The sequence below is a fragment of the Verrucomicrobiales bacterium genome (assembly GCA_016793885.1).
Taxonomy (GTDB): Bacteria; Verrucomicrobiota; Verrucomicrobiia; order Limisphaerales; family UBA11320; genus UBA11320.
Map to the genome: position 1 here is coordinate 57,672 of JAEUHE010000141.1, position 57,671 is coordinate 115,342.

The following is a 57,671-nucleotide window of genomic DNA, read 5'->3' on the forward strand; positions in this document are numbered from 1 at the left end:
TTTGCGCCGAGAGGCGGCTAGCCAAGAAGCTGAGGACCGGGTTTCCTCAGTCCCTGCATGACTCTCCGGCACTGTTGCCTTCGGAGAACACTCCATTTCGGCGGACGTTGGAGACCTGGTTTCATGCGCTGGGGATCGAACCTCGCATCGTGGCGGAGTTTGAAGACTTGGCCTTGATGAAGGTGATGGCGGCCGAAGGCCGGGGGTTTATCGCGGTTCCAACCCTGGCGGTGCGCGATGCGGTGGATCACTACCAGTTCGAGGCAATCGGCGAGGCTGCGGGCTGCCGGCTGCATTTCCAGGCTGTGACGGCGGAGCGCCGTATCGAGCACGCCGCGGTCGCTCTGATCACGGAGACAGCCAGGCGGAACTTGGGCTGAGGCGGTTTCCACTTGTTGGATCAGAATTTTTGCGCTCGCAGCACTCGTATCTCCGTCTCGTAAGCGACCATGGCGAATTTTGGAAAGAACTCGTTTTCTAATCGAGCGAGGAGGCGTTGTGAAACCGCATCTGTTAGAATCACCTCGACCTGAATATTGGCGAATTCCTGGATTTCGGCGGTACGCCGGCCTTTACTGCCTTCTCCTTCAACCGTGAAGAGGGTGTAACCATGAGCGCCTACCTCAGTTAGCAACTTCTTCAGAGGCTCGCGCGCCAGGGCTTCGCAGATGATGGTCACCAGTTTGGCGGGGTGGGTAGTCATTTCAGTTAAGGTGGTTGCGGGCCATTGCGTAGAAAAGAGGAATGCCAATCGTTACATTGAACGGAAAAGTTATGACCAGCGAGGAGGTGAGGTACAGAGCCGGGTTTGCTTCGGGAAGCGACAGCCGTATCGCCGCAGGTGCCGCGATGTAGGATGCGCTGGCGGCCAGGGTGCCCAAGAGAGTGGCCCCTCCGATACTGAGTCCCACGGAACTCCCAAGAACGACTCCAAGGTAGCCATTGAGGATGGGCATCACGAGTCCGAACGCGACCAAAAACGGCCCCACTTTCTTGAGATCGCCGAGCCTTTGACCAGTGACCATCCCCATCTCTAGCAGAAACAGTGCTAAGACCCCTTGAAAAGGAGTCACAAAGAAGGCTTCAACTTTGTCCATGCCTGACTTTCCACACAGTGCGCCGATGATCAATGCTCCCACCAACAAGAATACGCTGCGGCCGAACACCGCCTCGTGGAGAACGTCCCTCAGGGAGGTCGTAAACAGGGAGCTCTGCCGATCCAGTGTCCATTTGCCCAAAACCACGCCGACGATGATCGCCGGTGATTCCATGACGGCTAGAAAGGCAGTCGCATAGCTCTCATAGGGCTCGTTGACGCCCTTAAGGTAATTGGTGGCCGTGATGAAGGTGACAGCGCTTACCGAGCCATAGTGTGCGGCCAGGGCGGCGGCATCCACCGGACGCAGTTTGCCGCCGAACCTCAGGATCGGATACGTCCACAGCGGTATCAGGCAGCCCAGCAGCATGGCAGCCAGGGCGGGGAGCAGCACCGTGCCAATGCCGGCTTTGTGGATGGCGACTCCGCCTTTGAACCCAAGGGCGGTGAGTAAGTAAATGGTGAGGGTGACATACAGGGCCTCGGGAAATTTGAGATCTGTTCTTAACAGGGCCGCTACAATGCCCAAGGCAAAGAAAAGAACCGCCGGAGAGAGAAGGTTAGCTGAGAGCGCTCGCAGCAGATCCAATTCCATTGTCCGATCATACGGAGTCATGGGCAGGGGGCCTATTCGATTGTTCCTATGCTGATCATAGGAAAAACCTATGGGAGCCCGGGCTACGCTATGGAGTGCGGACGGAGCGGGTGGTGGTGAATGGTTCAATTGCGGACGAGCCCGGTTGTCTTGTCTACAGGCTCGGTCCGACCAATGCTCCGACTCCGGCGGTCAGAGCCATCGCCAGCGCCCCCCAGAAAGTCACCCGTGCGACCGATGTCCAGATCGGTGAACCTCCGGCGCGGGCCGCCAATGAACCGAGTAGAGCCAAAAAAAGTAGCGAACTGGCAGAGACCGCCCACACCAGCGCCGAGCTAGGCACAAGCACCACGAGCGCGAGTGGCATCGCAGCACCGACGGCGAACGAGCCGGCCGACGCGAACGCGGCTTGGACGGGACGGGCGCTCAACGTTTCCGAGATCCCCAGTTCATCGCGTGCGTGTGCGCCCAAGGCGTCCTTAGCCATCAGCTGGGTCGCGACTTCCTCGGCCAGCTTGGCTTCGATCCCACGAGCGACGTAGATCGCTGCCAACTCAGCGTGTTCGCGCTCCCCATCGGTCGCCAGTTCGAGCCGCTCTCGGTCGATATCGGCATTCTCGGTATCCGATTGGGAACTGACACTGACGTATTCGCCCGCCGCCATAGACATGGCGCCAGCCACCAGTCCAGCCACGCCCGCGACCAAGACGTTACTTCGAGTGGATTCGGCTGCCGCGACCCCCACGATCAGACTAGCTGTGGAAACGATGCCGTCGTTGGCTCCGAGCACGGCCGCGCGAAGCCAGCCTACGCGGTGGGTTCGATGTTGTTCTGCATGTGGCATAGGAAGCCATCTTGCTCCTTGTCGTTGAGCAATGCCAGGTCTTGTAGTGGACGCCGTGGAGATTTGGGGATCCCCCCTCCGTCGTGAGTGCAAAAGCGGCAGAGGGCTGCACGCACTCCCTATTCGTCTAGCGCGTTGCGGAACGCCTTGGAGTGCTGTAGCCCTCGACATCTTTTCAGGGCCCGACGAAGCGGGGATTTTCCATTGGCGCGGAAACGCCCTCTCTCGTCTTGAATCACACGCGGGTGAATCCCGCAAGGGTGTCACGCTCAGAACCTCGCTCAACAAAAATCCCCCTGGACGACTGGAAGCCATCCAGGGGGATTGAATCGATCGCGTCAGGCTCACCGTCGGATGAACCTGGCGACCTGCATTTAGCGAATCGCTCGGTAGAACTTCGTACCTGCGGGGCTGTTGAGCGTCAGCGGGCTGTTCCCGGCGAGAGGTGCCCAGGGGCCGTTCACGGAGGAGGATTCCAGGAGGGAACCTTCAAACGTGATCACCACCGCAGCGCCATTCTTGGCGATGCTTAGGCTGGGAGGAGCGGTGACACTTCCCGGGATGTCGTAGAACGCCAGGTTGTCGATAGCGAAGTACCAACTGTCCGTTCCCAAGGAGGCCAAACGGAGACGCACATCGCTCTTTCCAGCGGCTTGCGTCAAACGGGCGATCTCGATGCGTTTGCCCTCCACATCACCGTCGTTGATGCGAGGCACGATGTATCCGCTCAGCGCCTCCGTAATGGGCGCTGCGATTCCGTCGCCGTATTTGCCGCCTTTCGGGACCTCGTTGTCCACCCAGGTAGACGTGTCGGTGTTGGGATCGAGGAAGGTTCGGAGCGCATCCACTGTCCCATCGGCCTTCACCTTGATATCGGGCTCTTCCAGGAAGTACATGACCGGTAGCCAGCTCGTTCCGCCATCGACGGAGTATTCCACAGCCCCGAGACTGTCCTGATTTTGGAGGTAGATGCTGCTGAACGTGATCACGACGTCCTTGAACGTGGAGAGGTCGTAAGCCTTGGTCGTGATGAACTGCGTCTGACCCTTGTTGGGACCGCCCAAGCTGTCGTCGTTGCTGCGGCTATCTGATTCAGCGTAGAGCACATTGCCAGACATGAGCCATTCAGGCCACTCCCCTTCGGGAGGGTTGCCATTTCGGATCTCGACCTGGTTGCCGTCTATGGTGATCGTTTGTCCGGGGGCGATGTTGAACGGGCTGGTGCCGTCGATGGACGGGATATTGGCCACATTCACCAGCACCCAGTTCTCGTAACTCTCGGACTTTTGGTTGGTGATGTCTCGGCCATCCGCGTTATGGGCGGTGAAGTTCCAGGCGGTCCAACCTTCTGGCTGCGTATCCTCGGCGAAGTCGTTGAAGGTCTCCAAGATCTTCGGCGTAGGGAGGATAAGCTTCTTCAAATTCCGGAATGTCCATTGCTCGTTGCGAGTGCTTCCGGCCTTCCCACTGAACGAGAGCTCGGCGGTATGAGTTTCTGAAGGAATCTGCAGCCCTTCCGGTTCGAAGGTGAATCTCACTTGTTTTCCGGTGCGCTCCTTGGAAACGGCGAGGTTCTTTCCGTCGAGCTTGAGCGCGATGGAGTTATCGTCGATTTCCTCGTTGTCGCCATCCTGGAGTTCCACCGACAGCACGCTGCTGACACCGTTCAGTTGGCGCGGAGCGGGGCTCGGGGTGACCGTCCGTACGAACGGTTTCAATCCACTGGTCGTGGCCCTGTAGGCGGCCACACCGCCGTTGTCCGTGTCGTTAACCAAAACTTTCGAACCGTCGGCTTTGATGGTGAACCATTCAATGTTGGCATCGCCGCCACCCTCTTCCCAAACGGTGCGGAACGGATACACGCCCGCTTCCGGAACCAGGAAGGTGAACAGAGTATCTCCGGCTCCGCGTCCTCCGTTGTATTCGCCCAGAACGATCGCCTGGAAGGCATCTAACGGTTGTCCGCTCTTGGTCCGGAAACCGTCATCGCTGTTCACCCCCATGGTGATCAGCCCGGGTGGCAGCTCGAGGTAAGTGGTGATTTCGCCCGCGATTCCGTCCAGCGCCGAAGGGATGCCAGGCATGATGTCATCGGGAGTGAAAGCTCCGAAGTTACCACCCGCGGCCTGATTCATGTTGATGACCGTCTCAATTTCGAACCGGAGGGGGGCCCAGGTCGGATCGGCCGGCGCGGCTGGCTCGATGGCCACGCCTTGGGCGTCCGCCACTGCCAAGTTTTCGTAGGGCGCTCCCGTTGCGTTGTCGATGAGTTTGCCAGCCAGCTGCAGCTCCGGACGCTCATTGTCATTCGACTGAAGGGCGGCGTTCTGATGGACGCGCCAGATGAAACCTCGCTTGCTGGTATCCGGAGTCACTCGCGCGGTGGCTGGCAGCGAGGCGTAGGTGATCACGGAGAAAGTGCGAACTTCCGTGGCCGTGTTTCCCTTGGTGTCGCGGACGCTCAGGTTTAGGGTGTGCGAGGACCCAGAGGGGAAGAACGTGCCTGCGGGCTGAGAAAAGACGACCTTCGTCACCAGTCCCTCCTTGGTTACGGAGGTCGGGGTGAGGGGGGAACCGTCGAGTTGGATGGTCAGGGTGTCGGGATCAAGCGGGACGCTGCTCTCCACGATCTCCAGCGAGAAACCAGTCGGGGAACCTACCACATCGCCAATGGAGGGGGGAGCGACCTGTGTTCCGACCGTTACATCCAGCTTAACTAGGTCGGTGTAAGTGTCCGGTGTGCCGGAGAGACCCGAGTTGGGGCTGTGGGTGATTCCGACCGTCGCGGTGCGTGATCCGGGCGGAATGGTCCCGTTGCGGATGTACTTTGCCCAGCTGTGAAGATGGACATTGTCATCGAAAATCTTGACGCCATCCGCGAACACGTTGAAACCGCTGGCGCTCACGCGATCGATGATCACGGTGCTGCCCACTTGGGCGGACGAGGCGTCAAAGAACTGGAGAGTCAGATAAGGGGCATCCGGATTGCTGCCCGGCTGACCGTAGGACGCGAGCCAGGTGCTGAAGGAAAACTGACCGAGGCCGGAATCGATCTCCGATGCCGAAGCTCCCAAGGTCAGATCCACGGTCTGCGTGGCAGGTCCGGTGTAGTTGCCTTCGGCCAGCCCATGTCGCCAGGAGTACAGCGAGCCGGGGTCCTCGGATTCGGGGATCGGTGGCCCGGTGAAGTAGGCTGCGGAGTAATTATAGGTCTTAAAGTAACCGGTCCAGCCAATGCTCGGATCCTCTTCGAAACTTCCGTTTACAATGAGGTCGGTCGCATTCGCTGCGCCGACGAACGCCAGTCCACCCGTGAGGATAGACAGGCCCATTTGAGTCGATGGTCTCATACGTCTTTTGGTCTAGGTTTTCACTCCCTCGGTGCAGTGACACACTCAGGAAACCCAGGGTTGGCTGTACAATGAATGCAATCGCATTGCGTACAGGCCTATGCGTTTCATGGCTAAGGGCTACACGGGAGCTGATAGTGATGACATTCCGCCAAAAACAGCTGATCTGCAAGTTAAGACTCTTGGGTTGGGGGAAATTGCGGTATGAGGCGTGCTGCGGCAACTGTTTGGAGCCGTAGGACTTTAGGTATATCCAAAAGCCTTAACAAACGGCTGAAGCTGATCGAGCAAGGGGGCAAAATGTCTTTCGTAATGCCTCCATCGCTCGATGGAACTGGTGTACAAAGGCTTGCTCACCGCCTCGTAGGTGGGCGAGCTAACGGCCTTATCCTTCAAGCGATCTCGATAGGCCATAACTTGCGGATCCCAGGTCAATCCCAGGAAGTCGACGCTGCGCCGTGCCTCCTGCTCCAGGTTTTTGACGGCATCCTCGTAACGCACTTCCAACCACTTCCCGGGAAGCTTTTCCCGCAACTTCAGCCAGACCCCCATATCGATGGAATAGCGGTTGACGGTTCGCTCGAGCGACAGGTAGCAAACGCTATTCGTGTTCAGCGGCAGGTATTGCATGAAGCAGCTCAGGACCACGTCGCGCGGGTCGCGCAAGGCGATGAGGAGTTGCATCTCCGGGAACAACCGAAGCAAGGAGGGTATGAGCAGGGTGAAAGATGGATTCTTATCCAGGTGAATCCGGTTGCCGATGGGCTGGTTGAGGGCAGCCGACATGGATCGCAGATAGCGTTCCCGGAGCGTTAGAAGCCGTTGTTCAGGGAGAGCATTCAGAGTGGCAAGGGAGGGCTCTCGCTGGACAGGGCTCATCCACATCGCGGGAAAGATGTCGCGAGCGAACAGTTCGCGTTCGTCCGAGCTCACCAGATCTGGATGGCTGTCCAGAACTTGTTCCAACAGGGTGGTTCCCGATCTGGGAAAACTCGTCAGCAGCGCCACCCGTTGAGGTTCGAGCGAGCGAGTTGTCTCCGCCCACCGAATTAAATCTTCGCGCGTCACCGACTCCGCCAGAGTGCTTAGGATGCGAACCACCGCCTCTGATTCCCTGCGAATGCCCCCCTCATGTGGCAGCAGCAATGCCTTGCATTGCAGCATGGATTCCATGGCCATCTCATAGTCGCCGGCGCGATCTTGCAGCTGGGCGATGTCCGCCCAAGCTTGAGCCCTTATTTGAGGGTGGGCTTGGGCATTGTGAGCCAGCTCTCGGAGAATGGATTCCGATCCCGCCTCGTCCTTGCGTCGACGCAGCAAGCGGGCCTTGATCAGACGCGCCTCCAGGTAATCCGGCGCGAACTTCAGGCAGTCCTCGGTGCAGGCGATTGCCTCTTCGAGCCGGTGACGACGCTCATAGAGCACCGAAAGTTCCAGCCACGCATCCGGGATATCCTGGCGCAGGGTGAGCGCTCGCTGGAAGCACTCGATGGCCTTTTCCGGCCGGAAGATCATGCGGTAGCTCTGAGCAGCTAGGTGGAGGATCTCAGCTTTGCGAGCCGCGGCCTGAACTAATCGATCCAGAAGCTCCTCAGCCCGAGCGATTTCAAACCGAGCCCCGAAGGCTCGGCTGGCATCGACCAGAGCGACGAGGTTTTGTGGACAGCGTCGAACCGCTCGATCGAACTCCTCGAGCGCCTCATCGAAACGATTCAGCTGCCAGAGTGCGCGGGCTTTCTGAAGCTCCGGCAGATCGGAGCCCAACCCGGGGATTACCGGGGCTTGCCCGCGTGCCGAAGGCTTCTTGCCGGAAGAACGATGTTGTTGGCTGGCCATGTCGATTGGGCGCGATTGAATCAAATTCAGAATTGCATTGGAAGGGCTCTTCTGGCTATTCTGGCCGCTGACCCAATAGTCCCAGAATAATCAACCCAGTTGTACTATGATCGTAACCCAATCCAAAAGAAACTTGTCCTGGATGGGATCGATGCTGGCGGTTTCCCTCGTCAGCACGGTTTCCTCCCTTTCGGCCGGAACTATCCTAAATGTCGTTGAGACCGGTGGTGATAACGAAGCGACTGATACCATCGCTGCCAAGTGGACTGGTCAGACCTGGAAGGTCAGCATCGCCAATGAGCCCGTCCCCGGCGCGACGGTTGACAGCTCCTATACTGCAGGCACCTTTGGCAGCCTTGCTCCCGCCTTTGTAGATCGGAACCACCGATTCATCGATGATCCGGGTACCGCGGGCGGCGCGGCACTCGCGATTCCCGCCTACTTGGTTGGTCAGGAATATATCCTCTCCGGCAACGACAATCGTGACAACGCCAGCTATCGCTTGGACGTTACGGTGGGGACTGCCTCGACGGTTTACATGCTCATCGACAATCGTCTCAGTGATGCGAACAATGCCAATCCCCCAACCTTCGATGCCACTCACATGCAGTGGATTCTCGATCAGGGTTGGATGCCTTCGTTGAACGGCCTCAACCGTTTTGGCAACGCGAGCGTGGCGGACGAAGTGGCGATCGACGAGGGCGCCGACGGCACGATCAACCAATGGTATTCGGTCTACAAGAAGGAGGTTGATGCGGGTAGCTTCACTTTGTTCCAGGCCGATAACGCAGGACAGAACATGTATGGTGTCGTGGTGGTTCCGGTGCCTGAACCTGGAACCCTTTCACTGGTCGGGCTCGGCCTGGCTGGCCTGCTATTCCGACGCCGAACGCGCTAGTTCAGTCTAACTCGGCTGAGACCGCTGCAGTCAGCGGTCCTACGATCCAGCTCGCTCCCCCTAAGCGAGGTTAGTTTCGACGGCTATTACGGCGGATAGTGCTCCTTGGCGCTATCCGCCGTCACTTTGAAGGCCTGATCCCCATCTCCACGCAACTTGCTGAGACCGCGGCCTAACACCTTCTCCCGCTTTCTCCTCCCTCCCTGCGGGCTAACTCAATAGCTTCAGCCTTCGATGCTTGCTGCCTGAGCGCTGGCGGTTCTCTCACTCCTAGGAGATGGGCGATGCGGCCCAGGCCTGGGCCGCATCGCCCAAACGGAGTTGGCCTCAGCCTTCCAACAGATTCCGAGTCGAAGCAGCCAGTGGACCCAGGCTATTGGTTTTGCTGAACAAATAGGCCGTTTTCTCCTCTGTTGGCGGATGCAGTCTAAGCTGGTACCTGCCCTGCTTAGGATCCGACGTGTTCCGAAATTCCAATCACCAACAACGTCAATGAGACTTACTACCCCTATGATTACTACAGCATCTCCGATTCGAAGCCTCTCTCAAGCGACCCTGGCCTGTTTCATGTTCTGCCTTTTGTCATTCCTCCCGTTCTCCCTGCGCGCAGAATGGGTCGTGGATGGTGACACGGTGTATTTTACCGACCATGTCGCCTATACTTCCGACGGTCTGGACTACGCGGGTACAGTTTCTCTGCGAATGGACAATGTCACCGTGAGCGGCCAATTCAAGATCGTCACCACGATCTTGGATGTGACGCCTGAACCCGGATGGACTGCCGTGATCAAGAAGGCTGGCGGAGTGAATGGCGTCGTGGAGATTGTCTTTCAGAGTGCGACCTGCCAATCGAAGTTCAGTTTTCTCTACAAGCCCGGACTGACCCGTATTGACTACGGTCTGATGCGCTGCCGCTAGCCCGGTTTTCGCTACTGGTGTTCAAGGTGGACTCTCGTTAAATCCTTGCCACGGCAAGGAGGCGAAATAGTTGGCAACCTCCTCGGCCTGTTCTCGCGTCAATCGCCCCGCGACGAATCGCATGAGATGTGAGTACTTGCTACCCCCCCGACGCTCGTCCCGAAACAACTCCAACTGAAGCAAGAGGTAGTCCGCATGCTGACCTGCCAGTCTCGGATAAGCTGGGTTGCGTGGACCTTCCGCAAGTCCGTGACATTCCACGCACGCCGGAACTCGCTGGCTGGCGATGCCGAACATTGCGATGTTGCGACCTCGCTCAATTGCCAAGCTTGAGTCATTCTGGACTCGAACCACTGTTGCCTCCAGTTGGGAGAAGTGAATCGCCAGCGCGGTCAGTTGCTCGTAATCCAGGGCGGAGGCAACAGGTCCCATAATCCCACTAGGTCTTTGACCCGTGGCATATCCCCGTAAAGCGCCACGCAGGTAAGCCGGCTGCTGACCGGCGATGCGCGGAAACGCCTCGTCGTGCCTGCTCAGCCCGTCGCGACCGTGACACCGGTTGCAGCTGGCGAGGAGGCCCGAATCCAAACCCAGGGCCGGAGCGGCCAGCGAGGGTTGAGTGGGGGCGGTTCCCGCCCCGGCATCCGATCCCTGGGCGAGCTTCTCGTAGGCCCGCGAGTCAAGTTCCGGGAGCTGCTGAAGGAACGCAACCAGAGCCCAGACTTCATCGTCGCGTCCTGGGCTGGGCCAGGAGGGCATTCCGGTAAATTTAATGCCATGCTTCACTATGTAAAACAGGTGCTGGGGCTCCCAGGAAGTGGTTCTCAATGACAGATCGGGTGGCGGGGGCATCATGGCCAGGGCAATCCGAGGTCGATCCGAACCGGGCGCACCGTGACACGGGCGACAGCCGGTTTCGTAATGGGCAGCCCCCTTCCGGATGAGGGACGTCCCCGTCAACGGGGGAGGCTGAATTCCTAGCGAATGTGTGTCGACGGAACGCTCTTTGGCCCGCTGGAGAATCCATCGAGTGATCGGCCAATGCCCGGCACTCGCAGCGATCGGAACAAGTCCTGACCAACCTACTGCTCCCCCGATCGCAAGGAGCCCACCCGATAAGACGAGCAGACTTACTCCCCAGGGTCTTGGTTTGGTGAGGATAAAGCGAAAAATGTTCATAGGCCCCCCGGACATGATGACGTTTTAGAGTGAAGCAGCTGCCGTGTTAGCCATAAGGCCCCGACCAGATAGGCAATCCCCCCAATCAGGAGCATGATGACTCCTCCCAGTTGCTGATCGGCCAAGGGCGCTCCGGCCTCGGGGTGAGGGGAGGCATAGAGCGGACGTGGGGTCAATGCCACCAGGGCTCCGAGCAACGTCATGTGCATGGAAGTCAAGAGCAGCCCGATAATTCCTTCCGCGCTTCGGGTGGCCCGTCGGGTTGCATCCCCTCCAAACGCGGCGAGCCAGAGCCATAGACCCGTAATGAGGAAGGAAGACTGTTCAACAATCCACAGCGCCGAGGAATGTCGCGCGAGATGATGCAGGCCGGGGGTGTGCCAGGCCCAAACCGCCAGGAACTCCACCGCCGATGCCGGAATGGGTGAAAATAAGCGAGGGAAGCGACGGACGGGATCCATCGCCGTGGCGGCCAACCCAAGGCTCAACAGGGGAGCCGCGACGGCAACTAGCAGCATGTGTAGCGTCATGTGGATAGAAAACCCGTGGTTGTGGAGCAATCCATGCGGCACGGTCCATGTCGCCGTCAGGACGATGAGGCCCGCCACCACCAGCGCGAGTTTGGATCCTTGGGGATACCCCCGGCCGGCGAGTTGAGGAGTGGTGGTGGGTTTCATGCGGCTACGACTTAGGCTCGGATAGGAATTAGAATCAGGACCAGGGCAGAATAGAAAACCGCGACGGCGCTGATAACCGTAAGCAGAAGAGTCAGAAAGCAAAGGAACCGAACCGTCGGCTGCTCCATAGAGGCGGACCGGTGGTGATGCCAGCTGAGTCGACCAAGAACGCCGAGAATCGCCCACGCTGCGACTGTGCCAATTGCCAAGGCGATTCGGAGGCTGTCGAACGACTCCCACGGCTCTGATTTTTTGGCATGCCAGATCGCAGCCGTGAGATAGCACAACAAGAAGTGACCGCCCCAAATTGCCGGAGGAGCCAGGAGGATCCAGAGGTTGCCGGGAATGAATCCGACCATTGCTTTCATAGCTTTTGGTTCACCGGAGCAAGGGGAAACCGCCTACCAGCGCGCCCGTGATCACTGCCATGAGCAAGGTGAAGTGCCAGTAGAGAACGACATTACACAAATCGATGTCGTGCTGAGCTGTCATGCGTCCTGCCCATCGTCGGGCCAAGCAGTACAGCTGCATCACCACGCCCAGGCCGATATGAACGACTGTCCAGATCGCGAGTGCCCAAACGATGGCGGGGTAGACATGCGTCTGCGGATCAAGACCAGTCCTCCAGGGGCCGAATAGCATTGCCATACCGCCCGCCAAAGCCAGTCCTGCCGCCAGGATGAGAGTGAGATAAAAGGAGTGTGCGTTGTTCCTTCGGTTGCAGCGATGCGACATCAAGGTCAATGCCCAAGAGCCCAATGTGAGCACTCCGCCGCCCGCCATCCATTGAGAGCAGAGGAGCGAGCTCGGTGCGGGCGGGAAATCGTGATGGACGGTCCAGAAGAAAAAATATCCAAAGACCAGACATACGAAGGCGGTTAGGTCAGCTAGCATCACGATGCACATAGCCCACCATCCGACCGATGCACTTCCCGAAGCGTAGAGCGGAACGGCGATGCCAGGCGCAGCCTCCTTGGCTGATTTCTCGGGAATGATCGCGGTTCCCGTCCAGAGCCAAATCATCGTCACGATCAGTCCAGCGATGCCACTGGCGGCTGCCAGCCACCACCAGTGGAAGGTGCCGAAAATGAACATTCCCCCGATTGTGAGCGCGGACCAGAATGGCAGGAAGCTCGGGCCTGGCAGCCTAAGGCACTGCAGTGGCTGAGCTTCGAGCACCGTGGTCACCAACGTCTCGCGCTTTCCCTCCTCCGCGTCCGGCAGAAAGAATCTTCCCTCGTCATAGTGGCGGATGAACTCCGGCTGGTCCCACAGGGGATTGCGGCTGTCGATGCTCGGGATGCAGCGCACACCATAGTTCGGACCTGGCATGGTGCTTAACCATTCGAGCGAGCCCGCACTCCAGGGGTTGCGGTCGGCGTTGGGCTGGCCACCTTTGGGGCGGAACAAATCCCAAAAAAAGACCCCCAGTCCCATCGCTAGAATGAAGGCCCCCACGGTGCATAAAAGATTAAGGCTGTCCCATCCTGTCTCGACTGGGTAGGTGAATATCCGTCGTGGCATTCCTCGAAGCCCCAGGATGTGCATGGGAAAAAACGTGAGGTTGAAGCCGGTGAACGTCAGCCAGAAGGCAATTTTGCCCATGCGTACGGATAGGTGTTTGCCGTGGATGAGCGGATAGAAGTAGTAGCAGCCTGCCACGATCGGGAAAAGTGCTCCCCCGATCAGCACATAGTGAAAATGGCCCACCACGAAGAAGGTGTCGTGTGCCTGGAGATTGAAGGGCACTAAAGCCAGCATCACCCCGGTCAAACCGCCTGCCACGAAAATGGCGAGGCTGCCAAAGACCCACAGTATGGGTAGGGACGGAACTCGGCGGCCGGCCGCCAACGTTGCCAGGAAACAGAAGAGCTGGATGCCCGTGGGAATGGCAACTGCTTGGGAGGCGGCTGAGAATAGGGCCAAGGACAAACTTGGCAACCCGGTGGTGAACATATGATGCACCCAGAGTCCGAAGCTCAAAAAGCCGGTGCCCACTGCCGAGAGCACGACCCAGCTGTAACCAACGATCGGGCGTCGCGCGACTGTTGGAACGATCATGGCTAGGAGCGCGACCGAAGGCAGGAAGATGATGTAAACCTCCGGATGGCCGAACAGCCAAAACAGGTGCTGCCAGAGAAGCGGATCTCCGCCGCGGGTCGGATCAAAAAACGGCCAGTTGAAGGCGCGCTCGATCTCGAGCAGTAGGCTGCCGGCGATGAGGGGTGGGAAGGCGAAGATCACCATGACGGCGGCCACGAGAACATACCATGCGTACAAGGGGATGAGGTTAATGCGCATCCCTGGAGGACGGCATTTCAAGACCCCCACGATGAGTTCGACGGCGGCCGCGATGGCCGCGAGCTCGATGAACGAGAACCCCAGCAGCCAGATGTCGGCGCCAACGCCTGGCTGGTAGCTGGACGACAGCGGTGGATACATGAACCAGCCTCCCCGAGGTGCCGCATCGAAGAACAGGGAACCGCACAAAAACAATCCACCGAGAAGGAAGCACCAAAATCCAAACGCGGATATCCGCGGAAAGGGGAGGTCGCGAGCACCGAGCATCTGCGGCAGAAAAAGAATCGCCAGAGATTCAAAGATCGGGATGGCGAACAGAAACATCATCACGGAGCCGTGGACCGTGAACACTTGATTGTAGGTGTCGGCATCGAGGAAGGTGTTCGAGGGGCGAGCCAGTTGGATGCGCATCAGGAGGGCGAGCATTCCTCCGAAGATAAAAAAGAGGAACGTAAGCACCACATACCACAGACCCACAATCGTGTTGTTGACCGCGGACCAATATCTCCATCCCGAGGGAGGCTTCCACGCCTCGCGAAGGCGAACCTCCTGCGCCTTTTGAACCGCGTCCGGCACCTCGGGATAGGCCCGTGGCACCGCTGTTTCGGATGGAGTGGTGTCACTCATCTGAGCTCCTGGAGATAGGCCGCGATGGCCTGGAGTTCCTCGTGGGGCAGCATCCCGTAGGCCGGCATGTCGGCCCCCGGCTTCGGGAGTTGGGGGTGGGCCAGCCATTTCTGCAAGGATGCGGAATCGTTCGGCGCGGTTCCTGCGGCAATCGTTTGACGGCTCGCGAAATGAGTTAGGTCGGGGCCGATGGAGCCTCGGGCGGTAGTGCCACGAACCTGATGGCAGGCCCCGCAACCATTCGCTAGAAAAAGTTCTCGCCCGAGGTTCGCATGCGGGGTGAGGACGTGATTGGAGTCCTCGGCCTGATGCTCCAGCCATCGATCAAAAGCCTCCCGCTCGTGGATGACCACTCGGATTTTCATGAGAGCATGAGCGGTTCCACAATACTCGGCGCACTGACCGTCGAACACTCCTGGCTTGGTGGGGGTTAGGGTGAGGCGAGTGACCCTTCCCGGAATCAGGTCTCGTTTCCCGCCTAGGGAGGGGATCCAGAATGAGTGGATCACATTCGAGCTAAATAATTCCAGTTCCACCGGTTCATGCACCGGAAGATGAAGCTCGTTAGCTACCTCGACCGTGGCCCCACTGGCATGATGGTAACGGAACCTCCACCACCACAGCTCGCCGAACACTTCGACCTTTCGGCTTCCGGGGGGTGCCGGGGACAAGAGTTTGGGCATCATTTTAAGCCCATAGACAAGGAGGCCGGAAAGCACCAAGCTGGGAATCACCACACCCCCGATGACGATGAGGCAAAGCCCCCAGCGCTCGGTTAAGGGCGTCTCGCGCTGGCGAGCAGAGTAAATGAGGAGGTAAATAAAACCTGCCCAAATCACCAGGCCACCTCCGACCATCCACCAGAACAGCTCAGCGATTAGGTCCGCTTCGCGCCCTGCGGGATGCAAGGTGGACTGCTTTTCCATGGGATCCAGGGGCACCCCAGTGCCCCCCAACAGCACCCGGAGGATCGCCGCCGCGGGATAGAGCGAGAGCCTGTCCATGGTATGAAAGTGTCCAGCTGCCCCGTGCTCAGGGGCATCGGGCTAGAGCGCGCGGAGAAACGCTACCAAATCGGCTTTTTCTTGAGTGATGAGACGCGTTCCCAAAATCAGGTTAAAGAACTCGACGCTGTCCTCGAGCGTCAGTAGACGTCCGTCGTGCAGGTAGGGGGGCGAGTCTTTGATCCCGCGCAGTGGAAAAGTCTTGATCGGTCCGTCCGCGCTAGCCATCGCTCCATTCACGAGTTTGGGTTTGTAAAAGCGCTCGGCTCGGAGGTTATGCATCAGGTTATCGGTATAATAGGGTGGCTGATGGCACGTAGCACATTGCCCCTTGCCGAAGAAGATCTCCTGGCCCCGCAGTTCAGATTCGCTCGCCAGGGCCGGAATCAGTTTGCCGGTGATGCCTAGTTTCGGAGCGGGAGGAAAATCCAACAGTGCCTGGAACTCCGCCATGAAGTGCACTTGACTGCCACGCTCCAGAATGTTGACGCCTTTCTTGGTTGCGATTACCGGATCTCCATCGAAATACGCCGCCCGCTGTTCGAACTCCGTAAAGTCTTCCACCGATTTTAGCGCTCGTTGGGAACCAAACAGCCTTTGCACATTCACTCCCCGCAGGGTGGGGGTTTTGATGCGATGCCTAAACTCCTGTGGCCTGACATCGCCAGCGAGATGGGTGGCGCCGTTCGCATGACCGTTGGCGTGGCAGTCCAGGCAGCTAACGCCTCGATGAGGACGCTCGGTACGACGGTCATCCGTGGCATTGAACTGCTGCTGAGGAAACGGGGTTACCAGAAGCCTCAATCCTTCCAGCTGTTTCGGATTGAGGATCCCGTTGAAGAGCTCGAAAAAATTGTCCAACGTGACAAGCTTACCCTGAGAGACATCCCCCAGATCCGGCCTTGTGGTTAGGAAAATCGGTGGCGGAAACTCCGGCAATAGGTGGTCGGGAATGTCAAAATCCAGGTCGAACCGGGTCAGATCCCGCCCTTCTTGCTTCTTCAACTCCTCAATGTGGAACTTTGGAAAGACCATGCCACCCTCGGCGTGGTGGGGGTGGGGCAGTGGCAGGAACCCTTCAGGGAACAAGCCTTGATCCAGTATCTCAGGCTCGGTGGCTCCGGCGAGACCCTCCCAGGTGGTGCCCGCCTTTAGCTTCACACGAACCCCTTGCTGAACCGCTTTCCCCATCGTCATGGTCGCTCCAGCCGCCGGTTGGTTCGCCAAATCGTATCGCTGGTTGAGCAGTGTCATGTGCTTTTCCATAATCGCCTGCTTCTCTGCCTTCATTCGGGTCATGGTTTCGGGGAAGGTTTCTCGGGGCTGAACCGGAAGGTAGCTGGACGGTGGCGGCTCGGCGCCGAAGCTCAACCGAGCCAGGATGGGGACGAAGAGAAGCAGGCTCCAAAAAGGGGACGTTTTCATAAGTGCCGTGTGTTCGTGTTCCCCGAGCCTATTCCTGACTCGCGATCCGAGTTTGTGGTGGCAGGGGTGGATACTTTTAGCACGTTTACTGCCAGCTTAAACCCAGCTCCTGTGCGCGTAGACGCGTGTTTTGTGGGCAGTTTGCACGGCCTCGGGAGCCGACGTGTGCAATTTGCCTCCTGGGGGATGGCTGGAGCGCATGCGCCTTTCGAAGCGCCCGGGCTTGGCAGCAGCGTGGACCGTCAGAACCTTTAGCTTAAAAAGGAGAATGAAACCACGGATTTCGCGGATGGCACGGATTGGGAAGAAATTGAACGGACCACCTCATCACTCTGAAATGGACTGGCCTACTGGGCAGCCCGCCCTCGCTCGATCAGTCCTATCGCTTCATCCAGCGCTGCCGGCGTCATCTCGACCAAATGGCCAGATTCCGGGAATCGTCCGGTTCGGACGTCTTCGGCATATTCGCGAAACGCGGCGATCCGTTCATCCTGGAGGCGCTGGAATTCTTTGAGGAAGTTGCGATAGGCCTTGGCGTGGCGGGGGATCCGCTCGTCGTAGTCACCGAGAATGTCATCGGAGAAGAGGAATTGAGAGTCGCAGCCGCTACCAGAGCCGAGCGACATGAGGATCAAGGAGGTGTTCTTGCTGAGGTAAGACGCCAGCGAATGGGGGACTAGCTCGAGTTCGGCCGCGTAGGCGCCGGCGCTCTCGAGGCGCTTCATCTGGTCGTAGAGTGCTTTGGCTTCGGTAGGAGATTTCCCAATCGCGCGGACGTTCGTCCAAGTCGCGTGTCGAGGAACCATGCCCAGGTGTCCCACGACGGGGATGCCTTCGCGTGCCATCGCTTCGATGATGTGTGGACTGGCGGAGCAATACACAGAGCTGGCGCCCAGTTCCAACGCTTTGAACCCAACGCGGATGGCTTCCTCTGGTGAGGCGAGCCCGTGCGGCGTTGCTCCCGAGAGAAAGCTATTCGGTGCTGCGGCGGACAGGAGGGGGAGTCGAGCCTGGGAGGCCGGCGAGTCAAAGCTGCAGCTGAGAAGGTCAATCCCGGCCGCCTCAGCAGCCGCAGCTTCCTCCGGGGACTTCACGTGCACATGGATCAAGCATCGTTTGCCCTTGAGCTGTCGCAGGTCATAGACGGTGTATTTTTTGCGGGATCGAAGCATGCCGCGAGAGTGTCGCTGGGATCGAAGCCCTTCAAGTCGGAAACGCTGGCCCTCGATTCTCAGGGGAATGCTGTGGCGTGAAGGGACAGCGGTGTCGTGCCCTCGTCTTTACCTCAAAAATGGGCACTAGACAAGTTGTAGGGGCTCCTCACGTGTTCGCGTGAGGTCCTGATGCCGAAGCCGAGAACCCCTGCGGGTTCGGGCCTTGCCGACAAAGTGAGCTTTGGTCTTGAACCCCACTAAACTTGAGTCATCGTGCCTTCGGTAGGAAGGCTATGAACCCGAATCCTCGTCTTTTTTCATTCGCTGGTGGCCGCGAAGGTTTGTGGCGATTGATGGGCTCACGGGCGGTGATTGGGGAGGGGCTGCCAGCTGTCGAAGCGGTCAGCGTCAGTGCGGGCTCAGTCCTGCCTGGGAATGATGAGAAAAAATGGGTTCTACGCGGCGTCACAAGCAATGACCGTTACGTGACCCGGTCTGAGAAACAGCAATTGCAGGCGTCCCAGCCAGCCCTGGGTCGACCCGAGGCCGATTGTGCCGTGCTGATTCCGATACGAAAGAATGCGGCATGGTGGGCGCTTACCCAGGACGAGCGGCGGGAGATCTTCGAAGCGAAGTCTCACCACACGCAGATAGGTCTCGACGCCCTACCGGCCATTGCGCGTCGACTTCACCATTGCCGAGATCTCTCCGAAGCCGAACCATTTGATTTTATCACCTGGTTCGAGTTTGCGGCAAAGGATGTCGCCGTGTTCGATCAAACTCTTGAAAGGTTGCGCATTTCAGAGGAGTGGAGTTATGTAGATCGCGAAGTGGAGATACGACTTAAACGCGACCTTTAATGAAACATCCAATGAACTACCGATTTTATTCCATCCTACTCGCCCTGCTGGCGGTGGGTTTCATCGCTCAGGCGGACAATCCCAAGGATTTCACCGTGGAGTCTGTCTTCGACGGTTCGAAGTTCCGTCTCTCCGAAAACAAGGGAAAGATCGTCGCGCTGCACTTCTTGCTCAAGACCGAGTGTCCCCACTGTCTGAAATACACTCATGACTACGCCGTCCTCGCGAGCAAGCAGGCAGAGGTGATTCACGTTTTCCTCAAACCCGACAGCCCGTTTGAGATCAAGGCCTGGGCCAAGAAGATTTCAAAGGATGGCCTGCCTGAGCTGCCCCCGATCTACCGAGACCCCGGCGCCAAGCTGGCCGAGCAATTCGAGATTCCCGACGGCTACAAATTCCACGGCCAGTTTGTGCACTACCCGGCCCTCGTGGTTCTGGACGGAACAGGCAAGGAGTTGTTTCGCTACATCGGGAAAAATAACTCCGACCGCTTTCCTGCATCGAAATTCGAAGCCAAGCTCGCTGAGTCCCAGCTTAAGTAGAAGCGGGCCCTTAAGGCAGACTTCCCACCTTGACTCGATAGAAGCGCTTTCCAGTGGCGGATGCATTGGTGCGTGTGACGGAAGCCTCCCTCGCCTGCCCCGATTGGCCGGGTTCGTCCGCGAACGGATTGGAGAGATCGGGTGTCGATTGAAGGCGGTAGTAGAGCCCGCGAACCGTTTGAAAGCGAATTCGGTGGCTCGAACTCGTCACTGAGTCCAACCGGAGGTTCAGCGGAGACTCCGTCACCGAACCATCGAAATAGCGCCGGGCAAGTTCCCAGGCTGCCTGGCCGCAGGCGGCGCCGGTGATCCGTCCTGCGATATCGTCGGCGGGAGGATGAATTCCTCCCCAGATCCGCGAGAGTCCGATTTGATCCGCGGCATCAAAGTAAGTCGCCCATTGAAGAGTCACGGGCTCGGAAGGTCCTTTTTCATTGATGAGCTCGGTGATGGTGTAAGATCCCATGCCGCCGGGGAAGTATTCGCTCCCCGTTATCGCAGCCATGGCTTCGGCGGCCGAACGGCTGAAAGTACTGTGGCCTGAGATGTACCCTGGAAATGCAGGGGAGATAAAGTTACTGCGCTGATACGTTGTCCAGGCCTCGGCTGGAACCCACCGGACACCTTGGTGGGTCGTCAGCGGGTTTGCCGGTTGACCGGGCCACGAGAGCAAAGCGATCTTCCCGACCGGCAAGCCGCGATGACGCCCACCTGTGCCGGCTGTTGCGGCGGTCACCAATTCGATCAGATTGGAAATCAGGGGCAGGCCTCTCGGGTGATAGGAGGGGAGTGTTGGATTGCTCGACTGTCCCAAGGCACCCACATAGCGGACGGCGGTGATCGGCCTCCACCCATCGTAATACCTCTTCACAGACCAGGCCGCACAAGCCGCTTCGTGAAGCGCGGCGTTTAATGTGAAATAGAGCTTTACCTCCCATTCCAAATCGTCGACGGCGGGACCTGTCCCTCCGATTTTCTTCACCAGAGCCGGGTGGTCCGTGACATTGTTTGCAATAGCGTTCCAATGTCCAGGAGGAGTCTCGGAGGAAGGTCCATCCGCCCAGAATTCGGTTAGCGCGCGGGCAAAATCTCCTCGTTTCGCGATATTGGGGACGTAAGGTAGTCCGGTGAACGGGTTCACCGAGCGCCCGGTCCCATCATTCTTTCCGAGAGTGTTGTTGCCTTGGGCAGCCGGGGAGATATCCATAGTTACCCCATCGTCGGGGGTGAGCTGACTGCTGCGACGGATGACTTCGACGACATTCTCGATGAACGCTGCATGAGAATCCCCTCCGAACAGCGGCGGCGGGCCTGGATCGATCCAGGGTTTGGACGCGTCTTCCCGTCCTACAGCAAAGGGCCTCACTCCCATCCACTGTGCTCCGAGGTAGTTTTGGATAGGGCCCTGGGGAAAGCCATTCTGGTCCACAGCATTGACGATCTGCAAACGTTGCCAGCGGTTGACGTCTTGGACTTGCACGCCGAAAAGGCCTGCCGGCAATGGATCGTTGACATAACGGTAGCCTCCTTGCGCCGCTGGATAGTCCGGATAGGCGATCGGCGGATTTGCCGTGGGATAGGGAGTGCCATTGGTCTGACGTGCTCCGTCGTTCAGAAACCAGGCAGACACGGCGTCATAAACCGAATTCCCCACGCCGGCTGGTGTCGCGGTGTCTCGGCTCTGGTTATTGATGTCATAGCCCAGGCCGGTCATTTCGACGTCATCTGCCAAAAGCGTCGCCGGTGCCGTGCGAGAGTAGACATGACGTTCCCGGAGAATGCGGTAGGCCGCATAGCTAATCGCTTCTCGGCGTGCGGCAGTGATGTCGGTCGCAGTGTGTTTCCCTCGATAGACGAATCCGACTGCGCCGTTGGTGTCGTAGGCGGCCCACGCATCATACATGCACGCGGACAGCGAGAAGAGATTGCGGGCTTGCGCCGGCGGATGCGGAGTATCCTGACGGATGGCGGAGAGAGCTCGTTCGTCCCAGATTCGGGCTATGCTGGGAGTGGCTCCGGAGACATCGAGCGAACTGAACGCGGCCGAGATGCAGCTCAGGAAGGTGAGCAGGCAACCGTTCCAACGGGGAGGCACGGAATCTGACCAGCGGGGCAGGGTACGACTCATAAAACAGTTTGGTAGCTCAGGGTTGACGATCTAGCAGGGAATCTACCTATCGGCATAGGTTCCGCCACGCTCGTGGGATCAAACGGGCATAACGAGGGGTAAAGTGGATTCAATAGAATCCAGACGGGGGATGAGCCGGAAGCGTCGTCTCACGGTCGAGTCCCGCTCTGCCAAAAGGTTTCACTTTGAGCTTAGGCCTCATTAGTCCACTGTCCTTCCCAACATTATGAGCGACTTCAACCCTTCACTCCGGAGATTCTCCCGTGCCACCGCTTTCCTCCTTTGAGCTTCCCGGCCGGGTGGTCGTAGTCACGGGAGCCGGTCGGGGGATCGGCCGACAAATCGCTCTCGACGTGGTAAGGTCGGGCGGCAAGGTGGCGGTGGGAAGTCGCTCCGTTCCTGAGCTGGAATCCCTAACGACGGAGGTTCAAGCCTTGGGTGGGGAGTGCTTTCACCACTTTCTCGATGTGACCGCCGTGGAGTCGGTTCGAGAGTTCATGGCCAGGACCGTGGCTCACTTTGGGCGCATCGATGCTTTGGTGAACAACGCCGGATTCAACAAGCAGCTCCCGCTTCTCGACTACGACGAAGCCCTCTACGACCAGATTCTGGATGCCAACCTCAAAAGCGTTTTCTTCTGCAGTCAGACCGTGGCCAAGCAGATGATCGCCCAAGGCGGGGGTGGTTGTATTGTCAGTATCGCTTCGCAAGCAGGGCTAATCGGCGCGCCGGGCAGAGGACCCTACAGTGGTGCCAAGGCAGGCGTGATCAACTTAACCCGCACGATGGCTGTCGAGTGGGCGAAACATCGAATCCGCGTCAATGCGGTAGCTCCCACTGTCACTCGGTCCGCCATGGCGGAGCAGGCGATGCGTGACAACCAGGCCTTCGCAGATTCCGTCAAGACCATGAATCTTCTGCGGGGCGATCTGGCCGAGCCCGAGGAAATGTCCGCCCCAGTGGTCTTTCTGCTCTCCGACGCGGCTCGTATGATCACCGGTCATACCCTGGTCGTGGATGGTGGATGGACAGTGGCGTAGCAGCCAACACCGCCGGCGCGATGGCACGGGTGTTGTTAAGTGTAGAAACCCTAGGATAGCGCCGGCGATGTTGGCTGCTAGAAGGCACTGCGTGCGGGGGGACTGCACCTCCAGGGTTTGCATCCGCTGGTTTTGAGGAAGATCCACACGGTTCGAGAACGGGCCGTCGGAAAGAGGAATGGGAAACTATTGCCCGCGGACGACGCGGACCACACGGATCCGAAGAGGGACGGGACTTGCATGGGCCGGGCCGACAGCCGTTACTGTTCCTCTGGTTCTTCCTCGCGTCCATTGCGTCCATTGCGGTCCTAAACTCGGTATCCTCAATGGTTGACCTTGGACTCCTGTCTCCTACAGGTGCAGGTGCCCAAGCCTCCCGGTTAGGGCCGATGGCGGAAGGTCATGGAACGGAAATCACCTAGGTTATAAGGACCCACATAAGGCTTCGCGAGATCCACTTCAGCCACAGCGACGGTGCCCCACTTCGAGGCGGTGGCCATGGGCTTCCCCGCTCGATCGAAGATGGACGAAGTCATCCAGTCGTCCTTCGTGTCCATGTAGGTGCTGCTCACGAGGAACACATGGTTCTCGCAGGCCCGCGCTTGGGCCAGGAGAGGGTTGCATCCCCACACGGGCCACGCGATGACCTCAGCTCCTCGGTTGGTCAACTCGCGTGCGACCTCCGGGAAAAAGCCATCGTAACACACCATCAAACCGATCTTACCCAGTTTGGTGTCGAACACCGGATAGTCCTTTCCGGGTGCGACACCCGCTTCGACTTCTCCATGCGGTAGACACACCTTCCGGTATTTTCCAACGAGATGGCCATCGGGCCCCAGGAGAACCGCGGTGTTGTACACGGCGTGAGCTTCGCGTTCATTGAGACTTAGGACGATGTGGAGCCGATGCTTGGCAGCGAGCCGCCCAAAGTAGTCGGTCGTAGGCCCCGGAATAGGCTCGGCGATTTCGCCCACCTGGCGCTTGATGCCCACAGCCGGGACCGTTTCACCCAGAACGACCAGGTCTGCTCGCTGGTGGGCCGCCTCGGCGATGAGCGATGCGTATTCCTCGCAGTTCTGACGCGACGATTTGCCCGTTGGTTTGTAGTGAACCGTGGCCAAGCGCACCGGTCTTGCGGCCGGAGCCGAAGTCTTATTCAGCTGAACGTCACTCCATTCCACTCGCCCCTTCGGAGCCCATTGAAGATGAAGTTCGACCACCGCATGAGTGGCTTGGTTAGGGGCACGATAGGTTCCAGCGACCGTCGTCCAACCGTTCTTGTCGGTGGTGCCATCGACCGGATGTTCTGGCTCCGCGATCCAGATCGTGCGTCGATCGTCTTCCGCGCTCGCGGAGTCAACTGGGGGAACCGACTGGCCTGCGTCGTTCCTCCAGAGCACCCTCACTAGAGCACTGCGGCGTGGGTCTTTTACCCCCTTGGTTTTGCGCAGGGCTTGAAACCGGTAGAAGTCTCCGCCTGTGACCGGAAAAGAGGTTTCGAACCACCCGTCCAACCCCTCGCGGTGGTCGTGGTTGATGCGAAAGACTCCTGTGTGGTTCGGTCCAGCCTGGGGTTTAAATGAGAAGTCCGGGCGTATTTCATCCCGTGGCGCGCGGGTGCTCCACCCCGGCGGCAACGGGTCGCTCCAGGCCCTCGACGCAGCGGCTGAACCACACGCGATCAGGAAAGTCAGTAGCCACGCGATGGGGTAAGTTGGGGAGCTCATAGACGTTACCCAAGACTAAAGCCGGGTGGCACTTGGTCTCAATGACAAAGCGTCAGGCGGGCAGGACTGATTTGGAAACGTCACTCAGGTAGGGAGAAACTCTGTTGAGCCCACAAGGGCTCCAGGCTCCGCTCCACACAGCAGGTTACTCCCGATAAGGGCCTCACCACGTCGATAGTCCATGCGCGCTTCTCGCCGCGGCTCCCTCAACCCTTCCAAACGCTGGGCATTCATGGAGGATGCGGTCGACGCCATTCCAAGAGATGGTCTGAAATGTGTAAAGATTTGCTAGGGATCTTTGCATCCCGGCGCTAGTTTGCCCTTCGGAACAACCGCTGCGATGAACCTAATCCATCTCCATCTTGCATTGAACCATGTCCCGGTCGTAGGGACCTTCTTCGGTGTCGGCCTGCTGGCTTATGCCCTCTGGCGAAAAAGCGAGGAAGTCAAACGTGTCGCCATGGGAGTCTTCGTGATCGTGGCCCTGATGACCATACCCGTTTACCTCACGGGGGAAGCCTCGGAAGACCCGGCCAAGGAGCTTCCTGGTGTGACAGCAGCGCACATCGAACGGCACGACCAAGCCGCTGCCATTGCTTTCACCAGTGTATTGGTTAGCGGGATCTTCGCGTTCGTTGGATTAGTTCGGTTTCGTGGAGGGAGACAGCTTCCGTCGTGGTTCACCTCGACGCTTCTGGCGGCTTCACTCATTGTGAGCGGACTCATGGGGTGGACTGCAAATCTGGGTGGTCAGATCCGGCACACAGAGATTCGATCCAGTTCTATCCTGCAGACGGCCATCAGCCCATGACGCCGCTCAAACAGATCCTGCTTTTCTGCTTGGTGGGGGTGATGACGACGGCCATCGATTTCCTGGTCTTCAACCTCTTGACCCGTCCCGCGCTGGGCTGGCGGCGAATCCCTGCCAACCTGGTTTCCGTGACCTGCGCCATGATCTGGTCCTTCCTGGCCAACTGGCAGATCGTGTTCCAGTCCGATGCGCAGGACTGGCTCGGACGGGCAGGGCGATTCTTGATCACCACTGCCTTCTCCGCCTTCGTGTTGCAGAATCTGGTCCTCTACTGGACAACCTCTATTTGGCAGGCACCGACGCGGATGGCGCTGTCGCTCGTGGGGCGTCTTCGATTGAAGCGTCCGGTCGATCCCGATCTCATCTCGCGGAATACCTGCAAGACCATGGCGGTCTCCGCCGGCCTGGTGTGGAACTTTTGCTGGTACAAGTTCTTTGTCTATGCCGTCTGAGAAGATTTGTTTGCCCACGGATCACACAGATCACACGGATGAGAAGGCCTCCGTGAGCAACAACTCGGGCTTTGCATTTTCACGTCACTCCCGATCCCTGGGCAATGTCTCCACATACTTCTTCCAAAGCTCCAACTCCACGTAGAGCTCGAAGAACTTGCCGGGTCTCAGCTCGGACAGACCCACCATGATCCACTTTTTCTCGGAACGTTCATCCAACCGGGCATCCAGTTTCGATGACACCATCACGATCGGGGCGAACGGATCCTCGGGAAGCTTTTCATACCACCCCAGGTTCTGAAATCGGCGCAGATACCAGGGCAGGGGCCAGTAGTCGCTCTCGGGAGCGATGATCTTGATGACCGTTTGGTACCCTGTCGGCGCGACTTTGCCGATCCCTTCGGCTCGATCCACTAGGGTCATGACATCGGGCACCGTCTGGGCGTACACGTAGGGGGTTCGCCGATCGGACGCATACTCGGAACTCGCTAGCCACGATTGCCCGGCGAGGTGAACGACCGCCAAGAGCATTCCAACGCTGAGTACCACTTGCGGAATCCGGGATCGGAACAGTTGCCAAAGCCAAGCGGCTCCAACTCCCGCCATCAGGATCATGCCGAAATAAAAGTTCAACAGGCACCACGGCGTTTTGTAGGAGATCGCGGAGTAGATCCCCGTCAACGTGAGGGTGTAGAGGGCGAGGAACCGATGGAACAACGCCCGTTGGGCAAACAGGGATGCGCCGATCCCGATGGCTGCGAGTAGCAGAATGGTTCCCTCGCTCCAAACCGGACCCTTGGCTGAATGAAACCAGGCCAAACGCTCGAGATAGAAATACCAGGGATGAATATGAGGCGAGTGTCCTCCGGCGCGTTTCAGCCAGGGAAGATACGTGCGGATGGAATCCGGCAGCCCCTCAAGGTGGGTGAAGAAGGAGCTGAATAGGAGCAGCCACATCAGCAACGTGGCTCCAACCGCCAGTGCAACATGCCTGGGGCTGAACTGTGCCCAGACCGTCCTCAGCTTCGGTATGGATCCCGTGGCCCACCAGGCGGTAATAACTCCCGCGATTCCCATGGCGGCCAAGGTCAGAACGAAGGTCTCCTTCGTGGTGAACATGAGCCCTAGACCTGCGCCGGCGATCAGGGCCCACAGTGCAGAGGGCGTCTGGCTATAGCGCCATCCTGCTCCCAGAGTGAGGGCGGTGAAGAACACGAGCAGCATTTCATGGATGAAATAGCGGCTGTAGAAAACCATCGCGGGGGAGATCGCGATGAAGAGTGAGGCCCAGGCGACTGCTGGGCGTCCGATACCGTCGACCAGCAGTAATAGGAGAAGGATGAGGGCTACGCCGAACGCCACGGTGACCCAGCGGAGCGTGGCATCGGAAAGCTCGTTGGCCGAGCGGGTTCCGCTGAGCCACAGAAATGGGAGGCTCGCGTAATGAAGACTCGGGCCATGATACTCATCGGGATCGTAGGCATAGCTACCTTTCTCCCAAAGTTCACTGAGCTTGACCGCGTTGACCGCCTCATCGTTGTGAAGCGGTCTGGTCTCGAGTTTCGGAACCCGCAAGGCGAGCGCTGCCAGCACGGCGAAGAGGGCCGCCAGCGCACTCCAGCGGTTCATTTGGCCGGCAAGGCGTAGACTTCGATCTCCTGCCAGCAGTTGAGGGCCGACTGGTTGCTGCCTCGGCTGTAACCGCGGACATAACGAGCCTTGATCCCCTTGGCCGGCACAACACGCCCGTACTCCATTTCGAAATACTCGCGATCCGTTCCGACTCCCAGACCCGAGGTGTTGTCGGTGTCGTTGTTGTAGAGAGTGGTCACTCCCGTCTTGAACTCCGGATCGTCCGAAACCTGCAGGATGACATCGCGGATCGCCTGCACATATCGATGGTCATGCCACATCGCAATGGCATAGATGGCAAAGGGCTCTCCCAGGTCCACTTGCACCCACTGGGTGCCTTTCTTGAACTCCACGGCGTCGTCATCGACCGGCTCCTTGTTGCCATCGGTCAACTGCTTCAGTTCGCCCTGAAACGGATCGACACTGCTGGTGACCGTCTTCCCGGCGGCGACGTTTTTGACGTCCTTGGGCACCTGGAGGGGGGTGGGTGCTGTGTCGGAAAGAGGTTCGACATTTGGCCCTTTGGGCAGGTCTTGCGGGGTGCCTTTGAGGGTGTGCAGCGGGAGCTTGAGAGCGAGGGGGACCGTTGGCTGGCCATCCGCCGCCGAGCTTGAGAATGCCAGAACGAGGGAGGCGCAGCCGGCGATGAGCATAGCCTTCGAGAAATCAGTATTCATAAAATGCACGTGACGCTTAGATTCTGTCGAACGAACGGTACCCACGGATTTCCGTTTGGACGCGCCCAAAGAAAAGGGTTTCCGTTCGAGTGTCAACGCACAATGTAGCCAGAACCCGCTTGAGGTCGAGGCGAGAATTGACCCTAGCAGCAACATCGTCGGCGCGATGCCACGGCGATTGTAAGGTGCGGAAACTGCGGGAACGCGGAAGGGTGCGTGCTTTTCAGGAGCTATCAAGCCTCTGAGCCTTCCAGCCGCGCAAGTCAAAGAGGGTAGGGTATGGTCGGAGGTGGGATTTGAAGTGGGTGAGAAAGGGGATGAAGTCGCGACGGACTCGGCGTCCCTATGCCGGGCTTTCAGCCCTCGACGAGAGGAGGGATGTTTACCTGGGGTTGTCACCCCCAGGCTGGGATAAAACGCACCGTTGGTGCTCAAGTGGGGCTAGCGGCGTTTGGAAGACGCCGGCCGCGATCGATCGTCGAGCTCCGACAGCTTCAGCCGCACGCTGACGATGTAGGGCTGCTGATTGGTGGTCCAGTGGCCGTACGTGGTGGTCACCATGGTTCCGTCCGGCAATAATTCAACCCCGGGATAGGCGCAATCCGCCGATTTGGTATTGTCCATCAGGCGAACCCGGTATTGGCCTTCTCGGCCGGTGACAATGTCCTCGTAGGTCCCTACCCAGCCGACCCAATCGCCGCGAGTTGGAGACTCAAGAGTGGTGTCGCGGAAGCTGACAAAGAGACGTCCATCGGGAGCATACTTTGCTGTGTGACGGTCGCCGGTGAGTGCGCCCGGCAGCTCTCGGGGTTCCGTCCACGTTTTTCCCTCATCGGTTGAAAAGATGACGTGGGAGTTTTTGCGACGCAGATTCTCGCGCAGCAACACAGCCAGTTGTTTGCCATCGGGTGAGCGGATGAGGCCGGGCTCGCAGAGATGAACGTTGGTTCCCTTCCAGACGGTCTCCGGAGCTCCCCAGGTGAGCCCGCCATCGGTGGACTTGGTCTGAAACAACGTGAACTCGACGGGTTTCTTCGGGGCGGGCTTTTCCGTAAAATAGCGTCCGTCATCGTGGAACATGGCGAGGTAATGCCCTGGCCCCGTCTTAACTGGCTCGACGAAACCCATGACGACGATGCCTCCCCAATCGCCCGCACGCTTGAGTTCGGACCAAGAGCGGCCATCGTCCTCGCTGATGGCGAGCCGAGCAGGGTGTAGGCCTGACCAGAGGATTAGCCTTTTCTTGCCGGCGGCATCCACGACCCGGTGGATCGTGGGGGTTTCTAGACTGGTCTCCCAGTTTTTTGGCGTCGGGAGACGTCCACTCCAGGAGAGGCCGCCGTCGGTACTCCGCTGGTAGAGAACCGGTCCACGGCCATGCCCTTTCGGATAGACGCACAGCAGGGTCTTTCCATCCTCGAGGAGCACCGTGGTAGGATGCCCCAAGTATTGGCCGGGCTCTCGGTCGACGATCACCTGCCGCTGGGTTTCCCCTGAGAGGTCGATGATCGGGATTGAATAGCCGCGTGACGGTTGGGCCTGGAGGTTGAGGCAGGTCAGCAGGCTTGCGACCAGCGTCCAATAACGCAGTCGGCGGGCGATCCGTTTTCCATGAGGGTTCATGACGAGCCGGATACTCCTCCAGTCGAAACCGTTTGTCGACCGCTGAGCTGGGGGGGGCGGGTGATCGTCACGGCGGTAGGGCGAGACTCCGCTCGAGCCCATTCCTGCCCCAGGCTCGGGATAACCAAGGGGGTAACTCCGCGAGGGCCGACAGGTGATCGTCACTCCATCGGCTCTCCAGGACGCGGCCCCTTCCCGTTCGGCCGCCCAGGGCCCTTCAGGGCTCGAGTGGAAATCAGAACTATAAACCTCGTCGGACCGCGTCGCGGTCAAATCTCGCCCTACCCCGTGTGGACCGCTTCGCGGTCAGGGCTCTCCCTCCCTTGGTGACGATTCGCGGGCGATCAAGGCGCTTCTTCCAGGTATCGAATCCGCTTGTTCACATCCGTGTTGATGGAGTGATAGGGCTGAGTGAGGTTGCCGGCGGCGAAGAGGGTGTGACGCAGATGTTCCATGTCGTCCTCTCCGATGGCGTCGGTAAAGATCGGGAGGAGATACTCGATCCCCAATCGGGAGGGTTTCATCATCTTGGAATCGTAGAGTGACGGATGCATCGACCGCGCGTGGATGATTCCCCATCGATCCCGGAAGCGGTTGGCGTCAAATCCTTCCACGTGGAAGCCTTTGCTGGAGTTGTACTGCAAAATGGAGACCGAGTTGTTGCGCCCCTCGAGCAGCATCTCCACGGCTTTGGCTCCGAGCTGTGCCGCGTAAAAGCGATCGAATAGAATAGGGCGTCCGCCGCGTTGGGTATGTCCGACTTTCCGGGTGAAGATCGCCTCACGCGCCGATTCCCCGCGTCGATAGAGCTGAAAGTAGCGATCGCCAATCATTTGAATCAGCCGTCCTCGCAAGGCTTCGGAGGCTCCGCTGAGTACCACATTGCCCGCCGGGTCGGTTGATTTGGTCTCGGCACCCAGCTCGCGGCCCTGCTCATCCACGATCCCTTCACCGCACACGATGACCACATTCTTCTGTTGGTCGTAGATGTGTTTGACTCGTTCGACCAGCCGCTCGAGGTCGAGCGGTTGCTCCGGGACGAGAACGATGTCCGGTCGTCCGAAAGTCGATCCCAGGGCGATGTAGCCTGAGTGTCGTCCCATCACCTCAACGATCGCTATACGCCGGTGGCTCTCCGCGGTCGTGCGAATGCGTTCGACGCCTTGAGCTGAGACAAACACTGCGGTTGCGTATCCCGGCGTGGCATAGTTGACGATGTTCTCCAGATCAAACACCGCCCGAGCCTCGACCCTTTTGTAACGAAATCCGCCTTTGGCGGCGGGGTCCGCCACCCGCGCAAACTCGTCGGGCTCGCTGGCATAGTTTAACCCGAGATCGTTGTCGATTGTCTTAGGTGCCAATACCGTCGGGAGTCGATCGGCGAGCGGCTGTAGTCCGTTAAGGGTTCCGTCGCCGCCGATGCAGATCAGCCCTTCGATCCCGAGACGTTTCAGGCGGGCGACAATGGCGTCCAGCCTTTCGTGATCATTTGGATCGACATAGTCGCGTGAGGAACCGATCAGGGTGCCTCCTTTGGTGGGATCCAGTTCAGGTAGCTCCTGATAGAGAGGATTGAGATGTACGTGCGGTGTGCGAGGGTTGAACAGGCTGTTGAAGCCTTTGATAAGCCCGATGATCTCAACGCGAAGTTGATTGGCTCGGGTGACGGCGCCGTGAATGGTCGCGTTGAGCGCGGGGGTATCTCCACCAGCGGTCAGGATTCCAATTCGTTTCATGGTTGCTGAGCCTGTGCAGTTCGATGCGGATGAATGATCGGGTCTCCCCAGCACAAATGGGGCCAAGCGCTATAGCCGCAGCAACTGGCTCGTGGACGCCCGAGAAGGAGAGAAAGTCAGGTTAAACTCGACGGGCGCGCTTCCAGAAAATGGCTGTTCTTATCCACCGGACGCTCTGGGTGAACAAAAAGCGACTGGAAGGAGTTCAGACAATTGTCGGAGGCTGGGGGGCGGGGATTTGAAGTGGGTGAGATAAGGGTGAAGTCGGGGCGCACCCGGTGGCCGAATCTCGAGCCTTCAGCGCTTGATGGGAGGGTGGATGGTTGCCTGGGGGTTGTCACCCCAGGCTGGTATGGGACGCACCGTAGGTGCTCACGGGCCATGAGTCAGCGGCTCGCTGCGACCCCAGCCTAGAGTGTTGGGCTCAGACTCGTAGGGATGATCGAGGCTGTTCGATCTCGGCGGGCCACAGGCCCAGCACCATTCCAGCCTGGGGCCCACAGCCCCAGGTTCCCTCGTCGCACACACGTGAAGGGCTGAAAGCCTGCACTATCGCTGGGAGATTTTCGCCAAATTCAGGCCGACTCTCACCTCACTTGCGACAGCTTCCAGGCTTAGACTAGCAGTCCCTGGATCACTTCGCCGTGAACATCGGTGAGACGGCGGTCCACGCCGTTGCTGCGGAAGGTGAGCTTGGTGTGGTCGATGCCGAGCTGATGCAGGATGGTGGCATGGATGTCGTAAACCGTCGATGGGCTGTTTCGATGAAGCGGTTTGTAGCCCCACTGGTCACTTTCTCCAACGGTCACGCCTCCTTTGATCCCGCCCCCACAGAGCCAGTTGGTAAAGCAGTAAGGATTGTGGTCGCGCCCTTTGCCGCCTTGGGAGCTGGGCATGCGTCCGAACTCGGTAGTCCAGAGGATCAGCGTGTCGTCGAGAAGACCCCGCTGCTTCAGATCTTGGATCAGTGCCGAGGCACCGCGGGCGAATCCCATCGACAGAGGGCCATGGTCGCGGCGGATGTCTTCATGCGAGTCCCAGTTGCGGCGGGGAAACCCATTGTCGTTCCCGCTCCAGATCTGCACAAAGCGGACACCACGTTCGATGAGTCGGCGGGCCACCAGGCATTTGCGACCGAAGTAATCCATCTCTTCCTCCGGATTGATTTCCTTGGGCCAGGTTGGGGGATGGCGTTGGATGCCATAGAGGTTGAGGAGGTAGTCCGGCTCCTTCGAGATATCCATCGCTTCGGGCGCGGCCAGCTGCATTCGTGCCGCGAGTTCGTAGCTGCGGATGCGCGCGTCGAGTCGTGCATCGCCTTCCCGAGTGGCGGCATGCGCGCGGTTCAAGCGGGCCATGACCTGATGGGCGGCGGCTTCGCTCGGCGGGGTTACAAAGCGCCCGGCCTTGCCGGGAAAGAGATCCGCGATGGGATTCTCCTGGCCTGGATAAATCATGGTCCCCGCATGTTGGCCGGGCAGGAACGCTGAGTCCCAATTCTTGGGCCCGTTTGAGGCGAACCCACGGTGATCGGGCAGCACCACGAAGGTGGGCAAATTGTCGTTCATGCTGCCGAGTCCGTAGCTGACCCAGGCTCCCATGCCGGGAAAACCCGGAAGTTGAAATCCGGTGGACTGCAGATAGGTCGCCTGACTGTGCACTCCCGTCTTCCCGACCAGATTGTGGACGAAGGCCATCTCGTCGACCACCTTGCCCAGCTCGGAAACGGTGTCCCCCAGCATTTTTCCGCATTGCCCGTAGGGCTTGAATGGCCAGACCGGTTCCATCCAGGGGCCGAGGCCATCCTGAAAGGCCTCGACGTGTTCACCAAAATCACTCTTCTGGCCGTTGCGTTTGATCAGCTCGGGTTTGAAATCGAAAAGATCGATATGGCTGGCGGCCCCGCCCATGAACAGCTGGATTACCCGCTTGGCGCGGGGCGGATGGTGGGGGCGTCCGGGAGGCAAGCTTGGCCCCTTGTCCCCGACGACTGAGGCGAGCAGTCCTTCTGTACCCAGCAAGCTTGACAACGCGATGCCACCCAAGCCTCCACCGGAGCGCCAGAGAAACTCGCGTCGAGAATGCTCCCCTCCGGACGTGGCGGATGAGCCGGCTTTGTCTTGCCGATGCCAGGGCGAAGAATGGGTTGAGTTCATACTTCTAGAATCGGCTTAGTCGACGAACGAAAAGGCGTTTAGATTGAAGATCACGCGGCACAGCTGAGTGAGGCCGAACTCCTGAGCGTAGGTAATCAGGGTCGATTCTTCCGCTGCGGTTGGGGGGCGCCCCATCGCCTCGTAGTAAGCGAGGCGAACCTTTGCGGCGGCGTCCCCGGGTTGAGCTTCCAGCTTCGCGGCGAAGTGTTTCGACATCGTCAGCATCAGGGAGTTGTTGAGCATGGCCAGGGCTTGAAGCGGAGACAGGCTCTCGTTCCGCTTGCCCACCTGCATGGACGGGTCGGCGCAGTCGAGGGTGGTCATGAAGGGCTGCTGCTGGGATCGGACGATGAATCGATAGATCGACCGCCGATGCGATTTTGGATCCTCCGGATCGTGGAGATGGTATTCGTAGTGTGGGGAGTGCTCAGGCTTATCGATCACGAAGTCTTTGAAGCTGGGGCCTCCCATTTGCGGGTTTAGTTTTCCGGAGACGAACAGCACGGCATCGCGAATAGCCTCCGCCTCCAACTTGCGACGGCTGGCCCGCCAAAGATAGCGATTCTCGGAGTCCAGCTTCTCGAACTCAGGTTGGCTGGCCGAGCTTTGGCGATAGGTGGCGCTGCTGACGATGAGCCGGTGGAGCTTCTTCAGGGATTGACCTTCGTCGCGAAATTCGACGGCGAGCCAGTCTAGGAGTTCGGGATGCGTGGGGAGCGCCCCCATGCGCCCGAAGTCATTGGGCGTCTCCACCAGTCCTCGGCCGAAGTGGTATTGCCAAATCCGGTTCACGATCGATCGCCAGGTCAGCGGGTTGTCGCGGCGAGTGAGCCATTCTGCCAAGGCGGCTCGACGCTCGCCTTCCGAATGGTTTGGCGGGAGGTCGAATTGGGACGGAAGCTCAGGCAGACAACGCAGCGTTCCCGGTCCCACTTCCGAACCTGGGTTTTGGATGCTCCCTCGGCTCAGGACGCGAATGACTCTGGGCTTGCCGCCTTTGGCCCCGGTGCCGGTGAAAGCCCCCCCGCCGGTATGGACGGCGCCGACGTAGGCCGTGCTTTGGGGAGGAAGCTTGTCCAAGTCAGCCTTCAGGCTCGCCAGCTTCCGGTCCAAATCCGACAATGTCGATTGGTCCGCAGATGAGGTGGCGCCAGCGATCAACGCGTCTCGTTGTTGGCGGATGGAGGCCAGATCGCCGACCTCGGCGGGTGCGGCCCCTGGCTGCCAGCCGTCGGTCAGATTGGACTTTTGCCAGCGGGGCGCGGCCTCGATGGAATCGAGGGCGGAAACCTTCGCAGCCAAGGCGGCGTTGGTTCCTTCAGCAGTGATGACGTTGAGTTCAGCCAAGGCAAAGATGTAATCATTCTGCCGGAGTGCGAGCTTGGTGGCCGTGACCCGGACATAGCGTGCGGATTGGTCCTTTGCCTCGATCCTCAGCCCCTTCAGCTTGGGGTTTGGAAAATCCTGTTGGGTGTGAGTGGCGATTCGAGTGACATTGCTGCCGAAGTCGGGATCGTTGGAGACGTCGACCTGGAACCGAACGGGGAAGCCGAAGCCATTCCCGATGCCGTTGAAGTCGTCATGGCAGGGATGTAGCACGACGTGATTTAGGGAGGCCACGCGGCCGATGTCGATCTGCACCCACTTGGTTACGTCCGGTTTGCTCTCAATGAGGCTGTGGTAACCCGCGGCGGCGCTGGTCTTCTTAAGTTTTTCCAGCTCGGCAATTCGCTGGTCCAGTTCGATCAAGGGCTGGCCGGCGCGCTGCAGAATCTTGGCCTCGAGCTCCTTCTTTTGACCCGCGAGCGAGGACTGTTCTGAAGTCAGGTTCCGGCGCTTCTGCCCCACGACCGGGTCGATGTCATACTTCTTGTCTGCTCGGTCGACGGCCGCGAACACCGCTTGCAGCCGATAGTAGTCTTCCTGGGCGATGGGATCGAACTTGTGGTTGTGGCATTGCGCGCACTGTACCGTCAGGCTGTTGAAGGTTTGCATGGTGTTCGCCACCATGTCATCGCGGTCCAGATGCCGAGCCACCATGCCGTCCATCTTCGACTCGGGGACCTCTGCATGCCCGATCAGATCCCATGGGCCGGCCGAGATGAAACCCAAGGCTTCAAATCCATCGCGGCTGCCGGGAAAGAGTACATCGCCCGCCAGCTGTTCCTGGACAAAGCGCGCATAGGGCTTGTCCTGGTTGAAACTCCGAATGACGTAGTCGCGATAAGGCCAGGCGTTGGGACGGGGCTGGTCTTTGTCATAGCCATGCGTCTCGCCGTAGTGAACCACATCCAGCCAATGACGAGCCCAACGTTCCCCATACGCCGAGGAACCTAACAAGCGATCTATGAGTTGTGGGTAAGCATTCTGGTTGGGATCGGCGAGAAACGCCTCGACGTCCGCAGGGCGGGGTGGCAATCCGATCAGATCGAAGTACGCCCGGCGAATGAGCGTGAGGCGGTCGGCTTCCGGGGCCGGGCGAAGTCCTTTTTCTTTGAGTTTGGCGAGGACGAAGGCATCGATGGGGTTGGCAATTTCGTTTGGACCCGCGTCCACCGAGGGGATGGCTGGTCTCAGCAGCGGGCGGAGAGACCACCAATCGCCTGCGCCGGAGCTGCGAGAGGCTTTCGCGGTCGGCTCGCTTGCATTGGCCAAAGTCAACCCACTCCCGATCATCCAGATGCAGCTCCACACGGAGAAACAGCTTCGGAGTTGGGCGGCGATACGGTTCCGATATCCGGTCGGGCGGGAAGTCCACGGTCTGACCTGCTTCCGATGGGATCGGGGGCGCAAGAGGTTGAGTCGGGCCAGCTGCATTTCGCCGAAATACTGAACCGCTCGGAGGAGAAAGAAAATACCCATCTTTGTGGGGGGGCAGGGGGTGTGACGAAAACCAGGCGAGATTATGGCCGAATTCAGCGGGTCGCGCCCCCCGACGGGACGGGCTTTCAGCCCTCAGCGTGTGTGGGGTCCGGAATCCTAAGGTTGTCACCTCAGGCGGGACTGCAGAAACGGCTCGACACTCCGAGTCCGGGCAGGTCATGTATCAGCCGTTCTATATTCTATGAAACGCTGGAAAATTGCGGGCATTAATTTCGATCACTTCCACATGGGCGATCTGTTGCGCATGGCGGCCAATCATCCGGAAGCGGAGATCGTTGGCATCAGCGATGAGCATCCGGAGCGGATGGTTGAGGCGTCGCGCAATTTCAGCTTGGGGGCCGATCGGGTTTTCACCGATTACCGGGCCTGCCTGGAGAAAACCCGCCCCGACTTGGTGATTCTCTGTCCCGCGGCCGCGAAGCACGGCGAATGGACAGCCAAGGTGGCACCTTATGGCGCCGCGGTGATGGTGGAGAAACCCTTTGCTGGTTCGTTGGCGGAGGCCGACGCGATGGTGGCCTCCATGGCCAAGTCGGGCAAATCGCTCATGATCAACTGGCCGTTGGCGTGGGATCCAGGAATCCGGACGGTAAAGCGACTGATCGACGAGGGGACCATCGGAGATGTTTTGGAAGTTCATTCGTACGGCGGCAACCGAGGTCCGCTCTGGCATGGGGCTGACAAGTTGGAGAAGACGGCTGCTGAGGTTCAGGCCGAGAAGCCGAAGAGCTGGTTCTACCAACGAGCGGCCGGTGGTGGATCGCTCCAGGACTATGCTGGCTACGGAACTACGCTAGCCACCTGGTTCCAGGGGGCGCGCAAGCCCATCGAGGTAACCTGTGTGGTGGATGAGCCCGCCGGCTTGGAAGTGGATGAGCACAGCGTGATCATCGCTCGGTACGCCCACGGCCTGTCCAAGTTCGAAACGCGCTGGGGCACCTTCACGGATCCCTGGACTACCCAGACTCAGCCCAAGTGCGGGTTTGTGGTGGTGGGCAGCGAGGGGACGGTCTCGGCCTGGAACTACGATCCGTTTGTCACCGTTCAAACCCGCCAGAAGCCGGAGTGCCATCGTGTCGAAGCCGACCCAGTCCAGGCGCCATTTCAGGATCCAGTCCAATACATGGTTCATTGCCTCGCCCAGGGGCAGCCGGTGGAGGGGCCGGTCTCGGTGGCGATCGGAAGGATCGGCCAGCAGATCATTGATACCGCCGTGGTCAGCGCCCGCGAAAAGCGGACCGTCCAGCTGCTGCAATAATCACACCCCGGGCATTCCCCCGCTTGAGAATGGGCTTTCCTGAGCCCGTGGGCATCTCTTATAAGTCGCCGCGTGTCGATGAATTCAACCGATGCGATCGCAGCCACCACCCGCTTTTGTGCCGTTTTTGGCCAGCCGGTCCGGCATTCCGCTTCCCCGGCCATGCACAATGCGGCTTTGGCTGCGCTTGGGTTGGACTGGCGATACCTGGCCTTTGAAGTGCCGCCAGCGCAGCTGCGCGAGGCGATCGAGGGTTGCCGGGCGATGCGGTTTCTCGGTCTCAACCTCACCGTTCCCCACAAACTTTTGGCGCTCGATCTGATGGATGAATTGGATTTCACCGCGCGGGAGTGGGGCGCGGTCAATACCGTTCGATTCGAGGCGCAGAATGAATCAGGCGAGTGGCTGCCCTTGGGTCGCTTCGGGGCGGTGATTCCCGACCGCATCCGTACGGTTGGGTTCAATACCGATGCCGATGCGATTCTGCGGTCCTTGGAAGACGATCTGGGCCTGAGGGCATCCGGCCTGCGGGTGGTCCTCCTCGGTGCTGGAGGCGCCGGGAGGGTCGCGGCTCTCCGACTGGCTAGCGCCGGAGCTGCTGAGCTTCATCTAGTCAATCGGACCGAATCCAAGCTCGGGCCCTTGCGCGAGGAGATTGCGCGTCGGTTCCCCGCTACCCAGGTTTTTCTGGGATATCCCTCCGGGAAGGTGGATTTAGTCTTGAATGCAACATCTTTGGGATTAAAGGCTTCGGATAGTCTTCCGGTGGATCTGGCTCGGTTTGACCTTCAGCAAGCGGGTGCGGCTTACGATATGATTTATCGTCCGGCGGAAACACCATTTTTAGCCGAGGCCCGGCGCCGGGGGTGCCGGACCGCGAATGGACTTGGGATGCTCCTCTATCAAGGCGCGCGTGCTTTGGAGCTGTGGAGTGGACGCCCGGCACCCATTGAGGCCATGCACATGGCGCTCAAGCAACAGATCTACGGATGAATTCAATCATCAACCTGGCAGCTGTGCCGGCGGTGTTCGATCGTGAGCTTTGGTCGGAAGTGCCGTTTGGCTTCTGGACCTTGGTCTTCTTCGTCTTCGGATGCATCGTGGGCAGTTTCCTCAATGTTTGCATTCATCGGATGCCATTGGATCAGAGCCTGATCTCGCCTCCTTCGCATTGTCCGCACTGCCAATACAGCATTCCCTGGTACCTCAATGTGCCGCTGGTGACTTGGCTTTGGTTGAGGGGGCGATGCGCGAACTGCAGAGCTCCGATCTCGCCGCGCTACTTTGGCGTCGAGCTGCTGACCGGCATCGCGTTTTGCTGCACCTGGATTAAATGGGGTCATTCATCGGTGGGGGTTTCGCTGGCGTTGTGTCTGCTCTTGTCCGGTTTCATCGTCGCCACCTTCATTGACTTCGAACACTTCATTATTCCCGATGAGATTACCCTCGGCGGCATTGGCGCTGGGTGTGTGATGTCCATGTGGGTACCTCAACTCCATGGGGAAACCAGGTTGGCTATGGGTTTGTTGCAAGCCGTGCTGGGGGCGGCAGTCGGATGGGGGATCACCTATGCCGTCCTGCGCTTGGGAAAACTCTTGTTCGGCAAGCAGAAGATCAAGCTCGACCCGGACACGGAGGTGACCTTTAGCGAAGGCGGCGTGCAGATTGGGGAGGATGAGACCGCATATGAGGAGATATTCTATCGGCCGTCCGACGAGATTCGCCTGAAGGCCAAGCGGGCGCGGGCGCTGGGGAAAACCTGGGAGGACGTCGACGTTCGGCTGTCCCAGAGTCGCTTATTGATTGGGCCGGACACGTTCGATCCGGAGAAAGTTACCGAGCTCAAGGTGATCACCGACAGCCTTGAATTGCCTCGGGAAGCGATGGGCTTTGGTGATGTGAAGTTTCTGGGGGCGATTGGTGCCTTTCTGGGTTGGAAAGGAGCGGTCTTTGGCTTGATGGCCAGCTCTGTGGTGGGAGCGCTGGTGGGATTGATTCTCATTCTTTTTCGCAAGCATGAGTGGTCCAGCAAGATTCCGTACGGTCCTTATATTGCGCTGGCGGCCACGGTCTGGATTTTTGCTGGACCGGAGCTTCTCCAATGGTGGACTCGTCATTTGGCACCCTGAGTTACGCCGGTCAGTTCCGCATTGCAATTTCAGTCCAGCTCACCACAATCCTCCGACATACATCACATCACTACTATGAAATACTTTTGTCTCACCTTGGCGGCCCTGAGCTGCGCAATTCTTCCCCTTTCGGCCGCGGATTCGGAAGAAGGTTTCAAGACCATTTTTGACGGCAAGTCGATGACCGGATGGAAATTGGGCGACGAGCAGGCTAAGTCGTGGAGGATTGAGGACGGCGCTTTGGTGGCGCAGGGGAATCGTTCGCACGCCTTTTACGTCGGTGATGAAAAGCCGTTCAAGGACTTCGAGTTCAAGGTGGACGTCATGACGGAACCCGGCTCGAACGGTGGGATTTATTTCCACACCAAGTATCAGGAATCGGGCTGGCCGAAGGGCGGTTTTGAGTGCCAGGTCAATGTGACCCAGGGCGATTGGATCAAGACGGGCAGTCTATACGGTCTGGCCAGCATCGGAGTGACGCCGGCTCAGGACAACAAGTGGTGGACTCAGCATATCATCGTGAAGGGCAACAAGGTCACGGTGAAGATTGATGGCAAGACGGTGCTCGAATACAATGAACCTGCAGGTGCCGTCGCGGGCAAGGACTTCGAGCGCAAGCTCAGCAGCGGAACCTTCGCGTTCCAGGCGCACGACCCCAAGAGCGTGGTTCGCTACAAGAACGTTCGCGTCAAGCGTCTCGACTGATCGTCCACAAAAGGCTTGCAGGACCTGAGGGGAACTTGCTGATGATGCTGTGATGAATGCTGAAGCACGTATTGCGGAACTGAAGTTGGATTTGCCTCCCGCTCCCAAACCGGTGGCGGTCTACAAGCCCTTGGTGATATCGGGGAACTTGGCCTATGTCTCCGGACATGGCCCCCTGCGCACGGACAAGACCCTGATTGTGGGGCGCGTCGGTGCCGATCTGAACGTTGATCAAGGCAAGGCCGCTGCCCGACAGGTGGGTCTGGGAATTCTTTCCACCTTGCGTTCGCAGTTGGGCAGCTTGGATCGCGTCAAGCGAGTCATCAAGGTGCTAGGCATGGTGAACTGCACTCCAGACTTCAAGGAGCATCCCGCGGTGATCAACGGCTGCAGTGAGCTGTTCGCCGAGGTGTGGGGTCCGGAGAACGGCATCGCCGCTCGCAGCGCGGTGGGCATGGGCTCGCTGCCGGGCAATATCGCGGTGGAGATCGAAGCGATCTTTGAATTGGAGTGGAAGTAACCTAACACTCGACCAAGGGGGGGCTCGCGTCCCCCCTTTTTTCATTCCATGTCCGAGACACCTACTCCTTGGTATCGAGTCGACCATCCGGACGACATCGATTCTCCTGCGCTTCTGGTCTACGAGGAACGCGTTGTTGCCAATCTCCGACGGATGGTTGCTCAGGCGGGAGGGGTAGATCGGCTCCGGCCGCACATCAAAACCCACAAGCTCCCGCAGATCGTCCAGTGGCATCTCGATCTAGGCATTACTCGGTTCAAAGCGGCCACCATCGCCGAGGCGGAGATGTGCGCGGTGGCGGGCGCTCCGGACGTGCTGTTGGCCTATCAACCCGTCGGTCCGCGCGCTGGGCGGCTGGCTCGGCTGGCTGCCTCGTTTCCCAAGACTCGATTCTCGACCGTCGTGGATGATGCTGAGGTGGCGAGGTCGTTGTCGGAGGCCCTCGGGCGGGAGGGGATTACGCTCGAAGTCTTGATCGACCTCGATTGTGGTCAGCATCGAACCGGCATTGCTCCCGGCCCGGCTGCAGTGGACCTTTATCGGGTTCTGGCTACGCTTCCAGGGATCCGACCTGGCGGGTTGCATGCCTACGATGGTCATCTGCACGATAAGGATCCGGTGGAGCGTGCCCGACGTTGCGAGGAGGCCTTTGCTCCCGTGATCGCGCTTCGGAGCGCCTTGGTGTCTGCGGGCTTCCCGGTGCCGCGGGTGGTTGCCGGCGGAACCCCCACCTTTCCGGTGCATGCGAAACGAACCGATGTGGAGTGCAGTCCGGGAACATGTGTCTTTTGGGATCACGGGTATGGGACCAATTTGCCGGACCTCGAATACCTGCCGGCAGCGGTCCTCCTGATGCGGGTGGTGAGCAAGCCTTTGCCCCAGCGATTGTGTTTGGACTTAGGGCACAAAGCGGTGGCTTCCGAGATGCCGCACCCTCGGGTTTTTTTTCTCAATCTGCCCGAGGCTCAGTTTGTCGGGCACAACGAGGAACATCTGCTGGTCGAAACTCCGCGGGCCGCTGAGTTCCCGGTTGGGACGGTCATTTACGGGATTCCCTGGCATGTTTGCCCTACCGTGGCTCTCCATTCGGAGGTGGTCGTGATTCGGGGCGGGAAAGAAGTGGCTCGGTGGCGGGTTTCTGGGCGCGACCGACGGTTGAGCCTTTGATCGGGGCGAGGGAAGGCGGGGAAGTCGCGACGGACTCGGCGGTGCTAGGCCGGGCCTTCAGCCCTTGATGGGAGGGTGGATGTTTACCTGGGGTGACAACCCCAGGGTTCATCACCCCACACACGTTGAGGGCTGAAAGCCCGCACCTTCGGGGGAGTTCCGCACCACCTTGGTGACAGTTCTCTTTCGGGCCGCCCCCGACTTTCCGCTCGACAGACTTGGTCACCCTCCGCTAGACAGGAGCCCGTTTTCCGCATGGTTGCCGGTCGTAGGTGGCTCAGTTGCCATTGAGTTTTCGATCGATGCGGGGGATTGCGGATAGACAGGAAGAACGTCATGGCCATGGAAGAACTTATGAAGCGATGCCTCGCTGTGCTTTGGTGTTTGGTGGCGCTGTTTGTGATGCCTGGATGGGTATTGGGTTCCGGCACCTACGCAGGCCGTCCCCCGAAGCCCCCGGACAATATCGATGCGGCGAAGTATGAAATCGGCAAGAACTTGTTTATGGGGACGGTGCTGCCGAAAGTTGGGTCCGGGGATAAGCCTGCTCAAGAAGCGCGGCTGAAAAAGCTGCAGGACAGATTGCCTCGCAAAGTTCAGCCCACGGTGAATCTCCCTGCTTTGGCAGGCAAGCTCACGCCACAGCAGTTGGCTGGGGTGGAATATTACTTGGCGGTTCGGTTCAAGGTTAAATGAAAGTGCTCTCAATGAAACTCAACTCGTACAAAACTCTCGGACTGGTTTCGATTCTCACCGCTGGCGGTGCTTCCTTTGCGGACGCCCAATCGGCTTGGCTTCCTCAGGAGAAGGAATTCACTGTCACCCCTATCTATATTTTTCAGAAGTTTGACGAGTTCTGGATGGGGACGCACAAAACCAATCCAGATTGGACTTCCTCCATCAAGCAGCACACGGTGAGCTTATCCCTCGAATACGGGATCACCAAGAAGCTCGCGGCCGATCTCACCATGGGTTACACCCGCTCGGAGGCAAAGTTTGCGGGAGAGACGCTCGACGGGCTGTCCGACACCGCTGTGGGGCTTCGCTACCAGTTCCTGGACGAGAAGGATGCGGGATGTGCCTACGCCCCGACCCTGACTTGGCGGGTAGGTGGCATCATCGCCGGGTCGTATCCGATCTCCGCGGTTGCTCCTCACTCCCCAGGAGATGGCGCGTCCGGTTTCGAAACCTCGCTGCTCTTCGGTAAGGCGATCGGCGACACCGGCTTCGGTCTGTTCGGCGACGTTGGATACCGCAATCGCGCCGAGGGCGTTCCCGATGATTTCTTCTTCTCCGCTGGTGTCTACAAGCAGTTGTTCCAGGATTGGACGGTGAGCTTTGGATACCGCCAGGTCCAAGGGTTGGACGGTCGTGACATCGGCGGGCCGGGCTGGGCGAACCAATGGCCGGAGCTCCGCGAGATCAAGAAGTCGCTGGAAGCGGGTATCGGCTACACCGATAAGGGCAATCGCCACTATCAGCTGTTTGGTGCGACCGTGATCGATGGCCGGAACACCGGGGAATCGATCATCATGGGCGCCTCGGTGACGTTTGGATTCTAAGAGCCCCTCAGGGGGACTTCTTCGGTAGGTGTTCCTCCCGTCCTACATGGGACGGGAGGTCGGTCTTGATCCCTTGTCATGGACGTCCTGCCACCCAGCCCAGGTCTTCTTCCGGGAGATTCCTCCGCCGTGCCTCCTCTCGCTGGTTCTTCAGGGCGGGTTCGTTTCCTCGCGCGGACCCTCGTGCTCATTCCGGCGCTGAATGAATCGGAGGTTATCGAATCGACCGTTCTTGATTGGATCAACCTCGGAGTCGGTTGTGTTCGGGTGGTGGACAACGGGAGTGTGGATGAGACGGCTGCTTTGGCCCGAGCCAAGGGAGCAGACGTGGTCCTTGAGCCTCGTCGAGGCTATGGCGCAGCCTGCTGGACGGGGCTGCTCTCGCTGCCGCCTGGCGTGGATTACATTTTGTTCAGCTCGGCTGATGGCAGTGACCGTTTCGTCGCCGCCGAGTTGCCGGTTTGGGAACAGGCGGTTGAGGAGGGGTATGACCTCGTTTTAGGAAACCGCTGCCTCTACCCCGGGGCTCTCGCGAGTTTAAAGTGGCTGCAACGGTGCGGCAGCCAGGTCGCCTCCGTCCTGATGCGCTGGGGATGGCGGATTCGTTTTCACGACATGGGATCACGGCGGCTGATTCGCGTCAGTTCCTTCCGCCAACTGGCCTTGAAGGATCGCGGCTTCGGATGGAATGTGGAGATGCAGGTGCGAGCGGTCGAGCAGGGACTTCGGTTTCTCGAGTTGCCTGTTCCCTACTTCCCACGGCGTGCCGGGCGGTCCAAGATTTCCGGCAATTGGCTAGGCTCGCTCAAAGCCTCTTGGGGCATTATTTCGACTCTTCTTTATTTATGGATCACCAAATCTTCCCGCCGCCGCTGAGTCGTTTCCTTTGCCGCCGATACTCAGTGATGTGTTCTATGCTTGCGGTGGTCCTGTCGGCCTTCGACCTTGCCGCTGCGGACCCCCGGCCGAATATCCTGTTTATCATGTCGGACGACCATGCCGCACAGTCGATGAGCTGCTATGGAAGCCGCATCAACCAAACGCCGCAGATGGATCGTCTGGCCCGCCAGGGAATGAGATTTACCCACTGCTTCGCCATTAACTCCATCTGCACTCCCAGTCGGGCCGCAATCCTCACCGGGAAATACCACCACAAGAACGGCGTCCCCGTTTTTAACCGGTTTGATGGGCGTCAAGATCACGTGGCCAAGCGTCTCAAGGCCGCTGGCTACCAAACCGGTCTCATCGGCAAATGGCATCTTTTCAGCGATCCCACGGGTTTTGACTATTGGAATGTCTTGCCGGGCCAGGGGGATTATCACAACCCGGTCATGATCGAGAATGGCCGCACAAACAAGTACACCGGCTATGTCACGGATCTCATCACCGATTTCTCCATCGATTTTCTGAAGAAACGCGATCCGGATCGGCCCTTCCTGTTGATGACCCACCACAAAGCTACTCATCGCAACTGGCAGCCGGACAGTCGGCACGGCACGATGTATGAAAATGCCACCATCCCGGAGCCGGCTACCATTGACGATGATTACGCTGGCCGTTCGCCCGCCGCCGCTGAAGCCACCATGCGCTTGGACCGCAACCTCAGTACCAACGACCTTAAGGGGCCGATCGATGCCCGCTTGACAGCCTCAGAGAAGCGCCACTCCAACTATCAGCGCTACCTGAAGGACTACCTGCGATGCCTGGCCTCCATGGATGACAATGTCGGGCGGTTACTCGACTACCTCGATCAGTCCGGTCTGGCGACCAACACCTTGGTGATCTACACCTCGGATCAGGGCTTTTTCCTGGGAGAGCATGGATGGTATGACAAGCGGTTCATGTATGAGGAGTCCTTGCGCATGCCGCTGCTGGCGCGGTTGCCGGGTCGCATCGCTCCGTCCTCGGTTAACACCAACATGGTTTTGAATGTCGATTTCGCTCCCACCTTTCTCGAGTTGGCTGGGTTGAAAGCCCCAGCCGAGATTCAAGGGCGCAGCTTGGTTCCCGTGCTGGAAGGCCTCACGCCTCGGGATTGGCGGCAGTCGATGTACTATCGCTACTACCACTATCCCGGGGACCACAATGTGCAGCCGCATTACGGGGTGCGCACGCGTGAACATAAGCTCATCTATTTCGAAAACTTGGATGCCTGGGAGCTTTATGATCTGCAGTCGGACCCCAACGAAATGCGTAACGTCGCTGGAGACCCGGCGTACGCGGGCGTTCGAAGGGAGCTCGTCCGGGAGTTGGAACGACTGCGCCAGCAATTGGGGGACGAGGTGGTCCACAGTGCATCGCTGCGAGGATTTATGGGAGGAGGCCGCTTCTTTGCTCCTACCAATTCGAGGTCCATTCGACTGCAAGGTCCGTTCGGCATCCAGTTCGATGCTCAGGGTGAGGGCGTGATCGTTGAGATGACGGGGAATCGTGTGCTGCGGATGAAAACCAACGGCTGGGTTTCAGTAATGGCTGGAGACGGGGTTCAGGGCGACGGTGGAGAGGGTGGTCCCGGAGAAAAGGCTCGTCTGAATGGGCCGCATGCACTGGCGCTCACCCCCGAGGGAGATGTGCTGGTCGCTGACACTTGGAACCATCGGGTGCGCCGGATCGAACGGGCTACCGGCATCATTCGAACGATCGCTGGCACGGGCCGTGCCGGCTTCAGTGGGGATGGCGGACCGGCTGTGAATGCGGACCTGAATGGCGTGTATGGGATCGCCTTGGACTATCCGGGGGAGAATCTGTATCTGACCGACCTCGAGAATCGTCGAGTGCGCGTGGTGAACCTGAAGTCGGGTTTGATACGCACGGTCGCCGGCAATAGCGAGCGGGGGGTGCCGGCTGACGGTGCGTTGGCGATTGAGTCGCCTCTCGTCGATCCACGATCGGTGACCGTTGACCGGCAGGGGCGTGTCTACATCTTGGAGCGCAGCGGAAACGCCTTGCGAATTGTGGAGCGATCCGGACGGATTCGTACCGTGGTAGGCGTGGACGGAAAACCCGGGTTGGCGGGCGACGGTGGGCCGGGAGCAGCGGCGCGACTGAGGGGTCCGAAGGATCTATGCATGGATCAGGATGGCAGCGTGCTGATCGCGGACACCGAGAACCATGTGGTGCGACGTTACGATCCGCGCACCGGGTTCATCCATCGGGTCGCCGGGACGGGACTGGCGGGTCGCGAGGGCATGGATGGACCCGGTGAGGTGTGCGAGTTGAATCAACCTCATGGAGTCTGGGTGCATCCGACCGGGGACGTCTACATCAGTGACAGCAGCAATCATCGAATCCTCCGTCTGGTTCGACGTTATGGTGCTGATCGGCAAACCGCTTCCGCGCGCACTGATCGTTGAGCTGGGTGCCGAGCTTTTGAACCGCAAACGACGCGAAGGACTCTATGTCTGAGGGGTAAGATGAGCCCTGCGTTTCTCTTCCTCCCCGGTTTCCCATGGCGTCCATTGCGTCATCGCGGCTCCATCCTCCGTTTCTCGGGATTGATCATTGTAGCGTGCGCCGTCTCGGCGCATTCCCAGCTCTCGCGCTCGTAATCGTAATCGCAATCGTAATCGCCAACTCGTTGCCTTAACCCGGTGGGGTAATCCCGGCGGCCCCTTCCGATGAACCGAGCCTCGTTACCTCGTCTCCTACACTCCCAATGGCTGTAGGGGACGAGTCACCAGGCCTGCGCGAACGCTGAATCCTTAGATCAGAAGGCGAAAACCCACCGCAGCAAGAGCCTTCTCACGGTCCGTCTCCGCTGCTAGACATTTTTCCTGCGGAAAAGAGCCGATTCGCTGATGGTTTGCATGAAGATGGAGTGGATCCTGCTTCCTCACCCCGACTCGGAGTCGGGGTGAATTCTAGCAGGCCGACGTCCAGAAATCCCTGGAACCAAGGGACAGCCCGGGTGAGCACCCCGCAGAACAACATTCTAAGTCCTACGGCCTGCTAGAGCCGCAAGAAGATCCGCTTTTGGTAAAGGAAGCGCACGAGGGCGAGGCCGATGCCAACCGCCACGATGGCACTCAGCAGAGCGCCGGCCCCGGGGCGGAAGGTGCGATCCATGAAGGCGCTCACATCCCCGCCCACGAAACGCTCGGCCAGCTTCCCGAATCCAATCAGGTTGTTGGCGAGATAGATCGTGATCGAGTTCGAGCCGACCCAGACAAACGGCAGGACCCAACCTTGGATCTTCCAGACTTCGATGACCTGGTGAAACAGGCCCAACAACAGCGCGCTGTAGCCGCCCGCGACGAGTACAAAGGAGGACGTCCAGATCTTCTTGATCACCGGGAATTGAAGTCCCCACAGGAAACCCAGGGCGACACTTACCGCGCCAGCCCCCATGAGGATGATGACTTTCTTCTGATCCGTGATTCCTGGGTTGATCAACAGGAGCCCGGCCAGGGCGCCGAGTAGGCATGTTCCGATCGCGGGAAGTGTACTGAGCAATCCCTCCGGATCGTAAGTGCCGTCGTGCTTGTGTCCCGGGAGATACTTTTGGTCGAGGTAGTTCGCCAGATTCAGGCCTGGCTCGAACACGCCGCGGAGCGTGTGAGAACTGTTCCAGTTGAGCTCCTCGACCTTCCGGGTTTCGATGCGTGTGCTCACCAGCTCGCCGTTGGGTTGGCGTGGCCGCACGTCGGGGAACGGCACGAACGTCATCAGGGCCCAGTAGCCGAGCAGCAACGTCGCACACAGCGTTGCCAGCCCGCGTCCGCGCAGATGGCAGAAGGCCAGCGCTGTGACAAGATAGGCTAGCGCAATCCGGTTGAGCACACCCATCAGCCGAATCCCGGGCCAGAGTTGGGAAACTCCCCCCGAATAGATCAAGGCCACGATGTAGAGGAGGATGAACCGCTTGAAGATGCGCCGGTAGGCCGCACCTTTGCCCTCCTGACCCAGCGCCCTCGTCATGGAGAAGACCACTGAGGCCCCGACAAGAAACACGAACAGGGGGAAAATCAGATCGTAGAAGGCAAACCCGTCCCAGTCCTTGTGTTGGAACTGTTGCGCCAGAAAGTGGAGCACCCCGGAGTCCTGTCCGCCGGCCAGCTTATCCAACGCCCGGACCAGTCCCGCCGCTCCGACAATCCAGAGCATGTCAAACCCCCGGAGGGCATCGACGGAGATGAAGCGGCGTGGTGCAGCTGCGGGGGCGGGGGATGGAGACGGAGAGGTCGGCATAGGTCGGTGCACAGTTGGGTGGTTTAGTATCCGAAAGCAGTTTGTCGCAAGTTCCACTCTTCATACAGTTCGGGAGGCAGCTCGCTGATGAAGCGGGAAGGAAGTTGGCGGGTTTCTCCGTACGCTTGCGTGTAGCGCATCAAGGGATAGCTCAGATAAAGCTCTTTCCGAGCCCGGGTGATCGCCACATAGAAGAGTCGACGTTCCTCCTCCTCGCCATCAACCGACTCGAGCGACCAGGTCGATGGAAAAAGCCCCTCGCAGAGCATGATCGAGAACACCACGTCATACTCCAGACCCTTGGCCTGATGAATGGTGGTCAGTCGAACCTTGTCCGAATCGTCGGTCTTCTTGGTTTCTTCGTCCGGCTCGATTTCAGTGAGCAGGGAGAGTTGGGTCAGAAAGTTCTCAAGGTCCTGGAACTGATGCGCAAACACCCCCAGTTGCTGCACGTCTTCCAGGCGCTGGCGGTGGTTATCGAAGCTGTCCTCGAGATAGTCCTGGTAAAAAGCCTCGATGATGAGCTGGATCAGCTCGGATGGCTTGTCGTGCAGCGACTCCATCTGCGCGAAGATCGTGACGATTTCTGTCCAGGACAGAATGGCTTTCTTCGGCACGGCGGGCTGACACTGTTGGAGCGCTTTCGCCAGGGCGTGCTTGGTGGGGGTCGAAGTCTCAGGCGCGCTCGGTTCCGATGATGTCGTTGGCGCCGGGGAGGGCAGCCCTTCGCTCTTCGATCGAAACGTGGTCCACAGTTTTTCTGCTGCCTTTGCACCTATGCCGGGAAGCAGCTGGGCAATTCGCTTGAACGACAGTTCGTCCGTGGGATTGGCCATGAGCTTCAGAAACGAGGTGAGGTCCTTGATATGGGCCTGTTCGAAGAACCGGACGCCGCTGGTGATGACGAACGGGATGTGGCGGCGAGCCAGCTCCAACTGAAGTTCCATCGCGTGAAAGTGCGCGCGATACAGGATCGCGACCTCAGACATCGATACCCCTTCATCGTTCAGTTCCTGAATGCGCTGGCAGATGAACGCCGCCTGGATATTCGCGTCGCTGCAGGGCACCAGGACCGGCTTCATGCCGGATTTTTTGTCGGCCGTGAGCTCCTTCTTGAACTGGTGGATATTGGCGGCGATGGCGGCATTGGCCAGGTTCAAGATCTCGGGGGTGCTCCGGTAATTGGTCTCGATCTTGTAGATGGCCGCCTTCGGATAGCGCTTCGGAAAGTCGATGATGTTGCGGAAGTTGGCGCCGCGCCAGGAGTAGATACTCTGCGAATCATCGCCGACCACCATCACGTTCTGGTGCCGTGCGCCCAGCAAGTCGATGATCTTGCCCTGGACGGTGTTGGTGTCCTGATACTCATCCACCAGGATGAACTGAAACTGCCGCTGATACCGTTCCAGGACAGCGGGATGCTCCTCGAGTAGCTGAAGCCAGCCAGTCAGCAGGTCGTCAAAATCCATGACATTGGACGCCTTTTTACGCTCCTTGAACCGCTTTCCCAACTCCACGATTTGCGAAGTGAGCCCGGTCAGCTGGCCATGTTCTTGGGCGATGGCTTCCTCGATCGAGGTGTATTTGTTCACGGCGATCGAGAACAGGCTGACCAAGACATCGGGCTTCGGCATGACGATCCCGCCCTGTTCGAAGAAGGGGTCGGCCAGGCAGGTCTTTACCAGGTCTCGGGAGTCCTCACGGTCCAGGATGGTGAAGTCGCGACGGAACCCTAGCAGATCGGCGTTATCCCGGATCAACCGTGCACCCATGGAGTGGAAAGTGCCTCCGGCCAGGCTGCGCAGCTCGGTTCCGAGCAGGTCGGCGACGCGGCGCATCATCTCCTTCGCTGCCTTGTTGGTGAAGGTGAGGAGGAGGATTCGATCGGGGGGAATGCCCTGCTCGAGAAGATAGGCCACCCGGTAGGTCAGCGTGCGAGTTTTACCTGAGCCTGCTCCCGCGATGACGAGGGCGGGGCCGGGCAGGGCCGTGACGGCGGCGAGTTGCTGCGGGTTCAGCTCCTTGGCATAGTCAATCTGGGGATTGACTGGGGACTGGAACGTCTGGAGCACATAATCGCGGGCCACCTCACCATTCAACCGACGAAGCTTGGAAAGAGAAGAAAAAAACTCCTCCCGGAGGACGGAGGAACCTGCCTGGGGCGGAGAGGTAGGGAGAGACCTGACCGCGAAGCGGTCCGATGAGGTTTATAGTTCCAATTTCTGCTCGAGCCCTGAAGGGCCCTACGCGATCGAATTGAAAGCAGGCAGCGTCGTGAAGAGCCGACGGGGCGACGATCATCTCTCGGCCCTCGCGGAGTTGCCCCTTGGTTCTCCCAGGCCTGGGGCAGGATTGGGCTCGAGCGGAGTCTCGCCCTACCTTCGCCGAGCCCACCATAGGCCCAATCGGCGGCCCAGGATTCGCCAGCGCTCCTCGCTGACGGAGAGATCCTCCGCACGGCGGGCCGTTGCCAAAGGAATCAGGAGGGGCAGATCGCGACGCGCCCGGTAGATGAGCCAGGCGTCCATCGCCAGGGTCGCGACCAGATACGGCCCGGCCAGAAAGCTGAGGCTGGTGAGAAATCGCCATCCTGAGGTGATCACTGATCCCATCCAAACTAACGCCACCAAGACCCAGGGAGTGAGCATCACGTCGTTGAATGTCTCGCGGGAGGCGTCAACGGCGCTGTTGCGCAGGGCGCTTTGCCGCAATCCGGTCCAAGCGGACGCATAGAGATCCGGAATGAGCACGAGTAAGACGACCACGGCTGGCCGTATGACCTGCTGGATCCGATACGAGGGTTGTTCCGCAACCGCCCAGGCGTGCGTCGCGGTGAGCCAGATCACCTCAAAGGCGAGCAGCTTAAACACCAACGGCCGGAGGCGCTGTAATGCCTCGAGGTGTCCCCGGACAAGTTGATCAGGACTGATGTGGGTGTAGAGGAGCAGACTGAGTCGATCCTCGGCCTGATCGCGGGCGAATGCGTAGCTGGTCTGAGCCTGAACGTGGCACTTGAGCGCTGCGTTCACGCAGAAGAATACGAACAAGGCCAACCGTGGAGAGAGCAACGCTTCGAAACTATCGTCCACGGCGTAGAGGCAGCCGACGAAGGCTATCGCCCCAATCGTCCACGCTCGAACCGAGGGCGCGCGCGTTCGTCCAGCCAGCCAAGCAATAGGGTTTCCGTCGAGAACCTGCTGCCGATGGACCGACCGCGTCAGCCGGAACGATCGAACTCGGTTCCCGATGCTCTGCTCCGCCGGAGGCCGATCCCGGGAGGCGTCGACCAGCGCACTGTCGAGACGAGTGCGAGGGACAGGGTCGGGGCGATGCTGCCAGCAGCGAGGCAGGCGCTGGTGGGTGCGGTAGAGGAAGAACCAGCCCACCGCTTGGGTCCACGCCAGGGAGAATAGCATCGCCTTCCCGTCTCCCCATCCAGGGAACAGGGCCTGGTAGGCAGTGAAAGCCGGGCTGAGGGCGAACAGGTACTCCGGGCGTTCGATGTGGAACGTGGAAGCTGCCAGATTGGCCAGGCTCGGAGCCACCACCAGCAAACCCAGAAAGTAAACAGTGGTGCTGGTCAGAGCACGATGTTCATCCCAGGACTTGGATGAGAGGAACAGGCCTAGAGTGGCCGCCAGAAACACCAGGTGCAGAAGACCGATGATCAACCAGAGAAAGTTGGCCAGGGAGACTCCACCCGACAACATGGGCAAGGCGAGGAGTGGCACCAGGGCCAAAAACCGATAGAGGCTTCCCAGACAAGCAGAGGTGAGCTTTCCCAGGATCAGCTCCATCGGGGTGAGAGGGGTGAGGAACAGCAATCCCAGGGTGTCCTCTCGCTTCTCGCGCGCCAGGCTGGAGGAGGAAAGATGAAGGCTTCCTAGGACCAACACCGCACTTGCTATGGTCGCCAGAATCCGGAATCCCAAAAGTCCGGTGACCGAAGCCCCGGCGACCGTCCCATCCATACTCAGGAGCCAGAGCAGCACCGTCACCCCCAGTGCACCCGTTCCGACTCTGCTCCAATAGGTAGCAGGACGACGGCTGGCGACGCGCAGTTCGCGCTCCACGATCGGTGAGATGCGGAGGAGGGAAGCCATGGATGTCCTACCGGACACCCTCGCTATCGTTTGCGTCGTTTGGCGGGTCCGAAGTAGTAACCGCCGGACAGCCGAACAGCGCGGAACTTGGTTTCGTGTGCTGGACGCTTGTCGTCGTCGTCGAAGAGCGAGGTGTAGGTGTAATTAAATCCTTCGAGCTTCACGCGCTCGATCTTTTGCCCGATGAAACGCTCGATGGCTGCCATGTGCTGACGGTCCTCCGCCACCATCAGGGTGAGCGCGTCGCCGGTAGCCTGGGCCCGGCCGGTTCGGCCAATGCGGTGCACGTAATCCTCCGGATGCTGAGGAACGTCGTAGTTGATCACGTGGCTGACATCCGCGATGTCGAGGCCGCGCGAAGCGATGTCGGTCGCCACCAACACTTCATACTTGCCGTCGCGAAACCCATGCAGGGCCCGCTCGCGCTCCTGTTGCGTCCGATTGGAATGGAGCACCGCTACCGCATGCTGCTTCTGCTTGAGCAAGCTCGCGATGTTGTCGGCGCGGTCCTTGGTGCGGCAAAAGATGATGACAGACTCAAAGCTCACGCTCTTAAGGAGTTCGAGCAGGAGGTCTTTTTTCTGCGCATCGGCCACGGCATAGACGACGTGCTTGACAGTCTCGGCCGGGGATCGTCGCGCTCCAATCTCCACGGTCTGAGGATCTTTCATCGCCCACTGGATGAGCGTTTCAATCTGCGCCGGGACCGTGGCGGAGAACAAGGCCGTTTGTCGCTTCCGAGGGCAGTGCTCCACTATTTTGCGCACATCGGGAAGGAAACCCATGTCGAGCATGCGGTCGGCTTCGTCCAGGACAAGATACTCCACCGCGTCCAGCCGCGCTGTTTTCTGTTGCATGTGATCCAACAAACGGCCGGGAGTTGCGACGACGATATCCACTCCGTTTTGGAGCGCCTCGCGTTGCTTGCCATACCCGACGCCTCCGAACACGACGGCCACCTTAAGCTCCGTGAAACGTGCGAAGTCTCGGATCGCTGTTTCCACCTGTGCCGCCAGCTCGCGAGTAGGTTCCAGCACGAGCATCCGGGTCTTGCCCGGCGGTGCCTCCATGAGCTTGGAAAGCATGGGCAGCGAGAACGCGGCGGTCTTGCCCGTTCCCGTTTGCGCGCTCCCGATGAGATCGTGTCCTTCCATGAGGATCGGGATCGCTCGGAGTTGAATCGGAGTGGGTTCCACGTAACCCATGGCCTTCACTCCTTCTATAATTTTTTCCGCTAGCCCGAAGTTGCCGAATACCATGGAGATATGTTAACTCGCTCGGCCTGCCGAGGGGAAGGAAATGTTTCAGGGTCAAGAATGCCTCGGTGGTGGTCGATGGAAGAGGGGACAAAATAGGTGTGGCATGAAGGCGTTAACCGAACTCTCTTTCTCGTGGGTGGACTTGACGGTGGTGGCATTGCTGGCCTTCGGCGTGACCCGCGGGCGGAAGCGGGGGATGTCCGGAGAGATGCTCGATTTGATCAAGTGGTTGCTGATTCTCTTCGGGGGCGCCTTCCTCTATGAGCCTTTGACCCACTACCTCTCTCAGGTTGTGCCTGGCTTGAGTGCCTTGGGGGGATACCTGATGGCATATATCGGGTTTGGCCTGCTGATGGTCTTGATCTTTGGCTCACTCAAACACAATTTCGGGGAAAAGATCGCCCAGGGTGAGATGTTTGGTGGGGGAGAATATTATCTCGGCATGGTCGCTGGGGCGGTCCGATTTTCTTGTATATTATTGGTAGTCATGGCTTTGGTTCACTCCAGGGAATACACCCCCATGGAGATCAAGGCCCGCGAAAAGCAGCAGGAGGATAACTTTGGGAGCATCCGATTCTTCCGCCTCTACAGCCTCCAAGCTGACATCTTCAAAAGCTCCTTCGTCGGACAGGTGATTGAAAAGCAAGTTCCGTCCCTCCTGATCAAACCCACCTCGCCGAGTTTGGCCCCTTCCGTTCAATCCCGTACCCCTCCCAAGGACCGCCGATTGAACGAAGTGCTTGATCGGTAGTCTCAACCCGCCCAAAGTTCTGGGCAATGGCTGGGTTTTTCGGTCCAGATTTCATCGAGCAAGTCCGGGCTGCCAACGACATCATCGAGGTGATTGGCGGCTACTTCCCCCTCAAGCGAGCCGGGGCTAGTTTTGTTGCCCTGTGCCCCTTCCATCGGGAAAAGAGTCCCAGCTTTCACGTCAGCGCCAGCCGACAGGCGTTCCATTGCTTCGGATGTCACAAAGGCGGTGACGTCTTCCGCTTCGTGCAGGATTACGAGAGTGTCACTTTCATCGAGGCGGTCCAACGTCTCGCCCAACGGGCCAGCATCCCCCTTCAGTATCAAGACGGCAGCGGACCGGATCGTTCTCAGCATCTCAAGGAGACCTTGCGCCAGATCCACGAGCAGATCAGCCGTCGATGGCAGGGTGCTCTGGCTACCGAGGCCCAGGGGCAGATCGCTCGCGATTACCTGGCCAAGCGGGGGGTTACGGAGGAGTCCATCAAGCAGTTTCGGATCGGGTATGCGCCCGAGGCTTGGGATGACACGGTCAACTGGTGCAAGTCTCACGGGTTCGAGCTGGAACTGGCCCAGCAAGCGGGACTGATCGTCAAAAAGGAAGGGACCGACCGTTTCTATGATCGCTTCCGGGGCCGCCTGATGTTTCCGATCGCCGACGAGCAGGGGCGGATCATCGCCTTCAGCGGCCGGATTCTCCAAGGCGATGAGAAGACCGCCAAGTACGTCAACTCGCCCGAGACCCCCATCTTCAGCAAGAGCAAGGTTTTCTACGGTCTGGACAAGACCAAACGGGCCATTCTCGATGCCGGAGTGGCGATTATCTGCGAGGGCCAGTTGGACCTGATCGCCTGTTTCCAGGGGGGGGTACAGAACATTGTGGCTCCGCAGGGAACGGCGTTTACTCCCGAACATGCGCGGATTCTCAAGCGCTATGTCGAGGAGGTGGTATTATGCTTTGACTCGGACAATGCCGGCCAGAACGCTGCCGTGCGTGTTCTCGATGGGCTGCTCGGGGTGGGCATGGCGATCCGAGTGGCGGTGGTGCCTGCGCCGCATGATCCCGACAGCTACATCAAGGAGTTCGGAGGACCCGCTTTCGCCCAGCTCATCAAGAATGCCAGCGGCTTTTTTGATTTCTATTTGGATCGGCTGACGAAGCAGAACGATATTCAGTCGGATCGTGGGCGGATGGCGGTGTTGCGCGAGATGGGGACCGCGGTCAACAAGACCGCTAACTCCGTCATGATTGACAAGTATGTGCAGCGAACCGCGGTGGCGTTGGGGGTGTCCGCGGAGTCGGTTCGGCAGGAGTTCAAGAAACTCCGTCCGGCGACTGAGCGGGAACGCGAGGCCCCTGAGAATCTTTTGGCGGAGGAGGAGGAGATGGGGGGGGACGTCCAGCCTGTTCCGATGGCGAAGCCCAGTTCTCAGGAGATCTGGCTGCTGAAGCTGGTGATGGGCAACGACGACATCCTACCGACCGCCGCAACCCACCTCGATCTGGAATGGATCCGTCACGGGGTGGTCCGGCATATCCTCCAGCTACGACTCACCCCCACCGAAGACGGCTTTTATCCGAGTGTGGCGACGCTGATCGGGACCCTTCCGGACGATGAATCGCGGCGCTTAGTGAGCGAGCATGCGATGGAGGGAAGAACGATTCCCAAGGCGGAAAAGACCCTGATGGACCTGTTGGTGACGCTCCGCAATCAGACTCTCGACCGCGAACTGGAGCAACTGAAGCTGCACCTGGCTGATGCGTCGATCGGTGAGGAGGAGCGTTTCGCGATCCCCCTACGGATGAACGAAATTCGGGCGCTGAAGAAGCAGCCGCTGGAGGCGATGGGGGGGGAGGGGGGGAGTTAGGTGCCGGGTGCCGGGTGCCGGGTGTCGGGTGTCAAATAGCTTCAGGTGTTAGGGGGCAGGGGGGCGTTTCGCCTTTAGGCTACGAGACAGCGCGTTCAGCATCCGCCCTATGTCTGAAGCGGCTGAAAGCAGCTGTTTCGAATCGCGAGGGTCCAAATAGCCAAGGCGCTCGGCGATCAGTAGATGAGTTTCGATCTCCATCAGCGAGCCTCTTGCGAAGGACAGGTGGTGCAAATACTCATTGAGGTGAGCTCGGCCCTGTCCTTCAGCGATGTTCGCAGGAACTGAAACTGCCGCCCTCTGAATCTGGGAAGTGAGCCCGTACTGTTCCGTCGCTGGAAAACCTCGGGTAACCTTGTATACGGCCACCACAAAATCCATGGCCAGCTGCCAAACCTTTAGATCCCGATAACTCAGTATCTTCATGCCTTCATATTCGCGTTCATTGCATCCTCCTCCTTCCCCCCTGACCCCTGGCACCTGGCACCTGGCACCTGGCACCTGGCACCTGGCACCTACCACCTTCCCTTCCCCTCTCACTTCGGCGGCCCGCTGCGGGGCAGGGGGGCGCGGAGCTTGCGGTAGAGCCAGCCTTCCAAGGGACGGAGGGGCCGGAGGAGTCGATAGAACGGGGAATAAATCAACCGCACCCGGATGGCCGAGAGCAACATGGTGAGCGAAGTTTTTCCCAGCACTACCTTCGATCCCAGTTTGTCGGTCCACACAGTGGGAACTTCCAGGATCTTAAACTTCGCCCGCTTCAACGCGTAGAGCAGGTTGATATCAAAAGCCATGTCCGCGATGCGGAGATTGTCGTGAATGCTGGTAATCGCCGCGCCGTGAATGACCTTCGCACCGCACTGCGTGTCGCGTATTCCCATCCAGAAAAGCATCTCGACGATCAAATGGAAGGCTCGGCTGGCGAATCGTCGCTGCCCTGTTTGCGCTTGATTGATGACTGCCCCAGGCATCCAGCGCGACCCGATGACAC

Annotated in this window: 45 protein-coding genes and 1 pseudogene (2 of these 46 cut by a window edge); 20 read left to right on the forward strand and 26 right to left on the reverse strand. The window is 59.1% G+C overall.

The genetic code is table 11. From position 1 onward, the window contains the following. A protein-coding gene (locus JNN07_15845) for a LysR family transcriptional regulator (GenBank protein MBL9169213.1) crosses the window boundary here: on the forward strand, positions 1-380 show its final stretch. The gene continues 517 nt to the left of window position 1, outside the view; the window shows 380 of its 897 coding nt (coding positions 518-897); its start codon lies beyond the left edge, outside the window; its stop codon occupies positions 378-380. 20 nt (positions 381-400) lie between these two features. On the opposite strand, the gene JNN07_15850 is transcribed toward JNN07_15845, so the two are convergent. The 5 genes from JNN07_15850 to JNN07_15870 all read right to left on the reverse strand — a co-directional run bounded on the left by JNN07_15850 (position 401) and on the right by JNN07_15870 (position 7,721). Continuing rightward, on the reverse strand, positions 401-703 hold the full coding sequence (locus tag JNN07_15850) for a hypothetical protein (protein MBL9169214.1): 303 nt from the start codon (positions 701-703) through the stop codon (positions 401-403). A gap of 1 nt (position 704) precedes the next feature. Then, on the reverse strand, positions 705-1,712 hold the full coding sequence (locus JNN07_15855; protein MBL9169215.1) for a sodium-dependent bicarbonate transport family permease: 1,008 nt from the start codon (positions 1,710-1,712) through the stop codon (positions 705-707). A gap of 133 nt (positions 1,713-1,845) precedes the next feature. After that, complete coding sequence (locus JNN07_15860; protein ID MBL9169216.1) at positions 1,846-2,535, reverse strand: VIT family protein; 690 nt, start codon at positions 2,533-2,535, stop codon at positions 1,846-1,848. 374 nt (positions 2,536-2,909) lie between these two features. Next, positions 2,910-5,885 carry a hypothetical protein gene (locus JNN07_15865; GenBank protein MBL9169217.1) on the reverse strand — a complete coding sequence of 992 codons (2,976 nt, stop codon included), beginning with the start codon at positions 5,883-5,885 and terminating at the stop codon, positions 2,910-2,912. A 243-nt stretch (positions 5,886-6,128) separates the two neighbouring features. Further along, a complete protein-coding gene (locus JNN07_15870) occupies positions 6,129-7,721 on the reverse strand; it encodes a sulfotransferase (protein ID MBL9169218.1) in 1,593 nt (530 codons plus the stop codon). Between the two features lie 106 nt (positions 7,722-7,827). On the opposite strand from JNN07_15870, the gene JNN07_15875 reads away from it, so the two are divergent. Further along, positions 7,828-8,619, forward strand: coding sequence for a PEP-CTERM sorting domain-containing protein (locus JNN07_15875; GenBank protein ID MBL9169219.1), 792 nt, complete (start codon positions 7,828-7,830; stop codon positions 8,617-8,619). Positions 8,620-9,129: 510 nt separating this feature from the next. After that, positions 9,130-9,537 carry a hypothetical protein gene (locus tag JNN07_15880; GenBank protein ID MBL9169220.1) on the forward strand — a complete coding sequence of 136 codons (408 nt, stop codon included), beginning with the start codon at positions 9,130-9,132 and terminating at the stop codon, positions 9,535-9,537. Positions 9,538-9,558: 21 nt separating this feature from the next. Here JNN07_15880 and JNN07_15885 read toward each other — a convergent pair whose 3' ends face one another. The 7 genes from JNN07_15885 to JNN07_15915 form a co-directional block, all read right to left on the reverse strand. Continuing rightward, positions 9,559-10,716: a c-type cytochrome gene (locus tag JNN07_15885; GenBank protein MBL9169221.1), complete on the reverse strand. Its 1,158-nt coding sequence runs from the start codon at positions 10,714-10,716 to the stop codon at positions 9,559-9,561. Then, positions 10,713-11,393: a cytochrome c oxidase assembly protein gene (locus JNN07_15890; GenBank protein ID MBL9169222.1), complete on the reverse strand. Its 681-nt coding sequence runs from the start codon at positions 11,391-11,393 to the stop codon at positions 10,713-10,715. Before JNN07_15890 ends, JNN07_15885 begins: the two co-directional genes overlap by 4 nt. 11 nt (positions 11,394-11,404) lie before the next feature. Further along, the gene (locus JNN07_15895; protein MBL9169223.1) at positions 11,405-11,761 is read right to left on the reverse strand and encodes a hypothetical protein; all 357 of its coding nucleotides are present in this window, start codon (positions 11,759-11,761) and stop codon (positions 11,405-11,407) included. A gap of 10 nt (positions 11,762-11,771) precedes the next feature. Then, the gene (ctaD, locus tag JNN07_15900; GenBank protein MBL9169224.1) at positions 11,772-14,321 is read right to left on the reverse strand and encodes a cytochrome c oxidase subunit I; all 2,550 of its coding nucleotides are present in this window, start codon (positions 14,319-14,321) and stop codon (positions 11,772-11,774) included. Beyond that, positions 14,318-15,325, reverse strand: a complete 1,008-nt coding sequence (gene coxB, locus JNN07_15905) for a cytochrome c oxidase subunit II (protein MBL9169225.1) — start codon at positions 15,323-15,325, stop codon at positions 14,318-14,320. The genes ctaD and coxB overlap by 4 nt, the downstream gene beginning before the upstream one ends. 42 nt (positions 15,326-15,367) lie before the next feature. Then, positions 15,368-16,750, reverse strand: coding sequence for a cytochrome B6 (locus JNN07_15910; GenBank protein ID MBL9169226.1), 1,383 nt, complete (start codon positions 16,748-16,750; stop codon positions 15,368-15,370). 347 nt (positions 16,751-17,097) lie between these two features. Continuing rightward, the gene (locus JNN07_15915; GenBank protein ID MBL9169227.1) at positions 17,098-17,922 is read right to left on the reverse strand and encodes a 3-methyl-2-oxobutanoate hydroxymethyltransferase; all 825 of its coding nucleotides are present in this window, start codon (positions 17,920-17,922) and stop codon (positions 17,098-17,100) included. A 275-nt stretch (positions 17,923-18,197) separates the two neighbouring features. On the opposite strand from JNN07_15915, the gene JNN07_15920 reads away from it, so the two are divergent. After that, positions 18,198-18,764, forward strand: a complete 567-nt coding sequence (locus tag JNN07_15920) for a chlorite dismutase family protein (protein ID MBL9169228.1) — start codon at positions 18,198-18,200, stop codon at positions 18,762-18,764. Between the two features lie 11 nt (positions 18,765-18,775). Continuing rightward, complete coding sequence (locus tag JNN07_15925; GenBank protein ID MBL9169229.1) at positions 18,776-19,306, forward strand: redoxin domain-containing protein; 531 nt, start codon at positions 18,776-18,778, stop codon at positions 19,304-19,306. 10 nt (positions 19,307-19,316) lie between these two features. Here JNN07_15925 and JNN07_15930 read toward each other — a convergent pair whose 3' ends face one another. Next, the gene (locus tag JNN07_15930; protein MBL9169230.1) at positions 19,317-21,434 is read right to left on the reverse strand and encodes a vanadium-dependent haloperoxidase; all 2,118 of its coding nucleotides are present in this window, start codon (positions 21,432-21,434) and stop codon (positions 19,317-19,319) included. 263 nt (positions 21,435-21,697) lie between these two features. On the opposite strand from JNN07_15930, the gene JNN07_15935 reads away from it, so the two are divergent. Continuing rightward, a complete protein-coding gene (locus JNN07_15935; protein MBL9169231.1) occupies positions 21,698-22,474 on the forward strand; it encodes an SDR family oxidoreductase in 777 nt (258 codons plus the stop codon). A gap of 380 nt (positions 22,475-22,854) precedes the next feature. Here the strand turns inward: JNN07_15935 and JNN07_15940 are convergent, their stop codons facing one another. Next, entirely contained in the window at positions 22,855-24,201 is a 1,347-nt protein-coding gene (locus JNN07_15940; protein ID MBL9169232.1) for a carbon-nitrogen hydrolase family protein, read from the reverse strand. Between the two features lie 340 nt (positions 24,202-24,541). Between JNN07_15940 and JNN07_15945 the strand changes: the two genes are divergently transcribed. After that, on the forward strand, positions 24,542-25,012 hold the full coding sequence (locus JNN07_15945) for a hypothetical protein (protein ID MBL9169233.1): 471 nt from the start codon (positions 24,542-24,544) through the stop codon (positions 25,010-25,012). Continuing rightward, positions 25,009-25,464 carry a GtrA family protein gene (locus tag JNN07_15950; GenBank protein ID MBL9169234.1) on the forward strand — a complete coding sequence of 152 codons (456 nt, stop codon included), beginning with the start codon at positions 25,009-25,011 and terminating at the stop codon, positions 25,462-25,464. Before JNN07_15945 ends, JNN07_15950 begins: the two co-directional genes overlap by 4 nt. Before the next feature lie 84 nt (positions 25,465-25,548). Here the strand turns inward: JNN07_15950 and JNN07_15955 are convergent, their stop codons facing one another. The 6 genes from JNN07_15955 to JNN07_15980 form a co-directional block, all read right to left on the reverse strand. Next, positions 25,549-27,093 carry a TIGR03663 family protein gene (locus JNN07_15955; GenBank protein ID MBL9169235.1) on the reverse strand — a complete coding sequence of 515 codons (1,545 nt, stop codon included), beginning with the start codon at positions 27,091-27,093 and terminating at the stop codon, positions 25,549-25,551. Further along, positions 27,090-27,773, reverse strand: coding sequence for a discoidin domain-containing protein (locus JNN07_15960; protein ID MBL9169236.1), 684 nt, complete (start codon positions 27,771-27,773; stop codon positions 27,090-27,092). The genes JNN07_15955 and JNN07_15960 overlap by 4 nt, the downstream gene beginning before the upstream one ends. Before the next feature lie 441 nt (positions 27,774-28,214). Further along, positions 28,215-29,396: an exo-alpha-sialidase gene (locus tag JNN07_15965; protein ID MBL9169237.1), complete on the reverse strand. Its 1,182-nt coding sequence runs from the start codon at positions 29,394-29,396 to the stop codon at positions 28,215-28,217. 344 nt (positions 29,397-29,740) lie between these two features. Beyond that, entirely contained in the window at positions 29,741-31,132 is a 1,392-nt protein-coding gene (locus JNN07_15970; GenBank protein ID MBL9169238.1) for a 6-phosphofructokinase, read from the reverse strand. A 614-nt stretch (positions 31,133-31,746) separates the two neighbouring features. Beyond that, entirely contained in the window at positions 31,747-33,288 is a 1,542-nt protein-coding gene (locus JNN07_15975; GenBank protein ID MBL9169239.1) for a DUF1501 domain-containing protein, read from the reverse strand. A 15-nt stretch (positions 33,289-33,303) separates the two neighbouring features. After that, positions 33,304-36,150 carry a DUF1553 domain-containing protein gene (locus tag JNN07_15980; protein MBL9169240.1) on the reverse strand — a complete coding sequence of 949 codons (2,847 nt, stop codon included), beginning with the start codon at positions 36,148-36,150 and terminating at the stop codon, positions 33,304-33,306. A 202-nt stretch (positions 36,151-36,352) separates the two neighbouring features. Here JNN07_15980 and JNN07_15985 point away from each other — a divergent pair, with 202 nt between their 5' ends. The 10 genes and pseudogenes from JNN07_15985 to JNN07_16030 all read left to right on the forward strand — a co-directional run bounded on the left by JNN07_15985 (position 36,353) and on the right by JNN07_16030 (position 46,865). Further along, on the forward strand, positions 36,353-37,429 hold the full coding sequence (locus JNN07_15985) for a Gfo/Idh/MocA family oxidoreductase (protein MBL9169241.1): 1,077 nt from the start codon (positions 36,353-36,355) through the stop codon (positions 37,427-37,429). 78 nt (positions 37,430-37,507) lie between these two features. Beyond that, positions 37,508-38,422, forward strand: a complete 915-nt coding sequence (locus JNN07_15990) for a shikimate dehydrogenase (GenBank protein ID MBL9169242.1) — start codon at positions 37,508-37,510, stop codon at positions 38,420-38,422. Beyond that, the gene (locus tag JNN07_15995) at positions 38,419-39,558 is read left to right on the forward strand and encodes a prepilin peptidase (protein ID MBL9169243.1); all 1,140 of its coding nucleotides are present in this window, start codon (positions 38,419-38,421) and stop codon (positions 39,556-39,558) included. Before JNN07_15990 ends, JNN07_15995 begins: the two co-directional genes overlap by 4 nt. Positions 39,559-39,633: 75 nt before the next feature. Then, positions 39,634-40,263 carry a DUF1080 domain-containing protein gene (locus tag JNN07_16000; protein MBL9169244.1) on the forward strand — a complete coding sequence of 210 codons (630 nt, stop codon included), beginning with the start codon at positions 39,634-39,636 and terminating at the stop codon, positions 40,261-40,263. Between the two features lie 52 nt (positions 40,264-40,315). Next, complete coding sequence (locus JNN07_16005) at positions 40,316-40,783, forward strand: RidA family protein (GenBank protein MBL9169245.1); 468 nt, start codon at positions 40,316-40,318, stop codon at positions 40,781-40,783. A gap of 48 nt (positions 40,784-40,831) precedes the next feature. After that, positions 40,832-41,950, forward strand: coding sequence for a D-TA family PLP-dependent enzyme (locus JNN07_16010; GenBank protein ID MBL9169246.1), 1,119 nt, complete (start codon positions 40,832-40,834; stop codon positions 41,948-41,950). Positions 41,951-42,304: 354 nt separating this feature from the next. Beyond that, entirely contained in the window at positions 42,305-42,646 is a 342-nt protein-coding gene (locus JNN07_16015; GenBank protein MBL9169247.1) for a hypothetical protein, read from the forward strand. Between the two features lie 11 nt (positions 42,647-42,657). Continuing rightward, on the forward strand, positions 42,658-43,512 hold the full coding sequence (locus tag JNN07_16020) for a hypothetical protein (protein MBL9169248.1): 855 nt from the start codon (positions 42,658-42,660) through the stop codon (positions 43,510-43,512). 261 nt (positions 43,513-43,773) lie between these two features. After that, positions 43,774-43,875: pseudogene (locus JNN07_16025) on the forward strand (glycosyltransferase family 2 protein). A 482-nt stretch (positions 43,876-44,357) separates the two neighbouring features. Next, a complete protein-coding gene (locus tag JNN07_16030) occupies positions 44,358-46,865 on the forward strand; it encodes a sulfatase-like hydrolase/transferase (GenBank protein MBL9169249.1) in 2,508 nt (835 codons plus the stop codon). A gap of 595 nt (positions 46,866-47,460) precedes the next feature. Here the strand turns inward: JNN07_16030 and JNN07_16035 are convergent. The 4 genes from JNN07_16035 to JNN07_16050 form a co-directional block, all read right to left on the reverse strand. Further along, complete coding sequence (locus tag JNN07_16035) at positions 47,461-48,699, reverse strand: DUF5009 domain-containing protein (protein MBL9169250.1); 1,239 nt, start codon at positions 48,697-48,699, stop codon at positions 47,461-47,463. Positions 48,700-48,722: 23 nt separating this feature from the next. Further along, complete coding sequence (locus tag JNN07_16040; GenBank protein MBL9169251.1) at positions 48,723-50,786, reverse strand: UvrD-helicase domain-containing protein; 2,064 nt, start codon at positions 50,784-50,786, stop codon at positions 48,723-48,725. Between the two features lie 288 nt (positions 50,787-51,074). Beyond that, entirely contained in the window at positions 51,075-52,802 is a 1,728-nt protein-coding gene (locus JNN07_16045) for a hypothetical protein (protein ID MBL9169252.1), read from the reverse strand. A gap of 23 nt (positions 52,803-52,825) precedes the next feature. Then, complete coding sequence (locus tag JNN07_16050; protein ID MBL9169253.1) at positions 52,826-54,061, reverse strand: DEAD/DEAH box helicase; 1,236 nt, start codon at positions 54,059-54,061, stop codon at positions 52,826-52,828. Positions 54,062-54,164: 103 nt separating this feature from the next. Here JNN07_16050 and JNN07_16055 point away from each other — a divergent pair, with 103 nt between their 5' ends. Beyond that, positions 54,165-54,812, forward strand: a complete 648-nt coding sequence (locus JNN07_16055) for a CvpA family protein (protein MBL9169254.1) — start codon at positions 54,165-54,167, stop codon at positions 54,810-54,812. A 26-nt stretch (positions 54,813-54,838) separates the two neighbouring features. After that, positions 54,839-56,680 (forward strand): DNA primase, encoded by a 1,842-nt coding sequence (locus tag JNN07_16060; GenBank protein ID MBL9169255.1) that lies wholly within the window; start codon positions 54,839-54,841, stop codon positions 56,678-56,680. Between the two features lie 48 nt (positions 56,681-56,728). Here the strand turns inward: JNN07_16060 and JNN07_16065 are convergent, their stop codons facing one another. Together JNN07_16065 and JNN07_16070 are read right to left on the reverse strand one after the other, a co-directional pair. Next, positions 56,729-57,106, reverse strand: coding sequence for a four helix bundle protein (locus JNN07_16065; protein ID MBL9169256.1), 378 nt, complete (start codon positions 57,104-57,106; stop codon positions 56,729-56,731). 110 nt (positions 57,107-57,216) lie between these two features. Next, on the reverse strand, positions 57,217-57,671 hold the 3' portion of the coding sequence (locus JNN07_16070; GenBank protein MBL9169257.1) for a glycosyltransferase. 382 nt of this gene lie beyond the right edge of the window; only the last 455 of its 837 coding nucleotides appear in the window; the start codon falls outside the window, past its right edge — the gene reads right to left on this strand; its stop codon occupies positions 57,217-57,219.

What these genes read in the sequence shown, in the direction of transcription:
- JNN07_15890 (MBL9169222.1), bottom strand. Translation starts at nt 11,393, where the DNA reads ATGAAACCCACCACCACTCCTCAACTCGCCGGCCGGGGGTATCCCCAA.
- JNN07_15980 (MBL9169240.1), bottom strand. Translation starts at nt 36,150, where the DNA reads ATGGGTATTTTCTTTCTCCTCCGAGCGGTTCAGTATTTCGGCGAAATG.
- JNN07_15915 (MBL9169227.1), bottom strand. Translation starts at nt 17,922, where the DNA reads ATGCTTCGATCCCGCAAAAAATACACCGTCTATGACCTGCGACAGCTC.
- JNN07_15860 (MBL9169216.1), bottom strand. Translation starts at nt 2,535, where the DNA reads ATGCCACATGCAGAACAACATCGAACCCACCGCGTAGGCTGGCTTCGC.
- JNN07_15875 (MBL9169219.1), top strand. Translation starts at nt 7,828, where the DNA reads ATGATCGTAACCCAATCCAAAAGAAACTTGTCCTGGATGGGATCGATG.
- JNN07_16045 (MBL9169252.1), bottom strand. Translation starts at nt 52,802, where the DNA reads ATGGCTTCCCTCCTCCGCATCTCACCGATCGTGGAGCGCGAACTGCGC.
- JNN07_15850 (MBL9169214.1), bottom strand. Translation starts at nt 703, where the DNA reads ATGACTACCCACCCCGCCAAACTGGTGACCATCATCTGCGAAGCCCTG.
- JNN07_15995 (MBL9169243.1), top strand. Translation starts at nt 38,419, where the DNA reads ATGAATTCAATCATCAACCTGGCAGCTGTGCCGGCGGTGTTCGATCGT.
- JNN07_16020 (MBL9169248.1), top strand. Translation starts at nt 42,658, where the DNA reads ATGAAACTCAACTCGTACAAAACTCTCGGACTGGTTTCGATTCTCACC.
- JNN07_16035 (MBL9169250.1), bottom strand. Translation starts at nt 48,699, where the DNA reads ATGCCGACCTCTCCGTCTCCATCCCCCGCCCCCGCAGCTGCACCACGC.
- JNN07_15990 (MBL9169242.1), top strand. Translation starts at nt 37,508, where the DNA reads ATGAATTCAACCGATGCGATCGCAGCCACCACCCGCTTTTGTGCCGTT.
- JNN07_15865 (MBL9169217.1), bottom strand. Translation starts at nt 5,885, where the DNA reads ATGAGACCATCGACTCAAATGGGCCTGTCTATCCTCACGGGTGGACTG.
- JNN07_15975 (MBL9169239.1), bottom strand. Translation starts at nt 33,288, where the DNA reads ATGAACTCAACCCATTCTTCGCCCTGGCATCGGCAAGACAAAGCCGGC.
- JNN07_15920 (MBL9169228.1), top strand. Translation starts at nt 18,198, where the DNA reads ATGAACCCGAATCCTCGTCTTTTTTCATTCGCTGGTGGCCGCGAAGGT.
- ctaD (MBL9169224.1), bottom strand. Translation starts at nt 14,321, where the DNA reads ATGAGTGACACCACTCCATCCGAAACAGCGGTGCCACGGGCCTATCCC.
- JNN07_15885 (MBL9169221.1), bottom strand. Translation starts at nt 10,716, where the DNA reads ATGAACATTTTTCGCTTTATCCTCACCAAACCAAGACCCTGGGGAGTA.
- JNN07_16000 (MBL9169244.1), top strand. Translation starts at nt 39,634, where the DNA reads ATGAAATACTTTTGTCTCACCTTGGCGGCCCTGAGCTGCGCAATTCTT.
- JNN07_15880 (MBL9169220.1), top strand. Translation starts at nt 9,130, where the DNA reads ATGATTACTACAGCATCTCCGATTCGAAGCCTCTCTCAAGCGACCCTG.
- JNN07_15925 (MBL9169229.1), top strand. Translation starts at nt 18,776, where the DNA reads ATGAACTACCGATTTTATTCCATCCTACTCGCCCTGCTGGCGGTGGGT.
- JNN07_16065 (MBL9169256.1), bottom strand. Translation starts at nt 57,106, where the DNA reads ATGAAGATACTGAGTTATCGGGATCTAAAGGTTTGGCAGCTGGCCATG.
- JNN07_15960 (MBL9169236.1), bottom strand. Translation starts at nt 27,773, where the DNA reads ATGAATACTGATTTCTCGAAGGCTATGCTCATCGCCGGCTGCGCCTCC.
- JNN07_15930 (MBL9169230.1), bottom strand. Translation starts at nt 21,434, where the DNA reads ATGAGTCGTACCCTGCCCCGCTGGTCAGATTCCGTGCCTCCCCGTTGG.
- JNN07_15895 (MBL9169223.1), bottom strand. Translation starts at nt 11,761, where the DNA reads ATGAAAGCAATGGTCGGATTCATTCCCGGCAACCTCTGGATCCTCCTG.
- JNN07_15870 (MBL9169218.1), bottom strand. Translation starts at nt 7,721, where the DNA reads ATGGCCAGCCAACAACATCGTTCTTCCGGCAAGAAGCCTTCGGCACGC.
- JNN07_16010 (MBL9169246.1), top strand. Translation starts at nt 40,832, where the DNA reads ATGTCCGAGACACCTACTCCTTGGTATCGAGTCGACCATCCGGACGAC.
- JNN07_15985 (MBL9169241.1), top strand. Translation starts at nt 36,353, where the DNA reads ATGAAACGCTGGAAAATTGCGGGCATTAATTTCGATCACTTCCACATG.
- JNN07_16055 (MBL9169254.1), top strand. Translation starts at nt 54,165, where the DNA reads ATGAAGGCGTTAACCGAACTCTCTTTCTCGTGGGTGGACTTGACGGTG.
- JNN07_15910 (MBL9169226.1), bottom strand. Translation starts at nt 16,750, where the DNA reads ATGAAAACGTCCCCTTTTTGGAGCCTGCTTCTCTTCGTCCCCATCCTG.
- JNN07_15965 (MBL9169237.1), bottom strand. Translation starts at nt 29,396, where the DNA reads ATGAACCCTCATGGAAAACGGATCGCCCGCCGACTGCGTTATTGGACG.
- JNN07_16050 (MBL9169253.1), bottom strand. Translation starts at nt 54,061, where the DNA reads ATGGTATTCGGCAACTTCGGGCTAGCGGAAAAAATTATAGAAGGAGTG.
- JNN07_15945 (MBL9169233.1), top strand. Translation starts at nt 24,542, where the DNA reads ATGAACCTAATCCATCTCCATCTTGCATTGAACCATGTCCCGGTCGTA.
- JNN07_16060 (MBL9169255.1), top strand. Translation starts at nt 54,839, where the DNA reads ATGGCTGGGTTTTTCGGTCCAGATTTCATCGAGCAAGTCCGGGCTGCC.
- JNN07_15970 (MBL9169238.1), bottom strand. Translation starts at nt 31,132, where the DNA reads ATGAAACGAATTGGAATCCTGACCGCTGGTGGAGATACCCCCGCGCTC.
- JNN07_16030 (MBL9169249.1), top strand. Translation starts at nt 44,358, where the DNA reads ATGGATCACCAAATCTTCCCGCCGCCGCTGAGTCGTTTCCTTTGCCGC.
- JNN07_15940 (MBL9169232.1), bottom strand. Translation starts at nt 24,201, where the DNA reads ATGAGCTCCCCAACTTACCCCATCGCGTGGCTACTGACTTTCCTGATC.
- JNN07_16005 (MBL9169245.1), top strand. Translation starts at nt 40,316, where the DNA reads ATGAATGCTGAAGCACGTATTGCGGAACTGAAGTTGGATTTGCCTCCC.
- coxB (MBL9169225.1), bottom strand. Translation starts at nt 15,325, where the DNA reads ATGGACAGGCTCTCGCTCTATCCCGCGGCGGCGATCCTCCGGGTGCTG.
- JNN07_15955 (MBL9169235.1), bottom strand. Translation starts at nt 27,093, where the DNA reads ATGAACCGCTGGAGTGCGCTGGCGGCCCTCTTCGCCGTGCTGGCAGCG.
- JNN07_16015 (MBL9169247.1), top strand. Translation starts at nt 42,305, where the DNA reads ATGAAGCGATGCCTCGCTGTGCTTTGGTGTTTGGTGGCGCTGTTTGTG.
- JNN07_15855 (MBL9169215.1), bottom strand. Translation starts at nt 1,712, where the DNA reads ATGACTCCGTATGATCGGACAATGGAATTGGATCTGCTGCGAGCGCTC.
- JNN07_15950 (MBL9169234.1), top strand. Translation starts at nt 25,009, where the DNA reads ATGACGCCGCTCAAACAGATCCTGCTTTTCTGCTTGGTGGGGGTGATG.